This window comes from Kitasatospora sp. NPDC056800, assembly GCF_042789775.1.
Lineage (GTDB): Bacteria > Actinomycetota > Actinomycetes > Streptomycetales > Streptomycetaceae > Kitasatospora.
Genome location: NZ_JBHUAL010000025.1, coordinates 1 through 56,593 on the forward strand (window position 1 = coordinate 1; position 56,593 = coordinate 56,593).

The 56,593-nt window shown below is 73.4% G+C and carries 50 protein-coding genes (1 of these 50 cut by a window edge); 25 read left to right on the forward strand and 25 right to left on the reverse strand.

What is annotated here, in order from left to right:
* Positions 1-29: 29 nt before the first annotated feature.
* On the reverse strand, positions 30-1,625 hold the full coding sequence (locus ACFRQN_RS08535; RefSeq protein WP_380739253.1) for an MDR family MFS transporter: 1,596 nt from the start codon (positions 1,623-1,625) through the stop codon (positions 30-32).
* A 222-nt stretch (positions 1,626-1,847) separates the two neighbouring features.
* Between ACFRQN_RS08535 and ACFRQN_RS08540 the strand changes: the two genes are divergently transcribed.
* Entirely contained in the window at positions 1,848-2,480 is a 633-nt protein-coding gene (locus ACFRQN_RS08540; RefSeq protein ID WP_053112112.1) for a TetR/AcrR family transcriptional regulator, read from the forward strand.
* A gap of 37 nt (positions 2,481-2,517) precedes the next feature.
* Here the strand turns inward: ACFRQN_RS08540 and ACFRQN_RS08545 are convergent, their stop codons facing one another.
* Positions 2,518-3,450 (reverse strand): M23 family metallopeptidase, encoded by a 933-nt coding sequence (locus tag ACFRQN_RS08545; RefSeq protein ID WP_380739255.1) that lies wholly within the window; start codon positions 3,448-3,450, stop codon positions 2,518-2,520.
* A 354-nt stretch (positions 3,451-3,804) separates the two neighbouring features.
* On the opposite strand from ACFRQN_RS08545, the gene ACFRQN_RS08550 reads away from it, so the two are divergent.
* On the forward strand, positions 3,805-5,049 hold the full coding sequence (locus ACFRQN_RS08550) for a threonine aldolase family protein (RefSeq protein WP_380739257.1): 1,245 nt from the start codon (positions 3,805-3,807) through the stop codon (positions 5,047-5,049).
* A gap of 100 nt (positions 5,050-5,149) precedes the next feature.
* Here the strand turns inward: ACFRQN_RS08550 and ACFRQN_RS08555 are convergent, their stop codons facing one another.
* The 7 genes from ACFRQN_RS08555 to ACFRQN_RS08585 form a co-directional block, all read right to left on the reverse strand.
* Complete coding sequence (locus tag ACFRQN_RS08555; RefSeq protein WP_380739294.1) at positions 5,150-7,498, reverse strand: immune inhibitor A domain-containing protein; 2,349 nt, start codon at positions 7,496-7,498, stop codon at positions 5,150-5,152.
* A 344-nt stretch (positions 7,499-7,842) separates the two neighbouring features.
* Complete coding sequence (locus ACFRQN_RS08560; RefSeq protein ID WP_049652522.1) at positions 7,843-10,362, reverse strand: ATP-dependent Clp protease ATP-binding subunit; 2,520 nt, start codon at positions 10,360-10,362, stop codon at positions 7,843-7,845.
* A 689-nt stretch (positions 10,363-11,051) separates the two neighbouring features.
* Positions 11,052-11,405 (reverse strand): Lsr2 family protein, encoded by a 354-nt coding sequence (locus ACFRQN_RS08565; RefSeq protein ID WP_049652521.1) that lies wholly within the window; start codon positions 11,403-11,405, stop codon positions 11,052-11,054.
* A gap of 91 nt (positions 11,406-11,496) precedes the next feature.
* Entirely contained in the window at positions 11,497-12,033 is a 537-nt protein-coding gene (locus ACFRQN_RS08570) for an amino-acid N-acetyltransferase (RefSeq protein WP_049652520.1), read from the reverse strand.
* Positions 12,034-12,043: 10 nt separating this feature from the next.
* Positions 12,044-12,481, reverse strand: coding sequence for a BlaI/MecI/CopY family transcriptional regulator (locus ACFRQN_RS08575; protein WP_074001706.1), 438 nt, complete (start codon positions 12,479-12,481; stop codon positions 12,044-12,046).
* Between the two features lie 243 nt (positions 12,482-12,724).
* The gene (gene lysX, locus ACFRQN_RS08580; RefSeq protein WP_082345799.1) at positions 12,725-14,281 is read right to left on the reverse strand and encodes a bifunctional lysylphosphatidylglycerol synthetase/lysine--tRNA ligase LysX; all 1,557 of its coding nucleotides are present in this window, start codon (positions 14,279-14,281) and stop codon (positions 12,725-12,727) included.
* Positions 14,282-14,376: 95 nt separating this feature from the next.
* Positions 14,377-15,117 carry a hypothetical protein gene (locus tag ACFRQN_RS08585; RefSeq protein WP_380739260.1) on the reverse strand — a complete coding sequence of 247 codons (741 nt, stop codon included), beginning with the start codon at positions 15,115-15,117 and terminating at the stop codon, positions 14,377-14,379.
* A gap of 162 nt (positions 15,118-15,279) precedes the next feature.
* On the opposite strand from ACFRQN_RS08585, the gene ACFRQN_RS08590 reads away from it, so the two are divergent.
* Complete coding sequence (locus ACFRQN_RS08590) at positions 15,280-15,834, forward strand: SigE family RNA polymerase sigma factor (RefSeq protein WP_049661170.1); 555 nt, start codon at positions 15,280-15,282, stop codon at positions 15,832-15,834.
* Positions 15,835-15,884: 50 nt separating this feature from the next.
* Positions 15,885-16,808, forward strand: coding sequence for a hypothetical protein (locus tag ACFRQN_RS08595; protein WP_380739262.1), 924 nt, complete (start codon positions 15,885-15,887; stop codon positions 16,806-16,808).
* Positions 16,809-16,815: 7 nt separating this feature from the next.
* Here ACFRQN_RS08595 and ACFRQN_RS08600 read toward each other — a convergent pair whose 3' ends face one another.
* The 8 genes from ACFRQN_RS08600 to ACFRQN_RS08635 form a co-directional block, all read right to left on the reverse strand.
* Positions 16,816-17,604, reverse strand: a complete 789-nt coding sequence (locus ACFRQN_RS08600; protein WP_074001702.1) for a type III pantothenate kinase — start codon at positions 17,602-17,604, stop codon at positions 16,816-16,818.
* Positions 17,605-17,651: 47 nt separating this feature from the next.
* A complete protein-coding gene (gene nadC, locus ACFRQN_RS08605; protein WP_049660205.1) occupies positions 17,652-18,620 on the reverse strand; it encodes a carboxylating nicotinate-nucleotide diphosphorylase in 969 nt (322 codons plus the stop codon).
* A 4-nt stretch (positions 18,621-18,624) separates the two neighbouring features.
* Positions 18,625-20,295, reverse strand: coding sequence for an L-aspartate oxidase (locus ACFRQN_RS08610; RefSeq protein WP_380739264.1), 1,671 nt, complete (start codon positions 20,293-20,295; stop codon positions 18,625-18,627).
* A 15-nt stretch (positions 20,296-20,310) separates the two neighbouring features.
* The gene (gene panD, locus ACFRQN_RS08615; RefSeq protein ID WP_074001700.1) at positions 20,311-20,760 is read right to left on the reverse strand and encodes an aspartate 1-decarboxylase; all 450 of its coding nucleotides are present in this window, start codon (positions 20,758-20,760) and stop codon (positions 20,311-20,313) included.
* Between the two features lie 53 nt (positions 20,761-20,813).
* A complete protein-coding gene (gene panC, locus ACFRQN_RS08620; RefSeq protein ID WP_074001699.1) occupies positions 20,814-21,719 on the reverse strand; it encodes a pantoate--beta-alanine ligase in 906 nt (301 codons plus the stop codon).
* The gene (locus tag ACFRQN_RS08625; protein ID WP_074002121.1) at positions 21,706-22,650 is read right to left on the reverse strand and encodes a Rossmann-like and DUF2520 domain-containing protein; all 945 of its coding nucleotides are present in this window, start codon (positions 22,648-22,650) and stop codon (positions 21,706-21,708) included. The genes panC and ACFRQN_RS08625 overlap by 14 nt, the downstream gene beginning before the upstream one ends.
* Before the next feature lie 103 nt (positions 22,651-22,753).
* Entirely contained in the window at positions 22,754-23,443 is a 690-nt protein-coding gene (locus tag ACFRQN_RS08630) for a response regulator transcription factor (protein ID WP_049660140.1), read from the reverse strand.
* A 38-nt stretch (positions 23,444-23,481) separates the two neighbouring features.
* Positions 23,482-24,678 (reverse strand): sensor histidine kinase, encoded by a 1,197-nt coding sequence (locus ACFRQN_RS08635; RefSeq protein WP_380739296.1) that lies wholly within the window; start codon positions 24,676-24,678, stop codon positions 23,482-23,484.
* 165 nt (positions 24,679-24,843) lie between these two features.
* Here ACFRQN_RS08635 and ACFRQN_RS08640 point away from each other — a divergent pair, with 165 nt between their 5' ends.
* Both ACFRQN_RS08640 and ACFRQN_RS08645 read left to right on the forward strand, forming a co-directional pair.
* Complete coding sequence (locus ACFRQN_RS08640; RefSeq protein ID WP_380739267.1) at positions 24,844-25,875, forward strand: SAM-dependent methyltransferase; 1,032 nt, start codon at positions 24,844-24,846, stop codon at positions 25,873-25,875.
* Positions 25,872-27,041, forward strand: coding sequence for an NADH-quinone oxidoreductase subunit D (locus ACFRQN_RS08645; protein ID WP_049660332.1), 1,170 nt, complete (start codon positions 25,872-25,874; stop codon positions 27,039-27,041). Before ACFRQN_RS08640 ends, ACFRQN_RS08645 begins: the two co-directional genes overlap by 4 nt.
* Before the next feature lie 83 nt (positions 27,042-27,124).
* Here ACFRQN_RS08645 and ACFRQN_RS08650 read toward each other — a convergent pair whose 3' ends face one another.
* Positions 27,125-28,021 (reverse strand): hypothetical protein, encoded by an 897-nt coding sequence (locus ACFRQN_RS08650; protein WP_074001694.1) that lies wholly within the window; start codon positions 28,019-28,021, stop codon positions 27,125-27,127.
* Positions 28,022-28,273: 252 nt separating this feature from the next.
* Here ACFRQN_RS08650 and ACFRQN_RS08655 point away from each other — a divergent pair, with 252 nt between their 5' ends.
* The 8 genes from ACFRQN_RS08655 to ACFRQN_RS08690 all read left to right on the forward strand — a co-directional run bounded on the left by ACFRQN_RS08655 (position 28,274) and on the right by ACFRQN_RS08690 (position 39,573).
* Positions 28,274-28,702 carry a hypothetical protein gene (locus ACFRQN_RS08655; protein WP_380739269.1) on the forward strand — a complete coding sequence of 143 codons (429 nt, stop codon included), beginning with the start codon at positions 28,274-28,276 and terminating at the stop codon, positions 28,700-28,702.
* A 38-nt stretch (positions 28,703-28,740) separates the two neighbouring features.
* Positions 28,741-31,509 carry a toxin glutamine deamidase domain-containing protein gene (locus ACFRQN_RS08660; RefSeq protein ID WP_380739271.1) on the forward strand — a complete coding sequence of 923 codons (2,769 nt, stop codon included), beginning with the start codon at positions 28,741-28,743 and terminating at the stop codon, positions 31,507-31,509.
* Between the two features lie 738 nt (positions 31,510-32,247).
* Positions 32,248-33,558: an SUKH-4 family immunity protein gene (locus ACFRQN_RS08665; RefSeq protein WP_380739273.1), complete on the forward strand. Its 1,311-nt coding sequence runs from the start codon at positions 32,248-32,250 to the stop codon at positions 33,556-33,558.
* Between the two features lie 118 nt (positions 33,559-33,676).
* On the forward strand, positions 33,677-34,639 hold the full coding sequence (locus ACFRQN_RS08670; protein ID WP_049652204.1) for a Ppx/GppA phosphatase family protein: 963 nt from the start codon (positions 33,677-33,679) through the stop codon (positions 34,637-34,639).
* 564 nt (positions 34,640-35,203) lie between these two features.
* Complete coding sequence (locus ACFRQN_RS08675) at positions 35,204-36,031, forward strand: sugar phosphate isomerase/epimerase family protein (RefSeq protein WP_380739298.1); 828 nt, start codon at positions 35,204-35,206, stop codon at positions 36,029-36,031.
* Between the two features lie 46 nt (positions 36,032-36,077).
* On the forward strand, positions 36,078-36,848 hold the full coding sequence (locus ACFRQN_RS08680; RefSeq protein WP_074004028.1) for a class I SAM-dependent methyltransferase: 771 nt from the start codon (positions 36,078-36,080) through the stop codon (positions 36,846-36,848).
* Between the two features lie 224 nt (positions 36,849-37,072).
* Positions 37,073-38,917, forward strand: coding sequence for a dihydroxy-acid dehydratase (gene ilvD, locus ACFRQN_RS08685; RefSeq protein ID WP_049652202.1), 1,845 nt, complete (start codon positions 37,073-37,075; stop codon positions 38,915-38,917).
* A gap of 125 nt (positions 38,918-39,042) precedes the next feature.
* Positions 39,043-39,573: a hypothetical protein gene (locus ACFRQN_RS08690; protein ID WP_380739276.1), complete on the forward strand. Its 531-nt coding sequence runs from the start codon at positions 39,043-39,045 to the stop codon at positions 39,571-39,573.
* A gap of 6 nt (positions 39,574-39,579) precedes the next feature.
* Here the strand turns inward: ACFRQN_RS08690 and ACFRQN_RS08695 are convergent, their stop codons facing one another.
* The gene (locus ACFRQN_RS08695; RefSeq protein ID WP_380739278.1) at positions 39,580-40,821 is read right to left on the reverse strand and encodes a hypothetical protein; all 1,242 of its coding nucleotides are present in this window, start codon (positions 40,819-40,821) and stop codon (positions 39,580-39,582) included.
* A 124-nt stretch (positions 40,822-40,945) separates the two neighbouring features.
* A complete protein-coding gene (locus ACFRQN_RS08700; RefSeq protein ID WP_147409126.1) occupies positions 40,946-41,395 on the reverse strand; it encodes a hypothetical protein in 450 nt (149 codons plus the stop codon).
* A gap of 216 nt (positions 41,396-41,611) precedes the next feature.
* Here ACFRQN_RS08700 and proC point away from each other — a divergent pair, with 216 nt between their 5' ends.
* Both proC and ACFRQN_RS08710 read left to right on the forward strand, forming a co-directional pair.
* The gene (proC, locus tag ACFRQN_RS08705) at positions 41,612-42,439 is read left to right on the forward strand and encodes a pyrroline-5-carboxylate reductase (protein WP_049652199.1); all 828 of its coding nucleotides are present in this window, start codon (positions 41,612-41,614) and stop codon (positions 42,437-42,439) included.
* A 175-nt stretch (positions 42,440-42,614) separates the two neighbouring features.
* A complete protein-coding gene (locus ACFRQN_RS08710; protein ID WP_074004056.1) occupies positions 42,615-43,790 on the forward strand; it encodes an MFS transporter in 1,176 nt (391 codons plus the stop codon).
* Positions 43,791-43,843: 53 nt separating this feature from the next.
* On the opposite strand, the gene ACFRQN_RS08715 is transcribed toward ACFRQN_RS08710, so the two are convergent.
* Both ACFRQN_RS08715 and ACFRQN_RS08720 read right to left on the reverse strand, forming a co-directional pair.
* Positions 43,844-44,377, reverse strand: a complete 534-nt coding sequence (locus tag ACFRQN_RS08715) for a hypothetical protein (protein ID WP_380739280.1) — start codon at positions 44,375-44,377, stop codon at positions 43,844-43,846.
* A 124-nt stretch (positions 44,378-44,501) separates the two neighbouring features.
* Positions 44,502-44,966, reverse strand: coding sequence for a DUF11 domain-containing protein (locus ACFRQN_RS08720; protein WP_049652197.1), 465 nt, complete (start codon positions 44,964-44,966; stop codon positions 44,502-44,504).
* 238 nt (positions 44,967-45,204) lie between these two features.
* Here ACFRQN_RS08720 and ACFRQN_RS08725 point away from each other — a divergent pair, with 238 nt between their 5' ends.
* The 5 genes from ACFRQN_RS08725 to ACFRQN_RS08745 all read left to right on the forward strand — a co-directional run bounded on the left by ACFRQN_RS08725 (position 45,205) and on the right by ACFRQN_RS08745 (position 49,413).
* A complete protein-coding gene (locus tag ACFRQN_RS08725) occupies positions 45,205-46,401 on the forward strand; it encodes an acetoin utilization protein AcuC (protein WP_049652196.1) in 1,197 nt (398 codons plus the stop codon).
* A gap of 225 nt (positions 46,402-46,626) precedes the next feature.
* Positions 46,627-46,836 (forward strand): helix-turn-helix domain-containing protein, encoded by a 210-nt coding sequence (locus ACFRQN_RS08730; protein WP_045699258.1) that lies wholly within the window; start codon positions 46,627-46,629, stop codon positions 46,834-46,836.
* Positions 46,837-47,025: 189 nt separating this feature from the next.
* Positions 47,026-47,124: a 30S ribosomal protein bS22 gene (locus tag ACFRQN_RS08735; protein WP_003948845.1), complete on the forward strand. Its 99-nt coding sequence runs from the start codon at positions 47,026-47,028 to the stop codon at positions 47,122-47,124.
* Positions 47,125-47,276: 152 nt separating this feature from the next.
* Positions 47,277-48,398, forward strand: a complete 1,122-nt coding sequence (locus tag ACFRQN_RS08740; RefSeq protein ID WP_049652195.1) for an NAD-dependent epimerase/dehydratase family protein — start codon at positions 47,277-47,279, stop codon at positions 48,396-48,398.
* Between the two features lie 7 nt (positions 48,399-48,405).
* Positions 48,406-49,413, forward strand: coding sequence for a lysophospholipid acyltransferase family protein (locus ACFRQN_RS08745; protein WP_380739282.1), 1,008 nt, complete (start codon positions 48,406-48,408; stop codon positions 49,411-49,413).
* Positions 49,414-49,498: 85 nt separating this feature from the next.
* Here ACFRQN_RS08745 and ACFRQN_RS08750 read toward each other — a convergent pair whose 3' ends face one another.
* The 3 genes from ACFRQN_RS08750 to ACFRQN_RS08760 all read right to left on the reverse strand — a co-directional run bounded on the left by ACFRQN_RS08750 (position 49,499) and on the right by ACFRQN_RS08760 (position 53,551).
* Positions 49,499-50,794: a DUF5667 domain-containing protein gene (locus ACFRQN_RS08750; RefSeq protein WP_074004022.1), complete on the reverse strand. Its 1,296-nt coding sequence runs from the start codon at positions 50,792-50,794 to the stop codon at positions 49,499-49,501.
* Between the two features lie 280 nt (positions 50,795-51,074).
* Positions 51,075-51,848, reverse strand: a complete 774-nt coding sequence (locus tag ACFRQN_RS08755; RefSeq protein ID WP_380739300.1) for an ECF subfamily RNA polymerase sigma factor, BldN family — start codon at positions 51,846-51,848, stop codon at positions 51,075-51,077.
* Between the two features lie 707 nt (positions 51,849-52,555).
* Positions 52,556-53,551 carry an HAD family hydrolase gene (locus ACFRQN_RS08760; protein ID WP_380739284.1) on the reverse strand — a complete coding sequence of 332 codons (996 nt, stop codon included), beginning with the start codon at positions 53,549-53,551 and terminating at the stop codon, positions 52,556-52,558.
* Between the two features lie 102 nt (positions 53,552-53,653).
* On the opposite strand from ACFRQN_RS08760, the gene ACFRQN_RS08765 reads away from it, so the two are divergent.
* The 4 genes from ACFRQN_RS08765 to ACFRQN_RS08780 all read left to right on the forward strand — a co-directional run.
* Positions 53,654-53,947 carry a glutaredoxin family protein gene (locus ACFRQN_RS08765; protein ID WP_380739286.1) on the forward strand — a complete coding sequence of 98 codons (294 nt, stop codon included), beginning with the start codon at positions 53,654-53,656 and terminating at the stop codon, positions 53,945-53,947.
* Between the two features lie 205 nt (positions 53,948-54,152).
* The gene (locus ACFRQN_RS08770; RefSeq protein ID WP_380739288.1) at positions 54,153-54,908 is read left to right on the forward strand and encodes an exonuclease domain-containing protein; all 756 of its coding nucleotides are present in this window, start codon (positions 54,153-54,155) and stop codon (positions 54,906-54,908) included.
* Positions 54,909-55,015: 107 nt separating this feature from the next.
* Positions 55,016-55,912 carry a redox-sensing transcriptional repressor Rex gene (locus ACFRQN_RS08775; RefSeq protein ID WP_049650497.1) on the forward strand — a complete coding sequence of 299 codons (897 nt, stop codon included), beginning with the start codon at positions 55,016-55,018 and terminating at the stop codon, positions 55,910-55,912.
* A 25-nt stretch (positions 55,913-55,937) separates the two neighbouring features.
* Positions 55,938-56,593, forward strand: partial view of a glutamyl-tRNA reductase gene (locus ACFRQN_RS08780; protein ID WP_117488315.1) — the beginning only. The gene runs 685 nt beyond the window's last position; only the first 656 of its 1,341 coding nucleotides appear in the window; it begins with the start codon at positions 55,938-55,940; the stop codon falls past the right edge of the window.

A 56,593-nucleotide genomic window follows, 5' to 3' on the forward strand; every position in this document is an offset into this window, starting at 1 on the left:
CCCGGGGGCGCCTTCGTGCGCGGGGACCGTCAGACGGCCGCCGCCTCCAGCGAGGACTCGGCCGGAGCCTCGCCCTTGCCGGTGCCGCGCAGCGGCACCTCGCGGAGGAACACCGCCGCGGCGATCGCGATCACGGCCACCCCGGCGCCCCACAGGAAGACGGTGTGCATGCCGTTGGACACCGCGTGGTTGTAGGCGTCCTGGACGTAGTCCGGCAGCTTGTGGAGCTCCTCCAGGCTGCTCTGCTGCGGGTCCTTCATGCCGCCCGGGGGCATCGGCTTCCCGGCCAGCATCTCCGACATGGTGTCGGTCACCCGGTTGTTGAACAGCGCGCCGAACAGCGCGACGCCGAAGGAGCCGCCGATGGTGCGGAACAGCGTGGCGGTGGAGCTGGCCACGCCCATGTCCTTGAGCTCGACGCTGTTCTGCGCGACCAGCATGGTGATCTGCATCAGGAAGCCCATGCCGGCGCCGAGCACGACCATCCAGCAGGCCGAGGTGAACCTGGTGGTCCCGATGCCCATGGTGGAGAGCAGGATCAGGCCGACGGTCATCACGATGGTGCCGATGATCGGGTAGATCCGGTACTTGCCGGTCTTGGTGACGGCCTGGCCGACCACCAGCGAGACGATCAGCATGCCGAACATCATCGGCATCAGCAGCAGGCCGGAGTTGGTCGCCGAGGCGCCCTGGACCGTCTGCTGGTAGAGCGGCAGGAAGACGGTCGAGCCGAACATCACGAAGCCGACGATGAAGCCGATGATCGAGACCAGGGTGAAGTTCAGGTTCCGGAACAGGCTCAGCGGGAGCATCGGCTCCTCGGCCCGCTGCTCCACGTAGCAGAAGGCGATCAGCGAGGCGGCGGCGAGCGCGGTCAGGCCCAGGATCTCCTTGGAACCCCAGGCGTACTGCTGGCCGCCCCAGGTGGTGATCAGCACCAGCGAGGTGATGCCGGTGGTGAGCAGCACGACGCCCGCGTAGTCGATCTTGGCGGTGTTGCGAACCTTCGGCAGCTTCAGGGTCACGACGACCACGGCGAGCGCGATCAGGCCGAGCGGCAGGTTGATGTAGAAGGTCCAGTGCCAGCTCAGGTGGTCGGTGATGAAGCCGCCGGCCAGCGGGCCGCCGATGGTGGCGAGGGCCATCACCGCGGCGAACATGCCCTGGTACTTGCCGCGGTCGCGCGGCGGGACGAGCGCGCCCATGATCGACATGACGCCGACCATCAGACCGCCGGCGCCCAGGCCCTGCACTGCGCGGAAGCCGATCAGCTCGTTCATGTTCTGCGACAGGCCGGACAGCGCCGAACCCACCAGGAAGATCACGATCGAGGTGAGGAAGGTGCCCTTGCGGCCGTACATGTCGCCGAGCTTGCCCCAGACCGGGGTGGAGGCGGCGGTCGCCAGGGTGTACGCCGTGACCACCCAGGACAGGTGCTCGCCGCCGCCGAGGTCGTGGACGATGGTCGGCATCGCGGTGCCGACGATCAGGTTGTCGAGCATGGCCAGCAGCATGGTGACGACCAGGCCGACCATCACGAGGCGGATCTCGCGGGGCGACCGCGGCTGCTCCTCCTCGGTCGTCTTGTCCTCCGGCACCGGGCCGGCGGTCTTGGACTGTGACATGAGGTGGGGTCTCCCGGAGGGTGGTTCGGACGGAGCGTCGTGCCGTGCGGCGGCTCACTTACTTGTCGCCCGGCTAGTTTATCGACCGTCGGCACGGTAGGTTGTTTCCTAGCCGGTCGTCAAGCCAGTTTCCCGACCGGCCTTCTGGGCAGGGAGAATGGGCCCGGGGCGGACACCGCTCCGGGGTCCGCAGTAGTCACCGACGCAGTCATGAGGCAGGCCATGGGCACTCCGCACAGCCCCCGCAGCGACACCCGGGCTCGCATCATCGAGGTGTCACTGGAGCTCTTCGCCGAGCAGGGCTACGAGCAGACCTCACTGCGCGAGATCGCCGACCGCCTGGGCGTCACCAAGGCCGCGCTCTACTACCACTTCAAGACCAAGGACGACATCGTCCTGGGCATCGTCGAGCGGATGGCCGCGCCGATCGACGAGTCCATCGCGTGGGGCCGCAAGCAGGCCTGGAGCCCGGAGATGCGCGACGAGCTGATCCGCCGCTTCGCGGACGGGATGGCCGAGCGGGCCCCGCTGCTGCGCTTCTTCCACGAGAACCAGCCCGCGCTGCGCGAGTCCCCGGCCGGGCTGGCCTTCCGGGACCGCATGATCACCATGATGCAGCTGGTGCACGGGCCGGGGGCGGACTTCCACGACCGGCTGCGGGCCGCGATGGCGCTGTTCACCGTCCACTCGTCGCTGTTCCTGCTCAAGCAGGACAAGGCGGACTGCGGCCACACCCCGAACGTGTGGGGCGAGCAGCCGCCCCCCGCCGGCCTGGACGAGGCGATCGGGGCGGCCCGGGACATCGCGCTGGAGATCGGCGCCGGGATCAGCCACCCCGCCCGCACCACCGGCTGAGGGCGCCGGTCCCGCAGGGCCCGGCGCCCGGGGCGGCTCAGAAGTCCGTGACGCCGTGCCCCGCGAGGTACGCGATCGGGTTGACCACCGCGCCGTAGCGGTTGCTGGTGCGGATCTCGAAGTGCAGGTGCGGGCCGGTCGAGTTGCCGGTGCTCCCGGAGAGCCCGATCCGCTCGCCCGCGGACACCCGCTGGCCCGCCGAGACGGTGACCGAGGACATGTGGGCGTACTGCGCGAAGTGCCCGTCCGCCAGCCGCAGCACGACCTCCTTGCCGTACGCGCCGTCCCAGCCGGCCGACACCACGCTCGCGTCGCCGACCGCCAGCAGCGGCGTGCCCGGGGAGACCGCGAAGTCCACCCCGGTGTGGTACCCGGCGGCGTAGCTGCGGTTGGCCTTCCCGTACGGGTTGCTGGTCGGTGCGTTCGGCACCGGGGCCGACCACCCGGGAGTCGGCGCGGGCCCGGACTCCGGCGCGGGTCCGGCCTCCGGGGCCGGCTCGTCGGCGGGATCCGGCTCCGGCTCCGGTGCCGGCGGTTCGAACGGCAGCAGGTTGGGCGCCACCGTCACGAACTCCTGCGCCGAGTCGCCGTCGTCGGGCAGCTTGTACGGGCTGGGGCCGGCCACCTGGACCAGCCCCGCGCTCGGCACCTCCGCCCGCGGCACGGTGAAGGCCGAGCTGCCCGGCGTGGTGGGCCGTACGGTCTGCGCCGAGGCCGTGCCCGGGGTGGCCACCAGCAGCACGCCGGCGAGCAGGGTGGCGACCGCTCCGGCCGAGGCCAGCGCGTGGTCGTGCTCGGCCCGCTGACGGCTGCCGGGCAGGGTGGTGTGCCGGGGCGCCCCGAGGGCGCGCAGCGGCGCGGCCTGGGTGCGGACGGCGTGGCCGATCCGGGGCTGCCAGACGGCGGCCTGGGCCGCCGCCTGGGCGGCGAGCCGGCGCAGGGCCGGCCCCACGGGTGGGACGGTGGACATCTGCCGTACCTCACGGATCGTACGAGGGCAGCACGAAGCGCCCGTTCGGGCGCGTGCTGAGCGGGGGACCACTCAGGTGTAACGGTCACCGGGCGGAGTCCCAAACGCGGTGATGTACTACGGCGTGTAGTCATCGTGGCGCCGGAGATTCAAACCGACGGAGCAATGATCATGAGATCGGATCGCCCATGACCGCTCCGGGCCGTCCACCGCTTCCCCGGCCCCGCTACTACCGCCGGTCGTACCGTGCCGGAGGCCTGTGACCAGCACCACGCGCGGCCGGGGTTTCGCGGGCTCGAACCGCTTTCCGTTCGCACCGCTGACCGGTCCGGCCCGCTGCGGGACCATCGAGCCATGTATGGCAACAGGAGCGAAGACACCGACGCCGGTGACCGCCCGAGCCTGCCGGACCGCCGCTTCGCCGCCCTGCGCGGCTGCGAACGGCTGCTGTCCGGGGCCCGGCCGCAGAGCATCCGCGAACGCCTCGCCGACCTGGCCGGCCCGCCGCCGGGCGCCGCCCCCGACCCGGGCGCCGCCCCCGACCCGGACGGAGCCCCCGACCCGGACGCCGCCCCCGAGCCGCACGGCGCCCCCGACCTGGACGGCCGCCCGGACCAGTACGGCGACGGCGTGGTCCGCACCCTGGAGCACCGGGTCGCCGAGCTGCTCGGCACCGAGGACGCGGCCTTCTTCCCGACCGGCACGATGGCCCAGCAGATCGCCCTGCGGATCCACGCCGAGGCCGCCGGGTGCCGCACCGTGGTCACCCACCCGCTGGCCCACACCGACCGGCACGAGCGGCACGCGCTCGGCGTGCTGACCGGGCTGCGCAGCCTCTGGCCGACCGCCGAGCCGCGCCAGCCCACCGCCGAGGAGCTGCGCGCCCTGGACGAGCCCTACGCCGCGCTGAGCCTGGAGCTGCCGCTGCGCGACGCCGGGTTCGTGCTGCCCGGCTGGCCGGAGCTGGTGGAGCTGGCCGCAGTGGTGCGGGAGGAGCACGGCGCGGCGCTGCACCTGGACGGCGCCCGGATCTGGGAGTCCGCGGTCGCCCTCGGCCGGCCGCTGCCGGAGCTCGCCGGCCTGGCCGACTCGGTCTACGTCTCCTTCTACAAGACGCTCGGCGGGATCAGCGGCGCCGCGCTGGCAGGCCCGGGCGGCTTCGTCCGCACCGCCCGGGCCTGGCGGCACCGCTACGGCGGCCAGCTCTACCAGCAGTGGCCGTTCGCGCTCGCCGCGCTGGCCGGGCTGGAGCGCGAACTGCCGCGGCTGGCCGGGTACGTGGCGCACGCCCGGACGGTCGCCGGGGCGCTGGCCCGGGCGTGTGCGGCCGTCCCCGGCGCCCGGGTGCATCCGGCCCCGCCGCACACCCACCAGTTCCAGCTCTGGCTGCCGTACCCGGTCGGGGAGTTGGAGGAGGCCGGGCTGGGGCTGGCCGAGGACACCGGGATCGGGCTGTTCGGCGCCTGGCGCGCGGGCGGGCCGCCGGGGCTGTCGGTGACCGAGGTCACGGTCGCCGCGCCCGCCCTCGACTGGACCGCCGCCGACGTCGCGGTGGCGGCCGCCGCCTTCCTGGACCGGCTGCCGGACGTCCGGGCCTGACAAAGCGTCCGGCCCGCCCCCGCGCGCTGCGGGGACGGGCCGGACGTGGAGTTGTCAGAGCTGCCTGGTCACAGGCCGATCGCTACCCGGGGGGTGACGATCAGTAGTTGTCGACCGGGCGGACCCGGATCCAGGTCTCCAGGTAGTTCGAGGACTCGTTCTCGACCTCGATGCTGGTCCCGGTCTTCGGGACGTTGACACCGCTGTACGGGTTGTCCTTGTTCCACCACGACTTCAGGTCGTTGAACTCGTCGACGCCCTTGGCCTTCGGGATGACGGTCTCGACGCCGGCCTTGTGCAGGGTCAGACCGGAGGTGCGGCGCGAGCCGAAGGTGGAGTCGTAGCCCTGCATGCGCGGACGCATCAGGGTGCCGTCGGTCCACTTCAGCGGAGCCGGGTGCGAGTCGACCGGCAGGATCAGGCCCTGGCCCGGGTGGGCGCTGACGTTGTTGTCGGTCTGCGACTCGTCCCAGTACCAGATCAGCAGGCCGGGCTGGTACGAGTAGTGCTCGACCCAGTTCGGCTTGTCGGCGAAGCCGAAGTTGTACGGGCCGGTCTTCAGGGTCTGGTCGAAGGACACGTACTGCCGGTTCTCCGCGATGTAGTACTGCGCGTAGTCCTTGGTGTACGAGCCGCCGAAGCGGGAGAACCCGTCGGCCACCCAGCCGTTGTCACCGTTCTCGACGTCGTCGCTGAACACGGTGGCGCCGTCGGCGACGACCGCGATGTTGTCCAGCGTCAGGCCGCGGAAGTGCAGGCCGCCGTCGGTGGTGTTGTGGTAGCGGAACTTGACCTTCTGGCCCGCGTAGGCGTCCAGGTTGAAGGACAGGTCGCCCCAGGCGGCCACCTGGCCGCTGATGGCCGGACGGCCGTTCTCGCGCGGCAGCGCGGTCCCGTTCCAGGTGCCGTCGACGACGGTCCAGGTCTTGCCGCCGTCGGTGGAGACCTCGCCGAACGCGTAGTCGAAGTCCTGCTCCAGCTCGTACCAGGCCTTGGCGTTGATGCTGGCCTTGGTCTTGCCGGTCAGGTCGATGTCACGGGTGAGCGTGACGTTCAGGTTGTCGGCGCTGCCGCTCCACCACTCACCGGTGCCGCCGAACGGCTTGTTGATCTCGGTGGTGATGCTCTTCTTCGGCAGGTCGACGATCAGACCCTGCGGCAGGTTGCTGTTGTACTCCGCCGGGCCGATGTGGTGGGTCGACTCGGTGCCCGCCTTGGCGTGGTCGGCCTTCAGCCAGCCCAGCTTGTACTTGCTCCAGGCGTCGAGGTCGTTCGGCATGTCGCCGATGCTGTCCTTGCCCTCGCCGAGCCAGGAACCGGAGGACATCAGCGACCAGAAGCCGACCGAGTTGTCGATGCCCTTGCCGGCGGTGTCGTAGAGGTCCGGCAGACCGAGGTCGTGGCCGTACTCGTGGGCGAAGACGCCGAGGCCGCCGTTCTCCGGCTGCATCGTGTAGTCGCCGATCCACAGGCCGCTGTTGCCGACCTGGACGCCGCCGAGCTTGTTGCCCTCGGGACCGGCCGTGCCCTGCAGGTTGCCGTAGACGTACGAGCGGTGCGCCCACAGGGCCTTGCTGCCCTGCTTGCCGCCACCGGCCGACTTGTCCTCGCCGGCGTGCACGATCTGGAAGTGGTCGATGTACCCGTCGGGCTGGTTGAAGTTCCCGTCGTGGTGCGAACCGTAGCGGTCCCACTGGTCGTACTGGGCCAGCGTGGCCTTGATCTGGGCCTCGGTCTGGCCCTTGGCCTGCTGGTCCTTGTACCAGATGTCCACGGCGTCGCGGATCAGGTCCTGGGCGCTGGCGCAGACGTTGGAGCCGCAGTAGTCGGAGCCGTACCGGGCCTCGTTCCACGGCACCCGGACCCAGTCCGAGACCACGCCGTCGACCGAGTAGCGGCCCGAGGACTGCTTCTCGTAGTAGGTCTTCAGCGAGGGCTTGTCCTTGGCGAAGTACAGGTCCTGGTAGTGCTGCTGGTTGTAGTCGGCCTGCCACTCGGTCGAGTTGTTGGTGGCCGGGTCCGGCTTCTCGATCTCGTTGTGCTTGGGGCCGGCCTCGCCGCCGTACTTGACCTTGCCGTCCGGCGTCTTGGTGGTGTTGTCCACCTGGTCACCGAAGTCGACCAGGATGGTGAAGATCTTGTCCGTGCGCTCGCGAGCGAGCTCGACGTACTTGTCCTTGCCGAGCTTCACGCTGGTGCTGCCGTTGTGCTGCTCGACCTCGGCGGTGCCGTTGAGGAGCTTCTCGGTGGCGGCCTTCTGCTCCGCCTCCACCTTCGCGGTCAGCGGACCCGGAAGGTTGTGCTCGGTGTTCTGGACGGCGTCGGCCGGGTCCCGCGGGACCGGGGCCGAGCCGGCGGCGACGGCGGAGGCCGGGAACAGGCCCGTGCCGAGCGCGACTATGACCGCTGCGGCCGTGGCAGCCGCAGCGGTTCTCCTGGTGTTCTTCAACGTTGTGACGTCCTCCCCGACCAGGGCCCAGCTCTTGGCCAAAGCCCGGCAAACCAAAATGAAAGACAGGTGGACGTCATTTGATCCAAGCGTGCACGGAAAAGATAGACCTTGACCATGACATGGTCACGGCGCTATCCTCCGCGACTTCCCATCATCTGACCGCCTGTCAACCGTATGTTCGTGAAAGGTCGGTGAGAAACCGAGCGCACCCGCACCAGCCAGCGCGGGGGCCAGCCGACCCGGCCCGCACCGGCGCGGGGGGCGGCGGGAGCGAACGCACCGAGCCCCCGGCGTCAACGCCGGGGGCTCGGTGGCTGTGAAGTTGTCTGTTAAAAGTTGGGTTACTTCGTCAGGTCCGGACCGGACGAGGCGACCGCGGCCGGGGTGTCCGCGACGGCCGACTTCTCCTCGCCGCGGAAGGTGAACTTGGCTTCCTTGCCCTCGCCCTCGACGTCGACGACGACGATGTGGCCGGCCCGCAGCTCGCCGAAGAGGATCTTCTCGGAGAGGTGGTCCTCGATCTCGCGCTGGATGGTGCGGCGCAGCGGACGGGCACCCAGGATCGGGTCGTAGCCGCGCTTGGCCAGCAGCTTCTTGGCCTCGACGCTGAGCTCCAGGCCCATGTCCTTGTCCTTGAGCCGCTCGTCCACCTTGTCGATCATGAGGTCGACGATCTGGATGATGTCTTCCTCGGACAGCTGGTGGAACACCACGATGTCGTCGACACGGTTCAGGAACTCGGGGCGGAAGTGCTGCTTGAGCTCCTCGCCGACCTTCGCCTTCATCCGCTCGTACCCGGTCTGGGTGTCACCCGCAGCCGCGAAGCCGAGGTTGAAGCCCTTCGAGATGTCCCGGGTGCCGAGGTTGGTCGTCATGATGATGACGGTGTTCTTGAAGTCGACCACGCGGCCCTGGGAGTCGGTCAGGCGACCGTCCTCCAGGATCTGCAGCAGCGAGTTGAAGATGTCCGGGTGGGCCTTCTCGACCTCGTCGAAGAGGACGACCGAGAACGGCTTGCGGCGGACCTTCTCGGTCAGCTGGCCGCCCTCCTCGTAGCCCACGTAGCCGGGCGGGGAGCCGAACAGCCGGGAGACGGTGTGCTTCTCGGAGAACTCGGACATGTCGAGCGCGATCAGCGCGTCCTCGTCGCCGAACAGGAACTCCGCCAGCGTCTTGGACAGCTCCGTCTTACCGACACCGGACGGGCCGGCGAAGATGAACGAACCGCCGGGGCGCTTCGGGTCCTTGAGGCCCGCACGGGTGCGCCGGATGGCCTGGGAGAGCGCCTTGATGGCGTCCTTCTGGCCGATGACGCGCTTGTGCAGCTCGTCCTCCATGCGCAGCAGGCGGGACGTCTCCTCCTCGGTCAGCTTGAAGACCGGGATGCCGGTGGCGGTGGCCAGGACCTCGGCGATGAGCTCCTCGTTGACCTCCGCGACGACGTCCATGTCGCCGGCCTTCCACTCCTTCTCGCGCTTGGCCTTGGCCTGCAGGAGCTGCTTCTCGTCGTCGCGCAGGGACGCGGCCTTCTCGAAGTCCTGCGCGTCGATCGCGCTCTCCTTCTCGCGGCGCACGTCGGCGATCTTCTCGTCGAACTCGCGCAGGTCCGGCGGCGCGGTCATCCGGCGGATGCGCATTCGGGAGCCGGCCTCGTCGATCAGGTCGATCGCCTTGTCCGGCAGGAAGCGGTCCGAGATGTACCGGTCGGCCAGGGTGGCGGCGGCGACCAGGGCGGAGTCCGTGATGGAGACCCGGTGGTGGGCCTCGTAGCGGTCGCGCAGACCCTTGAGGATCTCGATGGTGTGGGGCAGCGAGGGCTCGGCGACCTGGATCGGCTGGAAGCGGCGCTCCAGCGCGGCGTCCTTCTCCAGGTGCTTGCGGTACTCGTCCAGGGTGGTGGCACCGATGGTCTGCAGCTCGCCACGGGCCAGCATCGGCTTGAGGATGCTGGCGGCGTCGATGGCGCCCTCGGCGGCGCCCGCGCCGACCAGGGTGTGCAGCTCGTCGATGAACAGGATGATGTCGCCGCGGGTGCGGATCTCCTTGAGCACCTTCTTCAGGCGCTCCTCGAAGTCACCGCGGTAGCGCGAGCCGGCCACCAGGGCGCCCAGGTCCAGCGTGTAGAGCTGCTTGTCCTTGAGCGTCTCCGGGACCTCGCCCTTGACGATCGCCTGGGCCAGGCCCTCGACCACGGCGGTCTTGCCGACGCCGGGCTCACCGATCAGCACCGGGTTGTTCTTGGTGCGGCGGGACAGCACCTGCATGACCCGCTCGATCTCCTTCTCGCGCCCGATGACCGGGTCGAGCTTGGCCTCGCGGGCGGCCTGGGTGAGGTTGCGGCCGAACTGGTCCAGGACCAGCGAGGTCGACGGGGTTCCCTCGGCGGGCCCGCCGGCCGTGGCCGACTCCTTGCCGCCGCCGGTCTGGTAGCCGGAGAGCAGCTGGATGACCTGCTGGCGCACCCGGTTGAGGTCGGCGCCCAGCTTCACCAGGACCTGGGCGGCGACGCCCTCGCCCTCGCGGATCAGGCCGAGCAGGATGTGCTCGGTGCCGATGTAGTTGTGGCCGAGCTGAAGGGCCTCGCGGAGCGAGAGCTCCAGGACCTTCTTCGCCCGGGGGGTGAAGGGAATGTGACCGGACGGGGCCTGCTGGCCCTGGCCGATGATCTCCTCGACCTGCTGGCGAACGGCCTCAAGAGAAATCCCGAGGCTCTCCAGGGCCTTGGCGGCGACGCCCTCGCCCTCGTGGATCAGACCCAGGAGGATGTGCTCGGTGCCGATGTAGTTGTGGTTGAGCATCCGGGCTTCTTCCTGAGCCAGGACGACAACCCGCCGCGCGCGGTCGGTGAACCTCTCGAACATCGTTTATCGCTCCTCAGAGCGGTCGGGCAGTTCGGGGTCCGTCCCCGCCCTGTCCTTCCGCATGCTAGTCCCGCTCAGCGGCGCGGCCCACGGATTCACTCCCCGGTAGAGGAGCGAGATGCTGCGCGACCAGCCGACACCAATCCCAACCTGGTGTTGGGAAACGGTGTTCCCACAGGTGGGCCGGATGCACCGGATTCCGCTACGCCATCGGCGAACACGTGCCGCCGACGCCGCCGCCGGAACCCCTCCGGCCGGTCGCACATACTGCCCCTGGACGGGCCGAAGAACCCGTCCACCTGCATTCATACCCGGTATCGGGGCGGTTCTCGCGCAGTTTCCGCGGTGGCGGTGTTCGCCTGGCGAGAAGTCGGGCCGCGGTGACGGCGGTTCGACGGCGGACGGGGTGCCGGGCACGTCGCCCCGGTGCCGTCCGCGTTGCCGCTTCGCCCCTACAGCGTCGCACGGCCCGTGATTGTTCCGCCGCCCGAGCCGGTGCCCGAGCCGCTACCCGAGCCGGTGCCCGAGCCGCTGCCCGGGACGGCCCCCGGGGCCGGCCGCGGCGGGCTCCTCCGGGTACGCGCCGCGGGGCGCGGAGGATACTCCTCCGCGCCCCGTGCGTGTGATGGTGGCGGCCGTCCCCGGCCGCCGGGCCCCGCACCCGCTCCGGCGGGCCCGCGGCGCCGGGATCAGGACGCGTTGGCCTTCTCGTAGGCCTCGCGGACGTTGCTCGGAACGCGGCCGCGGTCGTTGACCTCCAGGCCCTGCTCCTTGGCCCACGCGCGGATCTTGGCGGTGTCCGGGGCGCCGCCGCCGGCCGGACGCGCCGCGGTGCCGCGGCCCGGACGACGGGCACCGGCGAGCCGGCCGCTCTGCTTGCGGCCCTTCTCCACGTACGGCGCCAGCAGGCCGCGGAGCTTGTCCGCGTTGGCGCTCTTCAGGTCGATCTCGTAGGCAACGCCGTCGAGGGCGAACGTCACCGTCTCGTCCGCCGAACCGCCGTCGAGATCGTCTTCAAGAATGACCTGCACCCTCTGTGCCACGGGCTTCCCTTTCCGCTAAACGACCCATTGCCTAAGGAAAGGAAAGCGCCTTTCTCCGGAAAACACAAACCCTTGACCCGGTTGGAGCGGCTCAGAGGTGCAGCAGCATGCGCGAGTTGCCCAGTGTGTTGGGCTTCACCCGCTCCAGGTCGAGGAACTCGGCGACGCCTTCATCGTACGAGCGGAGGAGTTCTTCATAGACATCCGTAGCGATCGCCGCCGGGTCTGTCGTACCATCATCGGTTTCCTGGACCTCGCCGATCTCGACGAAACCGTGTTTCGCGAAGAACGCGACCTCGAACGTCAAGCAGAAAATCCGACGGACGCCCAGCCAGCGCGCGGTCTGCACCAGCTTCTCCAGCAGCAGGTGCCCGATCCCGGTGCCCCGGGCGACCGGATCCACCGCGAGCGTGCGGACCTCGGCGAGGTCCTCCCACATCACGTGCAGTGCGCCGCAGGCCACCACCACGCCGTTGTCGTCCCGTTCCGCGACCCAGAACTCCTGGACGGATTCGAACAGTGTGACTGTGGGCTTGTCCAGCAGAATGCCGTCGCGTGAGTAGGTGTCGATGAGCCTGCGCACTGCCCGCACGTCCGTGGTCCGCGCCCGGCGGATGGTGACCTCCATGGTCGGGACGTTATCGCGCCGCTCCCGGTTCCGTCCCACCGGTATCCGGTCCGCCGTCCGCGGAATCCGCGCCGGCCGGATCGGGCGGGAACAGAGCGGCCACCCGCAAGGCGTCCCGGAGCGCTTCGCGTTGCTCGGGCGACATCAGGCCGAAGAAGTGCACCAGGGCCGCCGCCGGATTGTCACCGGTGGCCCAGGCGTCGTTCATCAGGGCCGCCGTGTACGCCTCACGCGAGGAGACCGGTTCATAACGATAGGCCCGGCCGACCCGCTCGCGGCGCAGCCAGCCCTTTCTGTGGAGCTTGTCCAGGACGGTCATCACCGTGGTGTACGCGATTTCGCGTTCCGACCGCAGATCCAGGAGAACCTCGCGAACCGTGACCGGTCGGTTCCACTGCCACACCCGGGTCATGATGGCGTTCTCAAGTTCGCCGAGTTGCCGGACCATAGTGCGGCCAGGATAGGGAGTGAATGGGGCAAATCTTGTGAAGTGCGCCAAACCGGCGCGCCGCCACCCCCGGGAATCGGGATTGGCGGCGCGCCGGTCGTTCGGGGCGGCTGACGGGGTCAGTCGAGGTCTTCCTTGGCCCGCTGGGCCCCGCCCTGGCTGCGGACGATGGCCCGCACCAGGAATCCGAAGCCGATCGCCATGACCAGCGGCGGCACGATCGCGCTGACGTAGTCCATCAGGTCACTCCTCCTCGGTCTTCTCCGCCGTCGCGGCGGAAGCCTTCGGCTCCGGCTTCACCAGCGGGAAGAGCACCGTCTCCCGGATGTTCTTGCCGGTCAGCAGCATGATCAGGCGGTCCACGCCGAGGCCGAGGCCACCGGTCGGGGGCATCGCGTACTCCAGGGCGCGCAGGAAGTCCTCGTCCACCTGCATCGCCTCGACGTCGCCGCCGGCCGCCAGCAGCGACTGGGCGGTGAGGCGGGCGCGCTGCTCGACCGGGTCGACCAGCTCGGAGTAGGCGGTGCCGATCTCGGTCCCGAAGATCACCAGGTCCCACTTCTCGGCCACGCCGGGCCGCGAGCGGTGCTGGCGGGTCAGCGGGGAGACCTCGGTCGGGTAGTCCTTGATGAAGGTCGGCCGGACGGCGTTCTCCTCCAGCAGGCGCTCGACCATCTCCAGCACGATCTGACCGTGGCCCCAGTCCTTCTCGAACGGGATGCCGTGCTCGGTGGCCAGCTTGCGCAGCTCCTCGACGCCGGTCTCCGGGGTGACCTCGACGCCCAGGCGGGCCGAGATGCCCGGGTAGACGCCGATCTCCTCCCACGGCTCGGCCAGGTCGATCTCGTGCTCGACGCCGTGCGCGTCCACGCCCCTGATCACCGTGGTGCCCAGCGCGTCCCGGGCCGCGTTGACGATCGTCTCGCGGATCAGCTCGGCCTGGGTGTCGTAGTCGCCGTACGCCTCGTACGACTCCAGCGAGGTGAACTCCGGGTTGTGGGTGGAGTCCGCGCCCTCGTTGCGGAAGTTGCGGTTGATCTCGAAGACCTTCTCGGCGCCGCCGACCACCAGCCGCTTGAGGTACAGCTCGGGGGCGATGCGCATGTAGAGGTCGATGTCGTACGCGTTGATGTGCGTCTTGAACGGACGCGCGTTGGCGCCGCCGTGCACCGGCTGGAGCATCGGGGTCTCGACCTCGATGTAGCCGCGGTCCTCGTAGGTGCGGCGGATCGAGCGGACGACCTTGCTGCGCAGGTGCAGGATCTCGCGGGCCTCGGGGTTGACGATGAGGTCCACGTAGCGCTGGCGGACCCGGGCCTCCGGGTCGGTCAGGCCCTTGTGCTTGTCCGGCAGCGGACGCAGGCACTTGGCGGTGAGCTCCCAGCGGTCCACCATCACGGACAGCTCGCCGCGCTTGGAGGTGATCACCTCGCCCTCGACGCCGACCTGGTCGCCGAGGTCGATGTCGGCCTTCCAGGCCGCCAGCCGCTCCGGGCCCAGCTTGTCGAGGGAGAACATCACCTGGAGGTCGCCGGTGCCGTCGCGCAGGGTGGCGAAGCAGAGCTTGCCGCCGGTGCGGGAGAGGATCACGCGGCCGGTGACGCCGGCCCGCTCGCCGGTCGCGGTGTCCGGCTCCAGGTCGGGGTGCTTGGCACGCAGGTCCGCGATGGTGGTGGTGCGGGGGAAACCGACCGGGTACGGGTCGACACCGGCCGCCCGGAGCCGGTCGAGCTTCTCGCGCCGGACGCGCATCTGCTCGGGAAGGTCGTCGGTCGCGGGAACAAGGCTCTGATCGCTCACCCCACAAGGGTAGCCAGCCACACACGGTGCTCCGCGCCGGGATTGCCGCGGGGGAGGCCGCGACGGCGGCCTCCCCCGGATCGGACGCGGACGGCTCAGCCGGTGCCGGTGGCGAGTTCGACGTCCTCGGGGGTGTCGTCGGTGGGCGGGGCGGGGTGGGCGGGGGGCTTGGGGCGGCGGCCGAACAGCTCGGCGGGGGTGGGCATCCGGTGCGGACGGGGCGGGGTCTTCGCGGCGGCGGGCTGCTCCGGGCGGGAGTCGGTGCTGCTCATGGGGGTCCGTCCTCCTACAGGGGTGGGGTGACTGTGCGGCGGTGCGGCGGGACTCGGTACGGCCACCAGGTGGCGGGGCGGTCCGCTGTGGAGGGCGAGCCGCTCGCGGACGGCGGCCTCGGCCAGCGCGTGGCAGCGCCCGGCCAGCCGGGAGCGGCGGGCCCGCTCGCCCTGGCCGCAGGGCTGGCGGCTCAGTCCGCGCAGTGCGGTGAGGTCCTCCGGCCCGGGCAGGTACCCGTCGGACACCGCCTCCTCCAGCCGTTCCAGGTAGCCGGGGGCGCTGCCGGGCAGGGCGGAGCGGTAGCGTCCGAGGTCGGCGAGCAGGAAGGCGCGCAGCCGGCCGCCCTCCTGGACGGCCTCGTCGATCGCCTCGGTGAGGCGCAGGGCGTCCTGGACGTCCTCCGCCCAGAGTTCGGCGCCAGGCCCGGCGAGGGCGGGCCGGACGGGCCCCTGGAGGTGGACGGGCACGGCGGGGTGGAGGGCTTGGGCGAGGGCGCGGCGCAGCACGCGGACTTCGTCGGCGCTGAAGGCCATGCCGCCGCGCGATCCGTGTGGCGTAGGCATGGGCTGACACTACGTGACGAATATCCGATTTGTCGGTAACGTCGCGCCGAACCACCCACGGTCGGCCCGGCGAAGAAGCCTTTCGCCGCCACCTGTAACGCCACCCGGGGCGCACCTGGTCATCCAGGTGTCAGGGGAGAACGAGCGAGGGGGCCGGGCAGGATGCGACCGGACGGTCAGGGGAAGGCGGCCCGGGGCGGGCGGCGGGACGAGGACTTCCAGGCCTTCGCGGCCGCCCGCGCCAGACCGCTCTACCGGTCGGCCTGCCTGCTCACCGGCGGGGACACCCACCTCGCCGAGGACCTGGTGCAGGAGGCCCTCGGGCGGATCTACGCCCAGTGGCACCGCACCTCCTGGTTCGGGGCCAAGCGCCGGATCGACAACCCGGCCGGGTACGCGCACACCGTGCTGGTGCGGGCCTTCCTCTCGCACCGCGTCCGCCGCTCCAGCGGCGAGCGGCCGGTCGAGGCGGTGCCGGACGGCGCGGCCCCGCAGGGCGACCCGGAACTGCGGCTCGCCCTGGTGGACGCGCTCGGCCGGCTCGCCCCGCGCGACCGCGCGGTGCTGGTGCTCCGCTACTGGGAGGACCGCAGCGTCGAGGAGACCGCCGCGGTCCTGCACAGCACCCCGGGCGCCGTCCGGACCCAGGCCTTCCGCGCGCTCGGCCGGATCCGCACGGTGCTCGGCAGCAGCCTCGACGACCTCGCCGAGCGCTGAGCCGGCGCGTCACGTCACGTCAACCCACTTGGTAGAGAGGTTGGTTCAGCATGTCCGCAGAGCACGACGGGCCCGAGGAGCGGTTCGAGCGGGCCTTCACCGAGGCCCTCGGCCGGGCCGGCGAGGCCTACGACACCGAACCCGGCCCGCTGGTCGACACCGGCTGGTCGCACGGCCGTCGGCTGCGCCGCAGGCGGCGGATCGGCACCGTGGCGGGCGCCGCCGCGCTGGCCTTGGTCGGGGTGGGCGGGGTCGCGCTCGGCGGCCTGCTGCCCGGGCGGGGTACGGCGGTGGCCGGTCCGGCGGCGGCCCCGTCCGCCGGTCCGGTCTCCGGCGCGGAGTTCCAGCGGATGCTCACCGAACTCCTGCCGTCGCCGACGGTGCAGGTCGGCGAGGCCCGGGGCACCGAGAGCGACACCCCGCAGCTGCGGCTGGTGGTGGACGACGGCCACGGCCCGGCGCAGTACCTGTTCTGGATCACCCGCTTCCCGGGTGGCGAGGACACCGACTGCCCGGCCGTGCCGACCGGCGACGACACCTGCACCGAGACCACCCTCCCGGGCGGCGGCCACCTGCGCCTCTACCAGGCCGGCACCCGGGACGGAGAGCCGGCCGGATCGAAGACCTGGTCGGCCAAGCTGACCGTGGACGGGTACCAGCTGATGCTCCAGGAATGGAACCGCAAGCCGCTGGAGCAGGGCACGCCGATCACCAGGACCGACCCGCCGCTGACCATGGACAAGCTCGCCGAGGTGGTCACGGCCCCGCGCTGGAAGCAGGTCATGGCGGCCATTCCGCAGGCCTCGGCGGTGGGTTCGCTCCCGAGCCCCCGGTTCGGGGTCTCGGTGCCGCTGCCGACCCCGCTGACGGGGCCGACGCAGTTCACCGTCGACGTGCCCCCGTGGTCCGGCCTGACCCCGCCGCCGGGGGGCGGCCCGATCACCCTGCCGGCCACCCCGAGGCCCGGCAGCTGAGCGCCGCTCAGCTGGCGGGGCGGTTGCGCTCGTACACCAGGCGCAGGCCGATCAGGGTCAGCCAGGGCTCGTGCACGTCGATGGTGCCGGCCTCGCCGAGAACGAGCGGGGCCAGGCCGCCGGTGGCGATCACCTGGACGTCGTCCGGGTCCTTGGCGAGCTCCCGGGCCATCCGCTCCACCAGGCCGTCGACCTGGCCGGCGAAGCCGTAGAGGATGCCGGACTGCATGCCCTCGACGGTGTTCTTGCCGATCACGTTGCGCGGGCGGGCCAGCTCGATCTTGCGCAGCTGGGCGCCGCGGACGCCGAGCGCCTCGACCGAGATCTCGATGCCGGGGGCGATCGCGCCGCCGACGTAGTCGCCGCGCGCGTTGACGGCGTCGAAGGTGGTCGCGGTGCCGAAGTCGACCACGATGCACGGGCCGCCGTACAGGTGGTTCGCGGCCAGCGCGTTGACGATCCGGTCGGCGCCGACCTCCTTGGGGTTGTCCATCAGGACGTGCACCCCGGTCTTCACGCCGGGCTCCACGATCACCGCGGGGACGTCGCCGTAGTAGCGGCGGGTCACCTCGCGGAGCTCGTGGAGCACGGCGGGGACGGACGAGCAGATCGCCAGGCCCTCCACCGCGGCCTCCTTCACCGCGGTGTGGCTGCCCATCAGCCCTTGCAGCAGCACCGCCAGTTCATCGGCCGTGCGGCGCGGATCGGTGGAGATCCGCCAGTGTTCCACCACGTCCTCGCCGTCGAACAGGCCGAGCGTGGTCTGGGTGTTGCCGACGTCGATGGTGAGGAGCACGGGGACGCTTTCTGCGAGTCGGGACGGGACTGCGGCCGACCTGACGGTCAGGCGCGCAGGTCCAGGCCGATGTCCAGGATCGGCGAGGAGTGGGTGAGCGCGCCCACGGCCAGGTAGTCGACACCAGTCTGGGCGACCTCGCGCGCGCTGGCCAGGGTCAGACCGCCGGAGGCCTCCAGCTTCGCCCGGCCGGCCACCAGCGCGACGGCCTCCTTCAGCTGACCGACGGTGAAGTTGTCCAGCAGGATCAGGTCCGCCCCGGCCTCCAGCACCGGCGTGATCTGCTCCAGGGTGTCCACCTCGACCTCGACCGGCAGCTCCGGGTACGCGGCCCGGACGGCCCGGAAGGCCTCGGCCACGCCGCCGGCCGCGACCACGTGGTTGTCCTTCACCAGCGCGGCGTCCGAGAGCGCCATCCGGTGGTTGGCGCCGCCGCCGCAGCGCACCGCGAACTTCTCCAGTGCGCGCAGGCCCGGGGTGGTCTTGCGGGTGTCCCGGACGACGGCGCCGGTGCCCTCCAGGGCGTCCGCCCAGGCGCGGGTGGCGGTGGCGATGCCGGACAGGTGGCAGAGCAGGTTGAGCGCGCTGCGCTCGGCGGTCAGCAGGTCGCGGGTGCGGGAGCGGACCGAGAGCAGCACCTGGCCGGCCTCGACCCGGTCGCCGTCCTCGACGTGCCGCTCGACCTCGAACTCCTCCTCGCAGACCAGCGAGACGACGGCCTCGGCGACCCGCAGGCCGGCCACCACGCCGGCCTGGCGGGCGGTGAAGTCGGCGGTGGCGACGGCCTCGGCGGGCACGGTCGCCACCGAGGTGACGTCCTCGCCGCCGGCCAGGTCCTCGGCGAGCGCCAGGGTGGCGATGTCCTCGACCTCGACCGGGTCCAGCCCGGCCTGCTCCAGCAGCTCGGCCAGCTGCGGGTCCAGACCGGTCTCGTAGCCCTCGCCGTCCCCGCAGGCGCAGCCGTCGCCGCAGCCGCCCTGGTCGGCCAGGGGGAGTTCCTCGTGGGAGTGGGTCATGGTTCTACTGCTCCTCAGGGGTGCTGACGGGACCGCCGGTGGCGGCGAGGGTGGTGATCAGATGGCGCCGCCAGTGGGCGTCGTCGCGCTCGGGGAAGTCCTCGCGCCAGTGGCAGCCGCGGGTCTCCTCGCGCTGCGCGGCGGCCGTGACCAGGGCGGTCGCGACCAGCAGCAGGTTGGCGGCCTCCCAGGTCTCCACCCGGGGGTCGGCCGGCTTCTCCTCGGCCACGTGGGAGCGGGCCTGCTCGGCGAGCAGGGCCAGTCCGGCCGCGGTGTCGGCCATCGACGCGGCGGAGCGCAGGATGCCCGCGCCGCGCGACATCAGCCGCTGGATCTCGGCGCGCGCCTCCGACGGGGGCAGCGGGACGGGCTGCGCGGCGCGGGCGGCGGCGACGTCCACCGCGCGCTCGGGCAGGTCGCCGGCCGCGTCCAGCCCCGCCAGGTCGGCGGCGATCCGCTCGGCGAAGACCAGGCCCTCCAGCAGCGAGTTGGACGCCAGCCGGTTGGCGCCGTGCACCCCGGTGCAGGCGACCTCGCCGCAGGCGTACAGGCCGGGGACGCTGGTGCGGCCGTGCCGGTCGGTGCGGACGCCGCCGGAGGCGAAGTGCGCGGCCGGGGCGATCGGGATCGGCTCGGTGACCGGGTCGATGCCGTTGGCACGGCAGAAGGCGAGGATGGTCGGGAAGCGGTTCTCCCACATCTCGGCGCCGAAGTGCCGCCCGTCCAGGAACATGTGCTCGGCGCCCTGCTCCTGCATGCGCCGGGTGATCGCCTTGGCGACGATGTCGCGCGGGGCCAGCTCGGCCAGCTCGTGCTGTCCGACCATGAAGCGGACGCCGTCCGCGTCCACCAGGTGGGCGCCCTCGCCGCGGACCGCCTCGGAGACCAGCGGCTGCTGGCCCTCGGCCTCCGGACCGAGCCAGAGCACGGTGGGGTGGAACTGGACGAACTCCAGGTCGGTGACGGCGGCGCCGGCCCGCAGGGCCAGGGCCACGCCGTCGCCGGTGGAGACCGCCGGGTTGGTGGTGGCGGAGAAGACCTGGCCCATGCCGCCGGTGGCGAGCACCACCGCGCGGGCCCGGACGGCGCCGACGCCGTCGCGCTGGCCCTCGCCCATCACGTGCAGGGTGAGCCCGGCGGCGTGGCCCGCCGCGTCGGTCAGCAGGTCGAGCACGAGCGCGTGCTCGATCAGCTCGATGCCCGGGTCGGTGCGGACGGCGGCGACCAGGGCGCGCGATATCTCGGCGCCGGTCGCGTCCCCGCCCGCGTGGACGATCCGGCGGCGGTGGTGGCCGCCCTCGCGGGTCAGCAGGACCTCGCCGTCCTCGCCCCGGTCGAACAGGGCGCCGGTGGCGATCAGCCGGCGGACGGCGTCCGGGCCCTCGGTGACCAGGGTGCGGACGGCCTCCTCGTCACAGACGCCGGCGCCGGCCACCAGGGTGTCGTCCAGGTGCTGTTCGGGGGTGTCCCCCTCGCCCAGGGCGGCGGCGACGCCGCCCTGGGCCCAGCGGGTGGAGCCTTCGTCCAGCACGGCCTTGGTGACCACCATGGCCCGCAGGCCGGCCTTGCGGACGTTGAGCGCGACGGTGAGGCCGGCGACCCCGGAGCCGACCACGACCACGTCGGTGGCGGCGGTCCAGCCGGGGGCCGGTGCGGTGAGGCGGTGCGTGGACATGGGTGGCTGGCTCCTTCAGCGCGAGACGGCGTCGGCCGCGCCGTTGCCGTCACCGTACGCCCTGTCACCCCGGAGCAGTCCGCTGCCCTCCGGGGCCTCCGCCGGGTCCCCGCCCAGGCCGGTGATCCGGTTCTGCTTGTCCACGAAGACGATCTTCGGCTCGTAGCCCTTGGCCTCGGCCGTGTCCATCTGCCCGTAGGCGATGAGTATGACGAGGTCGCCCGGGTGGACGAGGCGGGCGGCGGCGCCGTTGATGCCGATCACGCCGGAGCCGCGCGGGCCGGCGATGGTGTACGTCTCCAGCCGGGCGCCGTTGTCGATGTCGACGATGTGGACCAGCTCGCCGGGGAGCAGGTCGGCGGCGTCGAGCAGGTCCTCGTCCACCGTGACGGATCCCACGTAGTGCAGGTCGGCCTGGGTCACGGTGGCCCGGTGGATCTTGGACTTGAGCATGGTGCGGAGCATTGCGGGTCACGCCTCCTGTGAGTGCATGCCTGAAGGGGGTTCTTACTGCGGTACTACCGAACGATGATGCGGACGTTGTCGATCAGGCGGGTCGGGCCCACCTTCGCGGCGACGGCCAGCACCGCCTCGCCCTGGAAGTCGTCCGCCGCCTCGGAGAAGTCGTGCGGGTCGATCAGGGCGAGGTAGTCCAGGGTGACGCCCTCGGCGCCGTCCAGGGCGGCCGAGGCGGCCTCGCGGACGGCCTTCGGGCCCTGCGCGGCGGCGTCCCGGCCGGCGAACAGGGCCTTGGACAGGGCGAGCGCGTGCTCGCGGTCCTCCGCCGAGAGGTAGCGGTTGCGCGAGGACAGCGCCAGGCCGTCCTCCTCGCGGACGGTCGGCACGCCGACGATCTCGACGTCGAAGTCCAGGTCGGCGACCATCCGCTGGATGATCGCCAGCTGCTGGGCGTCCTTCTCGCCGAAGAAGGCGAAGTCCGGGTCGGTGATGTGCAGCAGCTTGGCGACCACGGTCAGCACGCCGTCGAAGTGGCCGGGCCGGGTGGCGCCCTCGAAGCGCTCGCCCATCGGGCCGGCCGCCATCCGCACCTGCGGCTCGCCGTTCGGGTAGACCTCCTCGGCGGACGGCGCGAAGACCACGTCGGCGCCGTGCTCCTCGGCCAGCCGCACGTCGTCGTCGAGGGTGCGCGGGTAGCGCTCCAGGTCCTCGCCCGGGCCGAACTGGAGCGGGTTGACGAAGACCGTCACCGCGACCCGGCCCTCGCGGCCGACCTGCTTGCGGGCGGCCCGGATCAGCGCGGCGTGGCCCTCGTGCAGCGCGCCCATGGTCATCACGACGGCGTTGTCGACCGGCTGCTCGTCCGGCCAGAACGCGGCCTCGAAGTCGTCCACGGTGCGGGTGACGACGGCCCGGTGGACCTTCGGCGTCCGCTGGGGCTTGTTCGGCTGCTTACCGCGTGCCATCAGTGCTCTCCTCGTTCAGTACGTCCAGCAGTGCCGCCGCCGACGTTTCGTCGATGGTTCCGTTGGCGAGCGCCCGCTGCGCGGTGGCGCGGGCCATCGCCCGGTAGGCCGCCGGGATGTCCGGGGACACCGTACTGAGCTGCGCCAGGTGGCGCCGCACGGTGCCCGCGTCGCCCCGGGCGACCGGGCCGGTGAGGGCCGCGTCACCGGAGCGCAGGCTGTTGTCCAGGGCGGCGCCCAGCAGCGGGCCGAGCAGCCGGCCGGGCTCGGCGACGCCGGCCGAGCGCAGCAGCTCCATCGCCTGCGCGACCAGGGTGACCAGGTGGTTCGAGCCGTGCGCGAGGGCGGTGTGGTAGAGCGGGCGGACCTCCTCGGGCACCCACTCCGGCTCGCCGCCCATCTCCACCACCAGCGCCTCGGCGACCGGCCGCAGCTCCTCGGGGGCGGTCACGCCGAACGGGCAGCCGGCCAGCCGGGCCAGGTCCACCGAGGTGCCGGTGAAGGTCATCGCCGGGTGCAGGGCCAGCGGCAGCGCCCCGGCCCGGGTGGCGGGCTCCAGGACGGCGACGCCGTGGGCGCCGGAGGTGTGCACGACCAGCTGGCCGGGGCGGACCGCGCCGGTGGCGGCCAGCCCGGCCACCAGGTCGGCCAGCGCGTCGTCCGGGACGGTCAGCAGCACCAGGTCGGCGGCGGCCAGCACCTGCGGCGGGGTGACGATCCGCACGCCCGGCAGCAGCGCCTCGGCGCGGCGGCGGGAGACGGCGGAGACCCCGGAGGCGGCGACCACGGTGTGCCCGGCGAGCTGGAGCGCCGCGCCCAGCGCGGGGCCGACCCGGCCGGTGCCGACCACGCCGACGGCCAGCCGGGCGGGGCGGTTGCCGGGGTCGCCTGGGTCGCCGAAAGCCTGGTCGGCGAAGTCGGACGGATTCACGTCCACCCTTGTCCTGCCTTGTCCTGAATGACCGTTCCAGTCCGCTCCACGGGTACCGGACGTACCGCCCCAGTCTACGGGGGCGCCCGGACGCCGAAGCGGCTCAGTCGCCGGCCCCGGCCCGGATCAGCCCGGCCTCGTACGCCAGCACCACGGCCTGGACCCGGTCGCGCAGCCCCAGCTTGGCCAGGATCCGGCCGACGTGGGTCTTCACGGTGGCCTCGGAGAGCACCAGCCGGGCCGCGATCTCGCCGTTCGACAGGCCCTGGGCGACCAGCAGGAACACCTCCCGCTCGCGCTCGGTCAGCGGGCCGAGGACGTCCGAGCCGGGCGCGCTCTGCGGGGTGGGCAGCACCTCGGCGAAGCGGTCGATCATCCGGCGGGTGGTGGTCGGGGCGACCACCGCGTCCCCGCCGTGCACCGCGCGGATCGCGGCCACCAGCTCGGTCGGCGGGACGTCCTTGAGCAGGAAGCCGCTGGCGCCGGCCTTGAGCGCGGCGAAGGCGTACTCGTCCAGGTCGAAGGTGGTGAGGATGAGCACGTGGGGGGCGTTCGGCAGCGGGCTGCCGTCCTCGGCGAGGCAGATCCGGCGGGTCGCCTGCACGCCGTCCAGCCGCGGCATCCGGACGTCCATCAGGATCACGTCCACCTCGGTGCGCCGCAGCTGCTCCAGGGCCTGCGCGCCGTCGCCCGCCTCGGCGGCGATCTCGATGTCGCCCTGCGACTGGAGGATCATCCGGAACCCGGTGCGCAGCAGTTCCTGGTCGTCGACGAGCATCACGCGGATGGTCAAGGTGGGACTCCTTGGAGGGGGGTGGACGGCGGACGGGGCTAGTGGGCCGCCTTGAGCGGCAGGACGGCGCGGATCCGGAAGCCGCCGCCGGGGCGGGGGCCCACGTCGAGGCTGCCGCTGACCATGCCGACCCGCTCGCGCATGCCGATCAGGCCGTGGCCGAGGCCGTCCGCGCCGCCGGCGGCCAGGTGCTCGTCGGTGCTGCCGCGCCCGTCGTCCTCCACCAGGACGGCCAGCTCGCGCTCACCGAAGTCGACCGCGACCCGGGCGTGCGCGTCGGGGCCGCCGTGCTTGCGGACGTTGGTGAGCGCCTCCTGGACGATCCGGTAGACGGTCAGCTCGACGCCGCGCGGCAGCTCGCGCGGGTGCCCGGAGGTGGCGTAGTCCACGTCGAGCCCGGCGGTGCGGACCTGCTCCAGCAGCTCCGGCAGCTCCTCGACGCCCGGCTGCGGCACGTACTCCTCGGCCTTGGTGTCGGCGGTGCGCAGCACGCCCAGCAGGCGGCGCATCTCGACCAGTGCCTGGCGGCCGGTGGAGGCGATCGTGCCGAGCGCCTCCTTGGCCTGCTGCGGGGAGTTGTCCAGCACGTACGCGGCGCCGTCGGCCTGGACGATCATCACCGAGACGTTGTGCGCGACCACGTCGTGCAGCTCGCGGGCGATCCGGGCGCGCTCGGCGGCGACCGCCACCTTGGACTGGGCGTCCCGCTCGCGCTCCAGCCGGGCGGCGCGGTCCTCCAGCTCGGTCAGGTAGGCGCGGCGCACCCTGGTCAGCCGGCCCCAGGCCCAGCAGAGGATGAACGGCGTGCTCATCAGCAGCGTGATCAGCGCCGCCTCGCCGAAGGTGTACGGGCGGGTGTGGGCGTCGCCGGCCCGGTCGAAGACCGTCTTCACCGGCATCATCTGCCAGAACACCAGCGGCCCGGAGGCCAGGCCGGCCGTCAGGGCCAGCCGGGAGATCCACTTCTGGCCGAAGGCGGCACCGGTGTAGGCGAAGACCAGGTAGGCGATCGAGGAGCCGGCCGGCGAGATGTCCACGAGTACCTGGCCGACGCCGATGGCGGCGGCGGCGGACACCGTGAGGTCGGGGAAGCGCCGCCGGACGACCATCAGCAGCGGCAGCACCACCGCGATCGCGAGCGAGACGTCGAAGCGCCAGCCGTCGTCGATCGGGCCGTCGTTCGGCACCAGGCCGGCGAAGAGCACCATCGCCGCCCAGGCGGCGTCGACCACCATGGGGTGACGGCGGAGCCAGGCGTTGAGTCGATGCACGTGTCCAGCGTAGGCAGTCGCTCCGTGTGCCCAGGTCCGCCGGTAGGGCGATCCGCCCTACTCCGTAGGTCGGAGAAGCACCCGATCCGATGGGGAGGGTCGACCGGGCGCCGGGTAGCGTCCAGCCCCATGACTTGGATGCGGTGGGCGCCCGCCATGGAACGGGCCCTGTACGACCCCGGGCAGGGCTTCTACCGCAGGCCGGAGGGCCCCGCCGGCCACTTCCGCACCTCCGTGCACGCCTCGCCGAGGTTCGCCCGTGCGGTGGCCCGGCTGCTGCTGGAGGTTGACGAGGCCCTCGGTCGTCCGGAGGAGCTGGCCCTGGTCGACATGGGGGCCGGGCGGGGCGAACTGCTCACCGGCGTCCTGGCCGAACTGCCCGCGGAGGTGCTGGCGCGGCTGCGCCCGTACGGCGTGGAGGTCGCCGACCGCCCGGCCGGCCTGCCGTCCACAGCCCTGTGGACGGACCGGCCGCCGCGCGGGGTGACCGGGCTGCTGTTCGCCAACGAGTGGCTGGACAACGTCCCGCTGGACGCCGGGGAGGTCGACGAGGACGGGGTGCTGCGCTACGTCGAGGTGGACACCGCGACCGGCGGGACCCGCCTCGGCGAGCCGGTCTCGGCGGCCGACGCGGCCTGGGCCGGCCGCTGGTGGCCGGTCGCGGAGCCCGGCGACGCCGTGGAGTTCGGCGGCCCCCGGGACGCCGCCTGGGCGCGGGCGGTGGCCGGGCTGGAGCGCGGCCTGGCCGTCGCCGTCGACTACGGGCACACCGCCGGGCGGCGGCCGCCGTTCGGCACGTACGCCGGTTTCCGGGACGGCCGGGAGGTGGCCCCGGTGCCGGACGGCTCCTGCGACGTCACCGCGCACGTCGCGCTGGACTCCGTCGCCGTGCCCGGTCTCCACAGCCTGTGGACAACGCAGCGGGAGGCGCTGCGGGCGCTCGGCGTGAGCGGCGGGCGCCCGGCGCTCGCGCTGGCCACCAGCGACCCCGTCGGCTACCTGCGGGCGCTCAGCGGGGCGGGGGAGGGGGCCGAGCTGACCGACCCGGGCGGGCTGGGCGCCTTCGGGTGGCTGGTGCAGGCTGTCCGCATGACGCCCCTTGAGATCGTTGGGGCGGTGAGCTTGGCGGGCCTGCCGGGATGGCAGACTCTGGGGGCATGAGGGAGACCACGGTCGGCATCGGGGCGGGAGCCGAGAACTTCACCGGCGCGGCGGGCACCACCGACATGGTGCTCAACATCGGCCCGCAGCACCCGGCCACCCACGGCGTGCTGCGCCTGAAGCTGGTGCTGGACGGCGAGCGCATCGTCAGCGCCGAGCCGGTGATCGGCTACATGCACCGGGGCGCGGAGAAGCTGTTCGAGGCCCGTGACTACCGGCAGATCATCATGCTGGCCAACCGGCACGACTGGCTCTCCGCCTTCTCCAACGAACTCGGCGTCGTCATGGCCGTCGAGCGGATGCTCGGCATGGAGGTCCCGGAGCGGGCGGTCTGGATCCGCACCCTGCTCGCCGAACTCAACCGGGTGCTCAACCACCTGATGTTCCTCGGCTCGTACCCCCTGGAGCTCGGCGGGATCACCCCGGTCTTCCACGCCTTCAACGGCCGCGAGGACCTCCAGCACGTGCTGGAGGAGGCCTCCGGCGGCCGGATGCACTACATGTTCAACCGGGTCGGCGGCCTCAAGGAGGACCTGCCGGCCGGCTGGCTCGGCCGGGTCCGCACCGCCGTCGCCACCGTGCGCTCGCAGCTGCCCGTCTTCGAGGACCTCGTCCTCGGCAACGAGATCTTCCGCGCCCGCACCGCCGGGGTCGGCGTCCTCACCCGGGCGCAGGCCGAGGCGTACGGCGTCAGCGGCCCCATCGCCCGGGCCAGCGGCCTCGACCTCGACCTGCGCCGCGACGAGCCGTACCTGGCGTACGGCTCCGAGGAACTGCGGCAGGTGCTCACCGTGGTCACCCGCGAGGAGGGCGACTGCCTGGCCCGCTTCGAGTGCCTGCTGGAACAGACCCTCAACGCGCTCGACCTCGCCGACGCCTGCCTCGACAAGCTCGCCACGCTGCCGCCCGGCCCGGTCAACCAGCGGCTGCCCAAGGTGCTCAAGGCACCCGAGGGCAGCACCTACGCGTGGACCGAGAACCCGCTCGGGATCAACGGCTACTACCTGGTCTCGCGCGGCGACAAGACGCCGTGGCGGCTCAAGCTGCGGTCGGCGTCCTTCAACAACATCCAGGCGCTCACCGAGCTGCTGCCGGGGACGCTGGTCGCGGACATGGTGGCGATCCTGGGGTCGATGTTCTTCGTGGTCGGGGACATCGACAAGTAGGCCGGCGCCGGGGGCCGGTGCCGGCGGGTGGGCCGGTGCCGCCGCGTGGGGCGGGCACCGGGGGCGGGCACCAGGGGGGCGGGTCAGTCCTTCTTGGACTTCCTGACCGGGTCCGCCGGGTGCGGGGCCACCTTGCGGTCGCCCTTGGTGGCGATCCGCTCCTCGCACAGCCGGGCCAGCACCTCGTACCCCTTCCGGCCCATCAGCTCGGTGAGCTCGGGGCGGTAGCTGACGTACACCGCGTCCGCGCCTTGGTGGGCCGCCGGGGCGCCGGTGCACCACCAGTGCAGGTCGTGGCCGCCCGGGCCCCAGCCGCGGCGGTCGTACTCGCCGATCGTGACCTGGAGGTAGCGGGTGTCGTCGGGGCGGTCGATCCAGTCGTAGGTGCGGCGGATCGGCAGCTGCCAGCAGACGTCCGGCTTGGTCTCCAGCGGCTCGCGGCCCTCCTTGAGGGCGAGCGCGTGCAGGGCGCAGCCGGCGCCGCCCGCGAAGTCCGGGCTGTTCACGAAGATGCACGCGCCGCCGACCCGGCGGGTCTGGCGGTCGCCGTCCTCGTCCAGCATGGTGATGCCGCCGTCGGAGACGATCCGGCCCTTGGCGTCGGTGCCCTCGGCGAAGTTCTCCCACAGCTCGGGGGTCAGCCGGGTCGCGTGCCCCAGGACGCGCTTCTCGTCGTCCTCGTCCGAGTAGTGCGCGCCCAGCGTGCAGCAGCCGTCCGACTCGCCGCGGCCCTCGCGGATGCCGTGGCAGCCCTGGCCGAAGACGCAGGACCAGCGGGAGGTCAGCCAGGTGAGGTCGCAGCGGAAGACCTGCTCCTCGTCGGCGGGGTCGGCGAACTCGACCCAGGCGCGGGCGAAGTCCAGCGGGACCTCGTCGCGCGGGATCTCGCGGCGCAGGCTCGGCATCGCGAGGTCGACGGGGGCGGGGGAGGCCTTGGGCTTCGCCTTGGACTTCTTCTTGGACGTTTCTGCTGGTGCCACCCGGCAAGGGTAGAGCTTTCGGGGGCGGGAGCGCGGTGGCGGGACCGGTGGCGGGGTCGGGGGTGGGGTCGGGGCGGGTTTGCGGCGGGGCCCGGCGGAGCACGGGGCGGGGTCGGTGGTGGTGGGGTCGGCCGGGGTGAAGGCGGGGTGAAGAGGTCCGTCGGGCGCTGCGGGCGGGCCCGGGGGCGCGCCTAGGATGGCGGCCGGTCCGCGGCGGGGTCCGCGACGGGACCGCTACGGGGAGGTACGGGGATGGCAGGCGGCAGCACCGGGGCGTCCGGCGGCGCGGGCGGGGAGTTCGTCCTCAAGCCGTGGGAACTGCACGGCGAGGGCCGGGAGTTCGAGAAGCTCGGCGGCGAACTGACGAAGGCCGTCGCCGCCCTGGAGCAGGGCCTCGCCGCGCTCGGCGCCCCCTGGGGCGCGGACCAGCCGGGCAGCGGGTTCGCCACCGTGTACGGGCAGGCGCGCGGTGAACTCGTCGGCGGGCTGCGGGGGTTGGCCGGGCGGGTGGCCGGGGTCGGGGCCGGGCTGCACACGATGGCCGCGCGGACGGCGGACGCGGACAGCGCGGCGGCGGGCGGGTTCGGGGCGACGGCGGTGCCGGGGGTCGCGGGAGTTCCCGGGGTGCCGGGGGCAACCCCCGGGGTGGTGCCCGCCGTCCCCAAGGACATGTCGGTCTGACGGACCCGGCCCGAAGCCCGGCTCGAAGGGGGAAGCGCGTGTCCCGGAAACTGCCCGAGGAACTGGTCCCGGTGCTGGCCCGGACCGGCCGGCTGTGGCCGCAGGCCGACGAGGAGGGCCTGCGCAAGGCCGCCGGAGTCTGGCGCGAGTTCGGCAAGGAGGCCGACCGGCTCACCCGCCGCTGCGGCGAGTCCGTCCGGCGGGTCACCGCCGACAACTCCGGCCACGCGGTCGAGGCCTTTGGCGCGTACTGGCAGGCCTTCAGCGGCGGCGGCAAGGGTCACCTGGACGACGCGCACAGCGCGGTCGGGCTGGTCGCCGGGGCCTTCGACACGTCCGCGCGGGCCGTGGACACCTGCAAGGCCGAGATCATCGCGACCCTGCGGCAGCTCGCCGCCGAACTCCGGCAGGCGGAGGAGCAGGCGGCCAAGGCCAAGGAGGCGGCCGGCAAGATCGCCGCGGCGGCGACCGGCGGCGACCCGGCCGGGAACGGGGTGGCCGGGAGCGAGGTGGTCGGGAACGGGGTGGTCGGCGGACTGCGGAAGGCCGTCGGCGGCCTCGCGGCCACGGTGGAGAACGCCGCCACGGAGCAGGTCGCGGCAGGCGTGGCGGCCGTCGCCGTCGAGACCGCCGCGCTGAAGATCGGCGGACTGCTCGCCGAACTCGGCCGCGCCATGAAGGACGCCCTGTCCGGCGTGCTCGAGGAGCCGGCCGCGGTCGCCCTGCTGAAGCTCGGCAGCACGCCGGGGACGGAGGTCACCGCTGCCTCGTACCGCAACGGCGCGTTCGACCCGCTCGCCGCCGGGCTGCCCGCCGCCCTAGGCGAACCGGGCGTGCTCGGCGCCGACGGCTCCGGGCTGGTGCTGCTCGCGGGGAAGGACGGCAAGCCGCTGGTCGGCGTGCCCGGGCTGACGGTCAAGGTGGACGAGCAGGGCAAGCCCGTCCTCGGCCCGGACGGGCAGCCGGTCATCCTCCGCGGCGACGGCACGCCGGTGGCCGACGCCACCGGGCTGCTGGTCGTCCCGGGGCCGGACGGCAAGCCGGTGGTCGGGGTGGCGGACCTGGCGGTCCGGCTGGACGAGCACGGGCAGCCCGTGCTCACCGACGAGGACGGCAAGGCGCTCCGCGGGGTGCCGCTCGCCGGGCTGACACCGGGGGCGGACGGGCCGGGGGTGGTCGGGCCGTCGGCGGTCGGGCCGGGTGGCGACAAGCCGCTCGCGGGTGCGGTGCCCGACGGGCCGACGGTGCCGACGGCGCCGGGCGCGGTGACGGTGGCCTCGGTCGCGGTGGCGGACCCGGGGGCGGTCGTCGGCAGGCCGGACGTGGCGAGCGCGGCGAGCGCTCCCGTGGGCGCGTCGGCGGGCGGTTCCGTGGTGGCCGGGGGCTCTCCGGGGCAGCACCGGGCGACGGGCGGTGGCGGCGGCGGTGACTGGGCACCGCCGGTACCGGCCGTTGCCGCGCCGGCCCGGCAGAGCGGCGGGTCGGCGGGCTGGTCGGACGGGGACTACCCGCTCCAGGCGCCCGCGGCTGCCTCGCACAGCGGCGGGAGCACGGGCGGGCCGGTGGCCGTACGGACGGACTCGGTGAGCGCGCCGGCCGCGCCCGCCATCGCGCCCGTCACCGCACCGTCCACCGGAGGACCCGCGTACGGCCCGGCGCCGGAGACCCCCTCGGCGGTCCGGCCGGTCGGGGTGCCCGGGCAGTTCGGGACCCCGGCGTACGGCGCGTACCAGGCGGCCGGTCCGGTCGCCACCGTCGGGCCGGGGCCGTTGGCGGGCACCGGCGGCGGACCCGCGAACGTGGCGGCCCCGTTCGGCAGCGGCGTCGGGGCGGGGGCGACCGGCAGTCCAGGCGGCCCCGGCGGCGTGGTGGGCGGTGGGCCGGCCGCTGGAGGGCCGCCGACCGGCGCGCCGGTGGCCCGGACCCCGGTCGGCGCGGCGCCGCACCCGGTCGTCGGACCGCCGCCGGTCCACACCGCGCCGCCTTCCCCGGCCGTGCCCCCGGTCGTCGGGACCACCCCGGTGATCGGCCGCCCCGAGGCGCACCCGGTGGAGGCCCGACGGCGGGAGAACGCGGCGGTCCCCGCCGACCCGACCCTCGCCTGGGGCGCGGTCCCGGTTGCGACCGCCCACGCGATGGCCCTCCAACTCGCCCTGCGCGCCCGGCGCGGAGCCCAGCCGGAGGATCCGGCGTTCCGGCCGCGCAGCATCGCCGACAGCCGTCCGTACGGCCTGCCGGGCGGGCTGGCACCGGTCGACCCGGAGCACCAGGCCGAACTCGAACGCCGCGCCCCCCGGGACGCGGACGGCCTGCCCGCCCGCCACCCCGACCCGGCCGCCGGCGGCTGGGCGGAGGCCGTCAACGACGGCGGCCACCGCGAACCGGGCCGGGCCAACAACAGCCTGGAGATCGCCCTCTCGGCGGTCGAGTGCTACACCGGCCGCCCCACCTGCGCGGCCCCGCGCATCCCCACCGAGGGCGACGCCGGCGAACGCGGGGGCCGCGACCGCGCCGAACGCGAACTCGGCGCCCCCTTCCGGGACCTGGGCGACGGCGCCCCGGCCTTCGACCGCCTCGCCGACGACCTCCGCCGCGCCGGCCACGGCTCGCAGGCGGTGCTCCTCACCCTCGACGCCTACGGCCGTCCGCACGCCTGGAACGCCGTCAACCACCAGGACGCCGTCACCTACCTCGACCACCAGCTCGCCCGCCAGGCCCCCACCCCCCTCCACCCCGCCACCCACGGCCTCTGGGCCATCGCCCTCACCCCCGAAGGCCGCCCCCTCCCCCTCACCCCCGCCGCCTGACCTGCGCCACTGACCCGCACCCCACACCCCGCGCAGGAAGTCGGCCCGCCCGACTTCCTGCGCAGCCGCACACGACACCCCTTCTGCGGAGAAATCTGTAGACCGGTCGCCATATTCGCCACACGGGAACCGGGGGTAGCCCGCGCGAGAAGTCGGCCCGGCCGACTTCCTGTGCGCTATCGAGCCGGCCAGGTCGAGGTCCACCAGGCACTGCATAGGAAGTCGGCGGAGTCGACTTCTCGTGCGCAGAGAGGCGAGGCCGGCGGCGATCTATGTAGTCCGACCGTCATATCCCTCGCGCGTGCATTGGACGGGCTCGCATGAGAAGTCGGCTGGGCCGACTTCCTATGCGCTTTCGGGCTGGCCGGGCCAGGGTGTACCTGGGGCCAGGTAGGCCGGCCGTCGTATTTGTCCGGGTTCTGCACAGGAAGTCGGCGGGGTCGACTTTTCGTGCGCGGGGGAGGTGTGGGGCGTCTCCCGGGGGTGCATGGAAGGTCGGGCTGATCGACTTCTCGTGCGCGGAGGGGTGGGGTCGGCGGCAGAGGGAGCTACGCCAGAAGTCGGCGGGGCCGACTTTTCGTGCAGGGGGTGTGGGCCAGTAAGGGCGTGCAGGCCGGTCGTCGCATACCTCGTGGGGGAGGCGCAGGAAGTCGGCCGGGCCGACTTCCTGCGCGGGGCGGGGAGTCGGTGGGGGCGTAGGGTCGCGGGTCGGGCAGGGTCGGGGTCGGGGAGGGCCGGATGATTTCGCGGGCGCAGGCGGTGGAGGCGGGACAGCGGTGGATCAACGGGGATCTGCCGCAGGGGGCCGGGGTGGTGCGGCGGGTGTGCACCCATGAGTTCGAGCTCGGCTGGGTGGTGTGGGCGGAGCCCGCCCGGGTGGTGGTCGACCCGCGGACGGGGGAGCGGCGGGCGCCCGAGGAGGTGGGGGCGGCCTGCGCCGTGGTGGACCGGGAGAGCGGGCGGTTCACGGTGTGGCCCTCGGTGCCGGTGGACGAAGTGGTGGGGCTGTACCGGGACTTCGTCGGCGCGGGCGGCTACGACCCGACGCTCCCGCCGGCGACCGGCCGGGGCGCCAGGGCCGAGCTGACCTACCGGGACGGCACCGGCGAGGAGCGGTCGCTGGCCCTGCGGTCCGCGGCGGGCCTGCCGCACCCGGCGCTGCGCGGCTGGTGGTGGCTGCGCGAGCAGGGCGTCGCCGCCGAGGACGTGCTGGCCGTCCGGACCGACCTGCGGCCGAGCGCCCTGCCCGGCGGCTACTGGTCGTACGCGCTGGCCGCCGAACTGCCGGACGTTCAGGTCGACTTCGAGCTTCCGTACGGCCCGCGCTTCGACCACCGGGCCGCCGCCGTACGGGCGCTGCCCGCGCCGCCGGACGGTCCGGCCCGCAACCGGGTGCCCTTCCCCCGCGCGGTGTGTGACGCATCCGGCGCTCCCGGCACATCCGGCGAGCCCGACGCCGCGCTCGCCGCCCGGCTCGCGGAGCGGTTCGGCCCGGCGGGTGTCCAGCGCTTCGAGCCGGCCGACGTCGCCCGCGCCGAACTGCCCGGGGACGCGGCCGCGCTGCTGCTAGCGGTGGGCGTCCCGGTGGCCGTGCCGGGGTTCTTCGCGCTGCACCACCCGGGCGCGGAGGCGATCGCTGACGGCACCCGCCAGGGCACCGTCCTGCCCCCGCTCGCCGCGCACCTGGCCGGACTCGGCCGCGGCACCCGGGTGGCCGAGCGGGAGCGCCTGGCGCTCGCCGGGCAGCTGGTGCTGGGGACGGACGGCTGGGCGCTGCTGGCCCTCGACCCGGTGGACGGCGCCGTCCGTGCGGTGGACCCGGACTACGCGACCGCCCGCCACTGCAACGCGGACCTGCGCGCCTTCGTCCGCTGCCTGGAGGTGTTCGCCGGCTGGTGGCCGGCTCTGCGCGGGCTCGACCCGGTGGCCGCGGGCGGGGCGGTGGACGCCCTGCAGCGCGCGCTGGCGGCCGTGGACGGCACGGTCTTCGCCGACCCGGAGAACTGGTGGGCCGTCATCGTCGAGCAGCTGTGGGACGGCCTCCTCTGACGGACGGCGGACCGCCGGAAGACCGGCCCGCCCACCGGCCCGCGGACCGGTTGCGGACCGGCGCGAATACCGTCGCACCCCCTCTCACCAGGGCCCGGATCGCGTAGCGTGGAGAGTTATGCGACTCGGTGTGCTCGACGTAGGTTCCAACACGGTCCACTTCCTCGTGGTGGACGCCCATCCGGGCGCTGCTCCGCTGCCCGCGTACTCGCACAAGGCCGAGCTGCGTCTGGCGGAGCTGCTGGACGAGGACGGTGCGATAAGCGAGGCCGGGGTCGAGCGGCTGGTCGGCCACGTCGCGTCCTCGCTGCGGGTCGCCGAGGACAAGGGCGTCGTCGACATCCTCCCGTTCGCGACCTCCGCCGTGCGCGAGGCCGCCAACGGTGAGGAGGTGCTGCGCCGGGTGGCCGCCGAGACCGGCGTCGAGCTGCGCGTGCTCTCCGGGCAGGACGAGGCCCGGCTCACCTTCCTGGCCGTCCGCCGCTGGTTCGGCTGGTCCTCGGGCCGGCTGCTCAACCTGGACATCGGCGGCGGTTCGCTGGAGATCGCCTGCGGCCTGGACGAGCAGCCGGACGTCGCCTGCTCGCTGCCGCTGGGCGCCGGCCGGCTGACCGCCCGCTGGCTGCCGGGGGACGTCGCCGACCCGGAGGGGCTGCGCGAGCTGAGACGCCACATCCGGGCCGAGCTCGCCACCGTGGTCGGCGAGATCACCCGGCTCGGCCCGGCCCGGCACGCGGTCGCCACCTCCAAGACCTTCAAGCAGCTGGCCCGGATGACCGGCGCCGCCCCCGCCGACGCCGGTCCGTACACCGACCGCCGGCTCACCCGCAGCGGGCTGGCCGCCTGGCTGCCCCGGCTGTCCGCGATGACCGTCGCCGAGCGCGCCCGGATCCCCGGAGTCTCCGAGGGCCGGGCCAAGCAGCTGCTGGCCGGCGCGCTGGTCGCCGATGCCGCGATGGACCTGTTCGGGCTGGAGGAGCTGGACGTCTGTCCGTGGGCGCTGCGCGAGGGCATCATCCTGCGCCGCCTGGACACCATGGACAGCCCGGCCGACCGCCGCCGCCCGGCGCTCACCCCGTAAGCCGGGCGCGCACCCCGGGGCGCGCACGCGGGCGGCCGCCCGGACAGTCGTCCGGACCCGTCCCGACCGACCGCCGACCGACCGCCCCGGGGCAACGTGCCGATGGTCACTGCGCCGGTCATCCCGCCCCGTTCGCCGCGTGCTCCGCATACGCTGTCTCCCGTGGTGCAACCAGCGGGCGAGGACGGAACGCAGGAGGACCGCACTCCCGGGAGCGGGCAGTCGCGGCCGGACGGCCCGCGCCGCAGGCTCGGCAAGGCGGTCACGGGCGCCACCGCCGCCCAGGCCGCCAAGCAGGCCTCGAAGGCGGTCAAGGCCGCCCAGCGCACCGCGAAGACCGCCGCGGCGAAGACGGCGAGAACGGCGAAGACGCCCACCACGAAGCAGTCCACCGCGAAGCAGCCCGCCCCGAAGACGAAGCAGCCCGCCGCCAAGGCCGCCCCGAAGGAGACCCGCACCGCCCGGGCCGCCGGCGCCGCCAAGGCCGCCGTCCAGTCCGTCCGCTCGGTCAAGGCCGCCAAGCGGGACGCCGCCCGCCCGCCGCTGCTGCGCACCACCGACCGGCTGGTGCTGCCCCGGCACCCGGCCCTGCACATCCCGGACACCAAGGTGGCGCTGTCCACCGCCTCGGTGTACCCGGCGAGCACCGCCGTCGCCTTCGAGCTGGCCGCCAAGCTCGGCTACGACGGGGTCGAGGTGATGGTCTGGAACGACCCGGTCAGCCAGGACATCGACGCCCTGCGCCGGCTCTCGGACGCCCACCGGCTGCCCATCCTGGCCGTGCACGCGCCCTGCCTGCTGATCACCCAGCGGGTGTGGAGCACCGACCCGTGGACCAAGCTGGTCCGGGCCCGGGCGGCGGCCGAGAAGCTCGGCGCGAGCACCGTGGTCGTCCACCCGCCGTTCCGCTGGCAGCGCCAGTACGCCCGGGAGTTCGTCGAAGGGATCCATCGGATGGCGGGCGAGACCGACGTCCGCTTCGCCGTCGAGAACATGTACCCGTGGCGCTACCGCGACCGCGAGATGCTCGCGTACGCCCCCGGCTGGGACGTCACCGACGAGGAGTACCGGCACTTCACCATCGACCTCTCGCACGCGGCCACCTCCCGGATCGACACCTTCGCCATGGTCGAGCGGATGGGCGACCGGCTCGCCCACGTCCACCTGGCCGACGGCAGCGGCTCCGGCAAGGACGAGCACCTGATCCCCGGCCGCGGCAAGCAGCCCTGCGCCGAGCTGCTGGAGCACCTCGCCCGGACCGGCTTCGACGGCCACGTGGTGCTGGAGGTCAACACCCGCCGCTCGGCCTCCCCCGCCGAACGCGAGGCCGACCTGGCCGAGGCCCTCGCTTTTACCCGCTTGCACCTGGCCACCCCCTCGCGCGTACGCTGAGCCGTCCGGTCCGCCCGGGCGTCAACTGCCGTACGAAGGGGGACGCATGACGGAGAGTCGGAACTACCGCGAGGCCGCCGCGAGCTTCGGCGGGGTCGCCGCCGAGTACGAGCAGGGCCGCCCCGGCTATCCCGACGAGCTGTTCGACGCGCTGGAGCGGCTCTGGGGTCGCGGCCTCGCCGGTGCCCGGGTCCTGGACGTCGGCGCCGGGACGGGCATCGCCACCCGGCTGCTGGCCGCGCGTGGCGCGGAGGTCGTCGCCGTCGAGCCCAGCCCCGGGATGGCCGCCCGGTTCCTGGCCTCCTCGCCGGGCCTGCCGCTGGTCCGGGGCACCGGTGACGACCTGCCCTTCCACGACGGGTCCGTCGACCTGGTCGCCTACGCCCAGGCCTTCCACTGGACGTACCCCGAGAAGTCCGTCCCCGAGGCGGTCCGGGTGCTGCGGCCCGGGGGCGCCGTCGCCGCCTGGTGGAACGTGTACGACGAGACCGTGCCGTGGATCCGGGCCAGGAGCGAGCGGATGGCCGCCGCCCTCCCCGGCCGCTTCCACGGCTACGGCGGGATCAGCGGCCACGTCGGGCACTTCGCCCCGGCCGGCCTCGTGGTCGAACGGACGGCACTGCGCTGGGAGCGGCGGGTCACCGTCGAGCACGTGCTCACCGACCTCACCTCCCGCTCCTACCTGGCCTCGCTCAGCCCCGAGGAGCGCGCGCCGGTGCTGGCCGCCGAACGGGAGGCCATGGTCGCCGCGTTCCCGGACGGCGTCGTGGTCGAGCCGTTCAGCCTGGACCTCACCGTGGCCGTCAAGCCCGGCTGACGCCCGGAGCCCGCACCGCCGTCCGCTGCCTGCCCGCACCGCCGTCCGCTCGCGTTGCTGCCCGCCCGCCCGCATCGTTGCCCGCCCGCCCGCGTCCCCGCCTGCCCGCATCGCGGACGGACCGTCCGCCGGCCGGACGGCGGGCGTAGGCTCGGTACCCACAGCGGCCCCCGAACCCTCCCAGCAGCGGGGTGCCCGCGAGAGCCCCGAAGGAGTGGAGCACAGTGCCCGAGCTGAGGTCCCGTACGGTCACCCACGGTCGCAACATGGCAGGCGCCCGGGCGCTTCTCCGGGCGGCCGGCGTAGCCCGCGAGGACTTCGGCAAGCCGATCATCGCGGTGGCCAACTCCTTCACCGAGTTCGTCCCCGGGCACACCCACCTCCAGCCGGTCGGCCGGATCGTCTCCGAGGCGATCAAGCAGGCGGGCGGCATCCCGCGCGAGTTCAACACCATCGCCGTGGACGACGGCATCGCGATGGGCCACGGCGGCATGCTCTACTCGCTGCCCTCGCGCGACCTGATCGCCGACTCGGTCGAGTACATGGTCAACGCGCACTGCGCCGACGCCCTGATCTGCATCTCCAACTGCGACAAGATCACCCCGGGCATGCTGATGGCCGCGCTGCGCCTGAACATCCCGACCGTCTTCGTCTCCGGCGGCCCGATGGAGGCCGGCAAGGCCACCCTGGTCGACGGCACCGTGCGCAAGCTCGACCTGGTCGACGCGATCTCCCAGGCGGTCAACGAGAACGTCTCCGACGAGGACATCGCGATCATCGAGGAGAACGCCTGTCCCACCTGCGGCTCGTGCTCCGGCATGTTCACCGCCAACTCGATGAACTGCCTGACCGAGGCGATCGGCCTCTCGCTGCCGGGCAACGGCTCGGTGCTCGCCACCCACACCGCCCGCCGGGCCCTGTACGAGCGGGCCGGGCAGAACGTCGTCGAGATCGCGAACCGCTACTACGGCGGTGACGACGCCTCGGTGCTGCCCCGGGCGATCGCCACCCGCGCCGCCTTCGAGAACGCCATGGCCCTGGACATCGCCATGGGCGGCTCGACCAACACCATCCTGCACCTGCTCGCCGCCGCCCAGGAGGCCGAGCTGGACTTCGACATGCGGGCCATCGACGCGATCTCCCGCAAGGTGCCCTGCCTGTCCAAGGTCGCGCCGAACGGCTCGTACTACATGGAGGACGTGCACCGGGCCGGCGGCATCCCGGCCATCCTCGGCGAGCTGTACCGGGCCGGGCTGCTCAACGAGGACGTCCACACCGTGCACGCCGACTCGCTCGCCGAGTGGCTCAAGACCTGGGACGTGCGCGGCGGTTCGCCGTCCGCCGAGGCCGTCGAGCTGTGGCACGCCGCCCCCGGCTGCGTCCGCTCCGCCGAGGCCTTCTCGCAGTCCGAGCGCTGGGAGTCGCTGGACACCGACTCGGCCAAGGGCTGCATCCGCAGCGCCGAGCACGCCTACTCGGTCGAGGGCGGTTTGGCCGTGCTGTACGGCAACCTCGCCGAGGACGGCTGCATCGTGAAGACCGCCGGCGTGGACGAGTCGATCTGGACCTTCAGCGGCCCGGCCGTCGTGGTCGAGTCCCAGGAGGACGCGGTCGAGGCGATCCTCGCCAAGCGGGTCAAGGAGGGCGACGTCGTCGTCATCCGCTACGAGGGCCCCAGGGGCGGCCCGGGCATGCAGGAGATGCTCTACCCGACCTCCTTCCTGAAGGGCCGGGGCCTGGGCAAGGCCTGCGCGCTGGTCACCGACGGCCGCTTCTCCGGCGGCACCTCGGGCCTGTCCATCGGCCACGCCTCCCCGGAGGCGGCCTCCGGCGGCACCATCGCGCTGGTCGAGGACGGCGACACCATCGCCATCGACATCCCCGGCCGCCGGATCTCCCTGGAGGTCCCGGACGAGGTGCTGGCCGAGCGCCGCCGCGTCCTGGAGGCCACGGGCGGCTACCGGCCGAAGAACCGCGAGCGCCAGGTCAGCCAGGCCCTGCGGGCCTACGCCGCGATGGCCACCTCCGCCGACAAGGGCGCCGTCCGCGACGTGTCCAAGCTCGGCTGAGCCCGAGGCGAACACCGGGCCCGCACGGAACCGGAACACCGGGCCCGTACGGAACGAGGAGGAGCCGTCCCACCGGCCGGGACGGCTCCTCCGCCGTGTGCGGCGGTCGGGTGATAATCGACGGCGTGAGCGAGCAGCCCCCCCCCCCCCCCCCCACTCCCGCCGGCGCCCCCGAGCCGGAGCCGATCCGCTTCTTCGGCACGTCCTGGCTCAACCGGGACAACGGCTACTGGCTGCGCCGGGTCGGCGTCTCGGCCGGTGCCCTGGCCGCGACCGCCGCCGCCGTGCTGGTGCTGCGCTTCGGCATCGAGGGCATCGCGCTCTCCGAGGACGGCACCTTCCTCAACGGGCTGCTGACCGCCGCCATCGCGGTCTGCTCGATGATGGCCGTACGGCGCACCTGGAAGGTGCTCACCGAGGGCCGGGACCAGCTGACCGGCTGGATGGCCGAGGACAAGTCGCTCGGCGCGGTCTGGCTGATCGGCGGGGCCGGCAGCCTGGCCGCCTACTTCGTCCGCAGCCTGGTCGAGGCTCCCGGCGAGGCGGTCCGGCGGGCCGCCCACGAGCGGGCCGTCGCCCAGTACGAGAAGCGCCAGGCGGGCCGCGGCCGCCGGCCCGACACCAAGGCGCCGGGCCGGGCCAAGCGCAAGCGCTGACGGCGGTCAGGTCCGGCTGGCGGAGCCGCAGTTCCCGGTGCCCGGCGGCACCCGGTCCCGGTCGTACGGGTCCGCGGTCGGCCCGGTCGGTACCGGGCCGGGCCGGGTGGACCGGTCGAACTCCGGGTGCAGGAAGCCGTCGTAGCGGCCGCAGGTGCTGTTGCCGAAGCTCTCCACGGTCTCGTCGATCGCGAGCTTCCCCGGATCGACCTGGTACTTGGCCGGGTCGTAGAAGTGGAAGGTGTCCACCTGCCGGACGATGGTCCGGACCGTCTCCGCGAGGTCCGCGGAGCCGTTCGCCGAGGCCGCCTGGTCGGCCGTCTTCGGGCCGGGGCGCAGCGCGTACACGTAGCTGACGTCGGCCCGCATCAGGACGCCGTTCTCCCCGTCGGCCGTGACGTCGATCCGGCCCCGCACCTTGACCACGTCGGTGACCGGGACGGCCTCCCGCGGGTCGAAGCGGGTGAACCAGGCGGTGGGGTCACTGGTCGCCGAGGGGTGGTCCAGCGACGCGGCCGCGGCCTCCCGGGTGCGGCCGTCGAGCATCGCCAGCGCGGCGTCCGGGCGGCCGCCGGACACCACCTTCGGGTCCAGGTGGGCCGCCGCCAGGTAGGCCCGCACCGACTGCAGCCGGGCGGCCACCTCGTCGGCACCGAACGCGCCGGTGGCCCGGGGGGTCTTCGGCAGTTCGATCCCGTCCGTGCCGGCGGCCCAGTCCTCGGCGGGGGAGCCGGCCCACGGGTGGTCGGGGGTCGGCTGCCGTCCGTCGCGCTCCGCCGCCGGGCTCGCGGAGACCGGGTGGTCGGAGGCGTAGCCGAAGTGGGTGGAGTACCAGAGCTTCAGCCCGTCGATGTTCAGTGCCACGAGCAGTACGGCGACGGTCAGCAGGACGTAGAGCGGCGTGCGCCACTCCAGGCGGCGGCGCGGACGCGGGTCGCCCCACGCGTCGACCGCCCGCGCCGGGCGAACGGGCTTGCGGACGGGCTTGCGGCGGAAGCGGTGCCCGCGCGCCGGGGGGCCGTCGTTGACCGAGCGGCGGCCGCCCGGATCGACCGGCGGGGTGTGCTTCCAGCGGGCGGACAGCATGCGGGTGCGCCCGCTCTGCTCCTTGACGGTGGCGCTGCGGACGAACTCCTCGTCCAGGACGAGGTCGGCGAACGGGTCCTTCCGGCCCGCCCCGGACGGGTCGGACCCGTTCGGCTCGTCGCCCCCGGCGGGGCGCGGTTCCGGTTCTTCGGCGATCGGCATCGCGCCAGTATGCCGACGGGGTCTGACGATCCGTCGATCGGGGGCACACCGTGTGGTGAACACCTGTGCGTCGTCCGCGGGACCGGTGCCGTTCGTCCGGAAGCGCGCCGGTGCGGGCGCCCGCTCAGTCCTTGCCGCGGGCCTGCTTGACCGAGCCGACCACCCCGGCGATCGCCAGCAGCAGGCCGGCCGGCAGCAGCGAGATGAAGAAGGCGCCGAACAGGCCTTCGTCGCCGAGGAACAGCTGGGCCAGCGTGTTCAGGACCAGCAGCCCGCCGGCGGCCGGGAGCGCCGACTGCCAGGGGTGCTCGTTCGCCCAGCGGCGCAGCCTCCGGTCGGTGGTGTCGCGCCGCAGCCGGCCGCCGACGGTGCCGACCAGGAAGAAGAAGAACAGGCCCCAGCCGGCCGGTGAGGCCAGCATGCTCAGCGACCAGTCCCCGGTGATCGCATCGATCCCCAGGGCCGTCGCCCCCACCACCGCACCGACCCCCGCGGCGGTCCGCCACGGGCCCACGGTCGCCGAGGCGACGGCGAGTTGCCGGTTCTCACGTCGGGACATTTCGTCGTGTGCCATGGCTCCACGGTGCGCCCGCGGGAGCCGGGAGGCCATAGGGGAAACCCCCGAGATTTCTCCCTAGGGGCCTGTCCTCCGGCAGGCGGCCGGGTGGGCAGCGACCACGGAGCGGACGGTCCCCGCGCGGGCGGCGACCACGGAGCGGACGATCCCCGCGCGGGCCGCCGGGCGGTGCGAGGATGGCGGCAGTACCGAGGCAAGGAGCGGGAGCGGACCATGGGCAGCAGCGGAGCACACGGACAGAAGATCGCCTTCCTGGGCACCGGCAAGATCGGCGAGGCCCTGCTCTCCGGTCTGCTGCGGGCCGGCAAGGACCCGGCCGACGTCCTGGTGACCGCCCGCCGTCCCGAGCGAGCGGCCGAACTCGCCGACCGCTACGGCGTGGTGGCCGTCTCCAACGCCGAGGCCGCCAAGCTCGCCGACACCCTGATCCTCGCGGTCAAGCCGCAGGACATGGGCGCCCTGCTGGAGGAGCTGGCCCCGCACGTCGGCGCGGACCGGCTGGTGATCTCGGCCGCGGCCGGCGTTCCCACCGCCTGGTTCGAGGAGCGGCTCGCGGCGGGCACCCCGGTGGTCCGGGTGATGCCCAACACCCCGGTCCTGGTGGACGAGGGGATGAGCGTCATCTCGGCGGGCTCGCACGCGGGCGAGGAGCACCTGGCGCGGGCCGAGGAGATCTTCAGCTCGGTCGGCAAGGCGCTGCGGCTGCCCGAGTCCCAGCAGGACGCGGCCACCGCGCTGTCCGGCTCCGGGCCGGCCTACTTCTACTTCCTGGTGGAGGCGATGACCGACGCCGGCATCCTGCTCGGGCTGCCCCGGCAGGTGGCGCACGACCTGATCGTGCAGTCCGCGATCGGCGCCTCGGTGATGCTGCGGGACTCCGGCGAGCACCCGGTGAAGCTGCGCGAGGCGGTCACCTCCCCGGCCGGCACGACCATCGCGGCGATCCGCGAGCTGGAGAACCACGGGGTGCGGGCCGCCCTGCTCGGCGCCCTGGAGGCGGCCCGGGACCGCTCCCGGGAGCTGGCCTCGGGCGGGAAATGACCGCTGCGCGACCCCTCCCGTAATCGCGGCGCACCCCCTACGCTCTCGCCAACATCGTCCTACCGGCCGGTAGCGCGGTTCGTGTGGAGTCCGCCTGGAGGTCCGCTTGAGTGCCGCCCCGCCCGTGGTCCCGCCCGTTCCGCCCGCCGCGTCGCCGTCCCCGGTGGCGCCCGGTCTGCGCACCGGGCGGGCCGCGCTCGCCGCCGCCTTCCTGCTCCAGGGCGTCACCTTCGCCCTGCTGGTCACCTGCATCCCGGAGATCCAGCACCGGTACGGGCTGAGCGACGGGCTGCTGCCGGTCTTCCTGGCCGCGGTGCCGGTGCTGGCCGGGGCCGGGTCGATCGCCTCCGAGCGGCTGGTGAAGCGCACCGGCGCGCGGGCCGTGCTGCGGGTGGTCCAGCCCGCCGTCTGCCTGAGCCTGGCGGCCGCCGGACTGGGCGGGGCACTGTGGCAACTCGCCCTGGCGCTGGGCGCGTTCGGGCTGCTGGTGGGCGCGCTGGACGCCAGTATGAACATGCTCGGGGTGGGGCTCCAGCACCGCTACGGCCGCTCGATCATGATCGGTTTCCACGCCGCGTTCAGCCTCGGCGGCATCCTCGGCGCGGCCCTCGCGGGCCTCGGCTCGCACTACGACCTCGGGCTGCCGCTGCTGTTCGGCACGGCCGCCGCCGTGATCGCCCCGCTCGCCCTGCTGGCCGGCGCCTTCTTCGCCGGTCCGGCCGAACTCGGCGACGCCGTCCGGGAGGCCGCAGAGGCCGCCGCCCGGTCCGTCCCCTGGCGTCCGCTGCTGCCGCTCTGCCTGGCGATGGCCTTCGCGTACATCGCGGACTCCTCGGTCTCCAACTACAGCGTCAAGTACCTCACCGACGGGCTGGGCAGCCGGGAGGACCTCGCCAAGCTCTCCTACCTGGGCTACATGGTCGCGATGCTGCTCGGCCGGGCCCTGGGCGACCGCGCGGTGCAGCGCTTCGGCGCCGTCCCGGTGGTCCGCGTCGGTGCCGCGCTGGCCGCGCTCGGCTTCGGCCTCGCCGCGGTCGCGCCCGCCGCCTGGGCGGGCATCGCCGGCTTCACCGTGCTGGGCTTCGGCATCTGCGCGATCATCCCGCAGGTGTTCGCGGCCGGCGGCCGGCTCTTCCCGGCCGACTCGGACGCCGCGGTGGCCCGGCTCAACCTCTTCAACTACGTGGGCTTCCTGGTCGGTTCGCCGCTGGTCGGGGCGATCGCGGACGCGAGCTCGTACCGCTGGGCGCTGCTCGCCCCGATGCTGCTGGTGCTCGCCGTCCTGCCGCTGGCCGACCGCTTCGCGCCGGCGCCGGCGCAGGCGCAGGCGGTGGCCCCCGCCGCCGGGTGACGGTCCCGGCCCCCGCCGCCGGGTGACGGCGGGGGCGGTCGGAGGGGCGGGGGTCAGCTGATCACGGTCTGCAGGCCGGGCATGCCGTCGAGGAAGGGGCCGCTCCTGGTCTTGACGACCGGGTAGCCGTACTCGGCGTAGACGTACGGGGCCCAGTTCAGTGTGTACGACCCGGTCCAGGGCGGTGTGGAGGTGATCTTGACGGTGGCCGTGACGGTGCGGGTGGCGCCCGGCGCGATCGGCACCGTGGGATGGAAGTTGACGGAGTTGCCGCCGAACACGCAGTCCACCTGGTCCCCGCCGCAGCCGGTGAAGGTGAACGCGCCGGTCAGCTGGTTGGAGGGGAAGCTCGGCCCGATCCACTCGTACGCGAAGGTGATGGGGGCGGATTCGGTGTTGGTGAGGGAGAGGGTCAGGGTCAGTTCATCGCCCGGTGCCGCCGTCTTCTTGTCGACGGAGGCCGAGACGCCGGTGATCACGCCGTCGTCGCGGGTGGTGGCGGAGGCCGGCTGGGCGGCGAAGATCAGGCCAAGTCCCAGTACCGTGGCGAGAATTACCCCGACGCGTTGCACGCTGAATGGCTTCATGGCGGATGAGAATAGGGAGTTGTGAAGGCCGCGTCTGCGGCTCCTTCACGCCATCTTCAACCGTTGCCGGAAAGCCCTTGCCCCCGCCGTCGGGTGACGGCGGGGGCGTTCGACGGGACGGGGGTCAGCTGATCACGGTCTGGAGCGAGGGCACCCCGAAGGTCCAGGTCTGGTCCTTGGCGGTGCCGGTGGTGCCCACCTGGCCGAACTCGTAGTAGACGTACGGCGCCCAGTTCAGCGTGTACGGGGCGGTGCCCCACGCCGGGGTGTCGGTGATCTTGACGGTGAGCGTGACGCTCTTCGTCGCGCCAGGTGCGATCGGCGCGTTGAAGTGGAAGTTGGCGCTGTTCCCGGTGAACGCGCAGTCGGAGGTGTCACCGGTGCAGCCGGTGATGGTGAACGCTCCGGCCTGCGTGTTGGCCGGCCAGGTCGGCTGGACGGCCTCGTAGGCGAAGTAGATGGGACTGTTCTCACTGTTGGTGAGCGACAGCGTCAGGGTCAGCTGGTCTCCCGCCTTCGCCGTCGACTTGTCGACCGCGAAGGTGGTGCCGCTGACCGCGGCGGAGGCCGGCTGGGCGGCAAAGAACACGCCAAAACCCAGTATTGCAGCGAGAATTACCCCAAGGCGTTGCACGCTGAATGGCTTCATGGCGGAGAGGATATGGAGTCGCAAAGCTTTTGTCTGCACCGCCTCAACACCCGCCTCCACAGTCGCCCCACAACTTCCGTAGTTTCATCGCGCACCTGCCGCCCGGCCGTCCCCACGAGCGCCGCCCCGGCGCGCCCTGACGGCGGCCCGGCCACCGCCACCCGCTACGGTGGAGGCCATGCCCGAAGCCGAGCGTGACACCCCCTGCGGCCTGCACCTCTTCTGGGACGAGGCCGTCACCGCCTACGACTTCGGCCCCGGCCACCCGATGGACCCGACCCGGCTGGCCCTCACCATGCGTCTGGTCGAGGCCCTCGGACTGGACACCGGCCCCGGGGTGACCGTCCGCTCCGCTCCGCCCGCCGGCGACTCCACCCTCCGGCTGGTGCACACCCGGGAGTACGTCGAGGCGGTCCGGAACGCCGCCGCCCACCCCGACCGCTCCGACCCGCTGCACGGACTCGGCACCGACGACAACTGGTCCTTCCCGGCGATCCACTCGGCCTCCGCGCTGATCGCCGGCCAGTCGGTGGCCGCCGCCGAGGCGGTCTGGCGCGGCGAGACCCCGCACGCCGTCAACTTCGCCGGCGGACTGCACCACGCGATGCCCGGCAAGGCCTCCGGCTTCTGCGTCTACAACGACCCGGCGCTGGCCATCGCCCGGCTGCTCGAACTCGGCGCCGAGCGGGTCGCCTACGTCGACGTGGACGTCCACCACGGCGACGGCGTCCAGGCGGCCTTCTGGAACGACCCCCGGGTGCTCACCGTCTCGCTGCACGAGCACCCCGCCACGCTCTTCCCGCAGAGCGGCTGGTCGATCGAGACCGGCGGCGAGGACGCCCCCGGCTCCGCCGCCAACCTGCCGCTGCCCGCGGGCACCGGCGACGCGGGCTGGCTGCGCGCCTTCCACGCCCTGGTGCCCGAACTGCTCGACGCCTTCCGGCCGCAGGTCCTGGTCACCCAGCACGGCGCCGACACCCACCTGGAGGACCCGCTCGCCCACCTCGCCGTCACCGTGGACGCCCAGCGGCTGATCGCCGAGGCGCTGCACGACCTCGCCCACCAGCACGCCGGCGGCCGCTGGGTGGCCACCGGCGGGGGCGGCTACGCGGTGGTGGACGTCGTCCCGCGCACCTGGACCCACCTGGTCGCCACCGCCGCCGCCCGGCCCGTCGACCCGGCCACCGAGACCCCCGAGTCCTGGCGCGCCGAGGTCTACCGCCGCACCCGCCGCCCGGCCCCGCTGCGGATGACCGACGGCGCCCGCCCGGCCTGGCGCGACTTCGACTCGGGTTACGATCCGGCCGACCGACTCGATCAGGCCATCCTCGCCACCCGCCGCGCGGTGTTCCCCCACCACGGACTGCTGGCCTGAACCCGCCGTCCCGGAAGTGCCCAGCCCGGGAGGTGCGTACGCCGGGCGGTGCCATCCGCAGAGCGGCGACGTACTGCAACCGTCCTATCTCCCACCGTACGAGGACTGCACTTCCCCTCTTCCCACTGGTACCACCCATAACTACTCTGGGGATACACGTGTGCCGGTGGAGTCACCGGAGGGGAAGCCGGTGCCTTGCACACGGGTAAGGGTCGGGTGATGGTCATGAGTTCCGTCGAGCGCCCCCTTCAGGAAGTCGTCTTCCTGACCGTGGCGGAGGTCGCCGCGGTCATGCGGGTGTCCAAGATGACGGTGTACCGGCTGGTGCACAGCGGAGAGCTGCCGGCCATCCGGGTCGGACGGTCCTTCCGGGTGCCCCAGCAGGCGGTGCACGAGTACCTCAAGGAGTCCTACGTGCGGCTCGAGAGCGCGTAGCGGCGGCGCGCGGGTGCGGGTCCACGACCGTTGGACCCGCCCCCGTTCGCCGTGGATTTCCCGCGAGTTTCCCGGTCCCGGGGAACACGATTACGGCCTTCGCACCATCGACGGTAGGCTAGGCCCTCACGTCAGTCGTATGGACTCCGTCTCTCACGGGCGAGAGTCTCAGTGAGCGAGGGTTGTTCCGTGGGCTCTGTCATCAAGAAGCGTCGCAAGCGTATGGCCAAGAAGAAGCACCGCAAGCTTCTCAAGCGCACTCGCGTTCAGCGTCGTAACAAGAAGTAAGCGGCCCCGGCCGCGCCTAGCGCGCCCAGCGCTTCCACCGCCCGTCCAGGCCCGTCGTGGCCTGGGCGGGCGGTGTCGTTTCACGGCCCCGCGGGGCGGCGCGGTACGGTGCACGCAGGCCGCTCGGGCCGAGGGAACGGGGGTGCAGCACCGTGGGCGTGGTCGTGCTCGTCACCGGCGTGGCGCGCCGGCTCGGTGCCCGCTTCGCCGCCGAGGTCCGCCGCCGGCCGGGCGTCGACCTGGTGGTCGGCGTGGACGTGCAGCCGCCCCGGCTGCCGCCCGAGGAGCCGTCCGGCCCGGCCGCCCCGTACCGCTTCCACCAGCTCGACCTGCGCCGTCCGGCGCTCTCCCGGGTGCTCGCCGAGCACCGGGTGGACACCGTGGTGCACCTCAGCGTCAGCGCCACCGGCCTGGGCTCCACCAACCGCTCCGCGGTGAAGGAGTCCAACGTGATCGGCACCATGCAGCTGCTCGGCGCCTGCCAGAAGGCCCCCGGGGTGCGCCGGCTGGTGGTGAAGTCCACCACCGGCGTCTACGGCTCCGCGCCCCGCGACCCGGCGGTGTTCAGCGAGCGGATGCAGCCCAAGGACCCGCCCGGCGGCGGCTTCGCCAAGGACGCGGCGGAGGTCGAGGGCTACGTCCGCGGCTTCGCCCGGCGCCGCCCGGACGTCGCGGTGACGGTGCTGCGCTTCGCCAACATCGTCGGCCCGAACGCGGACACCCCGCTCAGCGAGTACTTCGCGCTGCCCGTGCTGCCGACCGTGCTCGGCTACGACCCGCGGCTGCAGTTCGTGCACGAGGACGACGCCGTCGCGGTGCTCTGCCGGGCCGCCGACGAGCCCGAGCCGGGCACCGTCAACACCGGGACCTTCAACGTGGCGGGGGAGGGCGTCCTGCTGCTCTCCCAGTGCGCCCGCCGGCTCGGCCGGCCCACCCTGCCGCTGCTGCTGCCCGCGGTCAGCTGGATGGCCGTGCTGGCCCGGCAGACCCGGCTGGTGGACGTCTCGCCCGAGCAGCTGCGGCTGCTCACCCACGGCCGGGTGGTGGACACCGCGCGGCTGCGCGACACCTTCGGCTACCGTCCGGCGTTCAGTACTCCGGAGGCCTTCGCCGACTTCGCCGCCGCCGGAGGGCCGGGCCTGCTGCCGCCCGAGCGGCTGGCCGCCGTCACCGACCGGCTGACCGCCCTGCTCGGCCCGGAAGCCGCCGGGCCCGCCGGGCCGGGCGCCGGTCCGGACGCCGTACCGAACCGCCCCCGCCGACCGAGGAGCTGAACCCGCGATGAGTGCCGCAGCCGAGAACGCGCCGGGCGAGGCCAAGGTCATCCCGATCGAGACGGCCCCCAGCTGGACGTCGCCCGAGGGGCCGAATCCGGCCGACCGGCTCGCCGAGGCCGTCGGCGGGGCGCTGGCCGGCCCGCTCGGCCCGGTCGCCACCCGGCTGTTCGGCAAGGGCTGGGAGGGCCGCGCCGCCGAGCGGCTGGCCTTCCTGCGCCGCCGGGTGACCGGCGACTACGAGGTGGACGAGTTCGGCTTCGACCGGGAGCTCACCGAGGAGGTGCTGCTCTCGCTGCTGCGCCCGCTGGCGGAGAAGTACTTCCGGATCGACGTCCAGGGCGCGGAGCACATCCCGGCCGAGGGCGGCGCGCTGATCGTCGCCAACCACTCCGGGACGATCCCGCTCGACGCCCTGATGACCCAGGTGGCCGTCCACGACCACCACCCCGCCCGGCGGCACCTGCGGATGCTCGCCGCGGACCTGGTCTTCGTGCTGCCCGGCGTCAACGAGCTGGCCCGCAAGGCCGGCCACACCCTGGCCTGCAACGAGGACGCCCAGGCCCTGCTGGAGCGCGGCGAGCTGGTCGGGGTCTGGCCGGAGGGCTTCAAGGGCATCGGCAAGCCGTTCTCCGAGCGCTACAAGCTCCAGCGGTTCGGCCGCGGCGGCTTCGTCTCCTCGGCGCTGCGGGCGCGGGTGCCGATCGTGCCCTGCTCGATCGTCGGGGCGGAGGAGACCTACCCGATGATCGGCAACGTGAAGACGCTGGCCCGGCTGCTGGGCCTGCCGTACGTGCCGATCACCCCGACCTTCCCGTGGCTGGGCCCGCTCGGGGCGCTGCCGCTGCCGACCAAGTGGACGATCCGCTTCGGCGAGCCGATCGCCACCGACACCTACCCGGTGGAGGCGGCGGACGACCCGATGCTGGTCTTCGACCTGGCCGACGAGGTGCGCGAGACCATCCAGCACACCCTCTACGAGCTGCTGGTGCAGCGGCGTTCGGTGTTCTTCTAGGAGAACCCGAGGGATCCCGGGGTTCCCCGGGGACGGCGAGGGCCCGGCGGATATCGCACTCCGCCGGGCCCCCACCGCCCTGCTGTCAGCCGCCCAGGATGCGCAGCCCGGGCAGCAGGTCCGGAAGCAGCGGGGGAACCTCGACGCCCTGCGGCTGGGCCGCGTTCGGGGCGCTGGGCGAGGCCTGCTGCGGTCCCTGCGCCGGGGCCGCGTCGGCGCTCGGCGAGGGCTTGGTGCCGGTGAGCCCGCTGGTGAGACCGCCGACCAGGCCGTTGACGGCGTCCGGGGCGCTGCTGGGCAGGGTGTCCGGCAGGACGCCGCCCTTGCCGCCGTTGCCGGAGGCACCGGCGCCGGGGTAGGCCGGGGCGTGCTCGGTGGCGCCGGGGCGGTTGCCGGCGGCGCCGGAGCCCGGGGCCTGGTCGGTGCCGGCCGAGGTGCCGGAGCCGGCCGCCGGGGAGCCGGCCGGGGAACCACCGGTCGAGTGGGACGAACCGTCGCCCGCTCCGTCGCCGGCCGCGCCACCGCTCTGAGCGGGGGGCAGGACCAGGCGCAGGGGCGCGACGTCCTCGCTTATGTCGTCGAAGAGCCGGTTCACCAGGTCGGCCTGCTGGGTGAGCTGGACGGGCAGCCGGCCCTGCAGCTCGCTCCACCGGCCGTCCTCGTCGTGGGCGAAGCCCGCCAGGGCCCGCATCGGGTCGAGCGAGCCGTTGCTGCGGTAGACCGAGCGCAGCAGCTCGCGGCCCTTGAGGGCGTCGGCGTGCATGTCGTCCAGGGCGCGGCGGACCTGTTCGACGGTGGCCGGGCTGAGCGCGCCGGCCTGGTCGGTGCGGCCGACCAGGGTCTTGGCCTCGCCGAGCCGGGTGGCCGCGTTGTCGAGCAGCATCTCGCCGCGTTCGGAGTCGGAGCCCGCGAAGTCGAGCCGGAGACCTTCCAAGCCGCGTTTGAGGCCGTACAGGCTGTCCCCGGGGAGGGCGTTGGAGCTGGCCGCGGCGACGCCGGCCAGGCTGCCGACGGCGAGCCCGGCGACCAGCCCGCCGATCGCGAACCGGCGGCTCCAGCGGCCGCGCGGCGCCGTCCGGATCGCCCGGTGGCGGCGCTGGCGGGGCACCGGGGTGCCCGTCCCGCCGGCGAAGGCCTGCTCGAACGCGGCCATCAGCTGGGCGCGTTGGACCGTATGGACCTCCCGGTCCAGCACCGGCCCGGGCAGTGCCCCCAGTGCGTCGGCCAGTCCGACCAGCCCGGCCATCGCGGCCGAACCCGCGCCGGTGGCAGCGGTGTTGTCCGATTCGGCGTTGGCCGCAGCGCGTTGCTCCGCCTGGTGGGCCTCCAGCGCCTCGGCGAAGGCCTTCGCCCGCCGGTGCTCAAGCACGTTTGCCGTCACGGGCCACACCTCCCTTCGTCGTTGTCGACAGCCCGGCCCGCCGGACGGTTGCCCCGGCTGGCCAAAGCCACTCCATCGGGTGATAGGCCGCAATTCGACTTGACCGTACGCCTGGTGGGGGCTTGCACGTTGGCCAACGAGCGGTGCGGGCGGTCGGTTACGCACGGCAGATCATCGGACCTACCGTTCACCCTGACGTGTCGGCCGGGCGCGAACGATGACGGCCGGCCGGACCGTACGGTGCCGGACCGCACGGAGCCGGTGCCGTCCTCGGCGCGGTTCATCGCGCGTCGGGCGGGAGCAGCCGGGCCAGGGTGCGGACGGCGCGGTACTGGAGGGTCTTGATGGCGCCCTCGTTCTTGCCCATGATCCGGGCCGTCTCGGCCACCGACAGCCCCTGCAGGAAGCGCAGGGTGACGCACTCCTGCTGCTGCGGGTTGAGCCGGCGCACCGCGTCCAGCAGGGCGGCGTTGGAGAGCGACTCCAGCACCGACTCCTCGGGGCTGCGCTCGCACTCGTTGGAGTCGAGCATCTCGCCGGTGGTGACCTCCAGCCGGAAGCGGCTGGACTTGAAGTGGTCGGCGACCAGGTTGCGGGCGATGGTGACCAGCCAGGCGCCGAAGTCCCGGCCCTGCCAGGTGAAGGTGCCGATCCGGCGCAGGGCGCGCAGGAAGGTCTCGCTGGTGAGGTCCTCGGCGGTGGCCCGGCTGCCGACCCGGTAGTAGATGTAGCGGTAGACGGTGTCCGCGTAGTGGTCGTAGAGCCGGCCGAAGGCCTCGCTCTCGCCGGCCTGGGCCCGTTCGACCAGCTCCATGACCGGGTTGTGCTCGGTCTCGTAGCCGGGGCTGGGCGCGGTCCGGGCGCGGCCCCGGCCGGTGCTGCCGGTGCGGCCGCGCGAGCCGGTGCCGGTCGAGCCGGCGGCGGTGGTGCGCAGTGCCAGGCCGGGCGGCTGCGGCTGCGGCTGGACGAACGGTCCGCCGGCGAGCGCGAGTTGGGGCGTGGCGGCGAACTGGCTGCGGAGCAGGGTGCGCAACAGGGTCAGGCCCGTGGAGATCTGCCGCTCGGCGGTCGGCCGGTCGCGGAGGCCGGTGCGGGGACGCAGGGGCGCGGACGACGGGCGGGAGGGTGCAGGCGCGTCGTTCCGGACGGGTGGGTACACGGGACTCCCAGAGGCAGAACTGTGGACGGATCACCTCCGCCTGCGCGGAGAGCACTCCCCGAAGCGTCCGTTCGAGCGGGACGCGTGGTGACGTGCATCCAGGAGAGAATAACGCTTTGTGCAATGACAGCTACACCGTGTGGTCGAAGTGGTCGTTTGGGATCCATTTGTTGCGCATGTTCGGCTGACATTGACCGGAGCTGTCATCGTTCATCCGGCTTAACGTGATCGAACGGGCGCTCAGGGTGACCAATTTGGCGGCCTGGGGGGCGGTTTCCCAGCCTTGGGGCTCGGCAACCCCTGACTTTCCCGGCCTGGCGAACGATCAGAACCGGTCACCGGGCGACAGGTTCGAGCAGGTGACGCGGACTGCCGTGTGACGGCGGGGAGTTCGCCCGTAAGAGGGGCCAGGTCAGAGGCCTTGTTGACGACCGCTCACCCGCCGGGGCGAGCCCGACCGGGCGGCCTCCGAACGGCCCCGGAGAGCCCCGGAGCGCCTCGGAGAGTCTCCGGAAAGCTTCCGGAAAGCCTCCGGCGGCCCGGACGGCCGTCCGGCACGAGGTTCGGGGCCGGGGTTCCGGGCCGGGGTTCGGGCGGGTGGTTCAGGCCCGGTGGCGGCGCCGGTTCAGCGCCACCCCGGCCGCCGTCGCGCCGGCCAGCACCCCGAGCGCGGCCGCCGCCGGCAGCCCCACCCGGGCCGCCTTGCGCCCGGTCCGGAAGTCCCGCACCCGCCAGCCCTGGGCCCGGGCGTGGCGCCGCAGCGCGCCGTCCGGGTTCACCACGTACGGGTGGCCGACCAGCGAGAGCATCGGGATGTCGTTGGCCGAGTCGCTGTAGGCGGCGCAGCGGTCGAGGTCGAGGCGCTCGCGCCGGGCCAGGGCCCGGACGGCGGCGGCCTTGGCCGGGCCGTGCAGCAGGTCGCCGACCAGTCGGCCGGTGTAGCGGCCGTCCCTGGCCTCGGCGACGGTGCCCAGCGCGCCGGTCATGCCGAGCCGTCGGGCGATGATCCGGGCCACCTCCAGCGGGGCGGCGGTGACCAGCCAGACCCGCTGGCCGGCGTCCAGGTGCATCTGGACCAGGGCGCGGGTGCCCGGCCAGATCTTGTCCGCCACGACCTCCTCGAAGATCTCCTCGCAGATCGCCTCCAGGTCGGCGGTGGGCTTGCCGGCCACGATGCCGAGGGCGGACTGCTTGGCGTCCGAGATGTGGTCCGGGTCCTCGGTGCCGTGCAGCCGGAACCAGGCCTGCTGCCAGGCGAAGCGGGCGATGTCGCGGCGGGTGAGGAAGCCGCGGCGGTAGAGGCCGACGCCGAGGTAGAAGATCGCGGCGCCGCGCAGGATGGTGTTGTCGCAGTCGAAGAAGGCGGCGGCGCGGGGGTCGTCCGGGTCCGGGGTGTGGTTCTCGGCGGGGGCCTTGGGGGTCCGTCCGGGCTTGGCCGCGGCCGGTGCGTCCGGCCCGGCGGCGTCCCGGGGCCCGGCGTCGGGTGCCGGCTCGGCCCGCAGCGCGGCCTCGGCCGCCTCGGCCGCGGCTTCGCCGGCCAGGGCGCTCCGCTCGCTGCTGGAACGCCTTGCCTGGGTGAGCCTTCTGAGCACGGCCATGTCATCGAGGATAGCCAGCCGGGCGCCCGGCGGCCGTGACGCAGCCGTGCCCGCGGGGTGAACAGCTCCACCGGGCGCGGGCCCCGGGGGCGGGTGGGCGCCATGGCGGAGAATGGGGTGGTGAGCCCACTGCTGCGACGTAAGAGCCCCGAGCCCGCGGGCCGGACCGTGACCCTGGTCGGCAAGCCCGGCTGCCACCTGTGCGACGAGGCCCGCGAGGTGATCCTCCGGGTGACGGTGGAGTTGGGCGCGTCCTTCGAGGAGCGGGACATCACCCGGGACGAGGAGCTGTACCGCCGTTACTGGGAGCAGATTCCGGTCACCCTGATCGACGGTCGCCAGCACGACTTCTGGCGGGTCGACGAGCGCCGGCTGCGCACCGCCCTCGGCGGCTGAGTGCGCGGCCGGGCGCGGCCGGGCGGCGGCTGAGCGGGGTCTGACCGCGCGTTCGTCCGCGCACCGGCCCCCCGCCGATCGGCGGGGGCGGTTCGCCGAATCGTTGCCAAAGACACTCCGTTCCGGCTTGGGACGGGGCGGGTTGGTCGGCTTACGATCGAACGCGTTTGCGCCCGTGGGGGGCTGAGCACACGAGGAGTGCGCCATGCTTCCCGGTCCTGTCCCTGGGGCCCCCGGAGCCCCGGAGTTCCGGACGGCCCCCCGGGGCTTCGCCGTGGTGGACGTGGAGGCGACCGGCCGCAGCCCGTGGCGGCACCGGGTGGTCGAGGTCGCGGTGGTGCTGCTCGACGAGCGGCTCCGCGCCGAGGGGGAGTTCGCCACCCTGCTGGACCCGCTGGGCCCGGTCGGCCCGACCCATGTGCACCGGATACGCCAGTGCGACGTCGAGGGCGCCCCGCGCTTCCGCGAGATCGCCCCGTGGCTGCTGGAGCTGCTGGCCGGCCGGGTGCTGGTCGGTCACCACGTCAGCTGCGACCACGCGTTCCTGGATCGCGAGTTCGCCCGGATCGGGGTGCCGCTGCCGCCCGTCCCGCTGCTGTGCACGATGCGGTTGGCCCGCGCCCACCTGCCGGAGGCCCGGAGCCACGGCCTGGCGGCCTGCGTGGAGGCGGCGGACCTCGGCTGGTACCCGGCGCACACCGCGTTGGGCGACGCCCGGGTGACCGCCGAGCTGCTGCGGTACTGCCTGGACGCCCCGTCCTGTCCGTCGGACGACTGGACCGGCCCGCTGCGGGAGGCCGCCCGGCTGCCCTGGCCCCGGCTCGGCCGGGCCCGTTCCCGCCCGTCCGGCGCCGCCGTCCCGCTGCTGCGCCGGGAGGCGTCGTACGGCCCGTGGCTGCCCGATTCCCAGGCCCCGGAGGTCGTGCTGACCCAGGCCGGTGCTATGCGTTCGATGGCGTGATGCGCATCACTGTGCGGGGACAAAACGGACACCATCTTTGTGCACACGTTCACAAACACATAGCCTGGCTGCCTAAGCCCAGCTTCACCCACAGGAGCACCGTGGCAATCGGCCGATCACCACAGAGCAGTTCGCAGACGCCCGACCAGGGCGCCGCGCGCCGACCCTCGCGTGCCCGGGGCATCCCGGAGGCGACGGTCGCCCGCCTGCCCCTCTATCTGCGGGCCCTCACCGCGCTCTCCGAGCGCTCGGTGCCGACCGTCTCCTCCGAGGAGCTGGCCGCCGCCGCCGGCGTGAACTCGGCCAAGCTGCGCAAGGACTTCTCCTACCTCGGCTCCTACGGCACCCGAGGCGTCGGCTACGACGTCGAGTACCTCGTCTACCAGATCTCCCGCGAGCTCGGCCTGACCCAGGACTGGCCGGTCGTCATCGTCGGCATCGGGAACCTCGGCCACGCGCTCGCCAACTACGGCGGGTTCGCCTCCCGCGGCTTCCGGGTGGCCGCCCTGTTGGACGCCGATCCCCACGTGGTCGGTTCCACCGCGGCCGGACTGCCGGTGCGGCACATGGACGAGCTGGAGTCGATCGTCGAGAGCCAGCACGTCTCCATCGGCGTGATCACCACCCCGCCCGGCGCCGCCCAGCAGGTGTGCGACCGGCTGGTGGAGGCCGGCGTCACCAGCATCCTGAACTTCGCCCCGACCGTGCTGTCCGTCCCGGACGGCGTGGACGTGCGCAAGGTGGACCTCTCCATCGAGCTCCAGATCCTGGCCTTCCACGAGCAGCGCAAGGCCGGCGAGGAGCCGGATGACCGCGCCGAGTCGGTGCTGGACCGCGCCCCCGGTCCGGTCCGGGCGGCCGCCGCCAAGCTGCGCCGCGCGGCCGGCGGCAGCGGCAAGGGCCGGGGCGCCGCCGAGCCGGCGGCCAAGGACCAGGCCGAGCAGGCCAAGGGAAAGTCCGCCAAGGGCGGCGACGGGGATCTCTCCGCGGTGATGCCCGCATGAACACCGAGAGCTGTGGGGGGCGGGCATGAGCCTTCTCGTCGTAGGGCTGAGCCATCGCACGGCCCCGGTCGGGGTACTGGAGCGCGCCGCGCTGACCGGTGAGGTGCCGACCCGGCTGCTGCACGACGCGGCCGCCACCGCGACGGTCGGCGAGGCCGCGCTGCTGAACACCTGCAACCGGATCGAGCTGTACGCGGACGTGGACAAGTTCCACGCCGGCGTCGCCGAGCTGTCGCTGCTGCTGGCCCACCACAGCGGGGTGGACCTGGAGGAGCTGACCTCCCACCTGTACGTCCACTATGAGGACCGCGCCGTCCACCACCTCTTCTCGGTGGCCTGCGGCCTGGACTCGATGGTCGTCGGCGAGGGCCAGATCCTCGGCCAGCTGCGCGACGCGCTGGCCAAGGCCCAGGAGGAGCACACCGCCGGGCGCGGCCTGAACGAGCTGTTCCAGCAGGCGCTGCGGGTCGGCAAGCGGGCGCACAGCGAGACCGGCATCGACAAGGCCGGCCAGTCGCTGGTCACCTTCGGCCTGGAGCAGGTCGCGGCGGGCGCGGGCGAGATCGCCGGCAAGCGCGCGCTGGTGGTCGGCGCCGGCTCGATGAGCTCGCTGGCCGCCGCCACCCTGGTCCGCTCCGGCGTGACCGACCTGCTGATCGCCAACCGGACCCCGGCCCGGGC

Coding starts and splice junctions, on each gene's coding strand:
- ACFRQN_RS08535 (WP_380739253.1), bottom strand. CDS start 1,625: ATGTCACAGTCCAAGACCGCCGGCCCGGTGCCGGAGGACAAGACGACC.
- ACFRQN_RS08540 (WP_053112112.1), top strand. CDS start 1,848: ATGGGCACTCCGCACAGCCCCCGCAGCGACACCCGGGCTCGCATCATC.
- ACFRQN_RS08545 (WP_380739255.1), bottom strand. CDS start 3,450: ATGTCCACCGTCCCACCCGTGGGGCCGGCCCTGCGCCGGCTCGCCGCC.
- ACFRQN_RS08550 (WP_380739257.1), top strand. CDS start 3,805: ATGTATGGCAACAGGAGCGAAGACACCGACGCCGGTGACCGCCCGAGC.
- ACFRQN_RS08560 (WP_049652522.1), bottom strand. CDS start 10,362: ATGTTCGAGAGGTTCACCGACCGCGCGCGGCGGGTTGTCGTCCTGGCT.
- ACFRQN_RS08570 (WP_049652520.1), bottom strand. CDS start 12,033: ATGGAGGTCACCATCCGCCGGGCGCGGACCACGGACGTGCGGGCAGTG.
- ACFRQN_RS08575 (WP_074001706.1), bottom strand. CDS start 12,481: ATGGTCCGGCAACTCGGCGAACTTGAGAACGCCATCATGACCCGGGTG.
- ACFRQN_RS08585 (WP_380739260.1), bottom strand. CDS start 15,117: ATGCCTACGCCACACGGATCGCGCGGCGGCATGGCCTTCAGCGCCGAC.
- ACFRQN_RS08590 (WP_049661170.1), top strand. CDS start 15,280: ATGCGACCGGACGGTCAGGGGAAGGCGGCCCGGGGCGGGCGGCGGGAC.
- ACFRQN_RS08595 (WP_380739262.1), top strand. CDS start 15,885: ATGTCCGCAGAGCACGACGGGCCCGAGGAGCGGTTCGAGCGGGCCTTC.
- nadC (WP_049660205.1), bottom strand. CDS start 18,620: ATGACCCACTCCCACGAGGAACTCCCCCTGGCCGACCAGGGCGGCTGC.
- ACFRQN_RS08610 (WP_380739264.1), bottom strand. CDS start 20,295: ATGTCCACGCACCGCCTCACCGCACCGGCCCCCGGCTGGACCGCCGCC.
- panD (WP_074001700.1), bottom strand. CDS start 20,760: ATGCTCCGCACCATGCTCAAGTCCAAGATCCACCGGGCCACCGTGACC.
- panC (WP_074001699.1), bottom strand. CDS start 21,719: ATGGCACGCGGTAAGCAGCCGAACAAGCCCCAGCGGACGCCGAAGGTC.
- ACFRQN_RS08635 (WP_380739296.1), bottom strand. CDS start 24,678: ATGGTGGTCGACGCCGCCTGGGCGGCGATGGTGCTCTTCGCCGGCCTG.
- ACFRQN_RS08640 (WP_380739267.1), top strand. CDS start 24,844: ATGACTTGGATGCGGTGGGCGCCCGCCATGGAACGGGCCCTGTACGAC.
- ACFRQN_RS08645 (WP_049660332.1), top strand. CDS start 25,872: ATGAGGGAGACCACGGTCGGCATCGGGGCGGGAGCCGAGAACTTCACC.
- ACFRQN_RS08655 (WP_380739269.1), top strand. CDS start 28,274: ATGGCAGGCGGCAGCACCGGGGCGTCCGGCGGCGCGGGCGGGGAGTTC.
- ACFRQN_RS08665 (WP_380739273.1), top strand. CDS start 32,248: ATGATTTCGCGGGCGCAGGCGGTGGAGGCGGGACAGCGGTGGATCAAC.
- ACFRQN_RS08670 (WP_049652204.1), top strand. CDS start 33,677: ATGCGACTCGGTGTGCTCGACGTAGGTTCCAACACGGTCCACTTCCTC.
- ACFRQN_RS08680 (WP_074004028.1), top strand. CDS start 36,078: ATGACGGAGAGTCGGAACTACCGCGAGGCCGCCGCGAGCTTCGGCGGG.
- ACFRQN_RS08695 (WP_380739278.1), bottom strand. CDS start 40,821: ATGCCGATCGCCGAAGAACCGGAACCGCGCCCCGCCGGGGGCGACGAG.
- ACFRQN_RS08700 (WP_147409126.1), bottom strand. CDS start 41,395: ATGGCACACGACGAAATGTCCCGACGTGAGAACCGGCAACTCGCCGTC.
- proC (WP_049652199.1), top strand. CDS start 41,612: ATGGGCAGCAGCGGAGCACACGGACAGAAGATCGCCTTCCTGGGCACC.
- ACFRQN_RS08715 (WP_380739280.1), bottom strand. CDS start 44,377: ATGAAGCCATTCAGCGTGCAACGCGTCGGGGTAATTCTCGCCACGGTA.
- ACFRQN_RS08725 (WP_049652196.1), top strand. CDS start 45,205: ATGCCCGAAGCCGAGCGTGACACCCCCTGCGGCCTGCACCTCTTCTGG.
- ACFRQN_RS08730 (WP_045699258.1), top strand. CDS start 46,627: ATGAGTTCCGTCGAGCGCCCCCTTCAGGAAGTCGTCTTCCTGACCGTG.
- ACFRQN_RS08745 (WP_380739282.1), top strand. CDS start 48,406: ATGAGTGCCGCAGCCGAGAACGCGCCGGGCGAGGCCAAGGTCATCCCG.
- ACFRQN_RS08760 (WP_380739284.1), bottom strand. CDS start 53,551: ATGGCCGTGCTCAGAAGGCTCACCCAGGCAAGGCGTTCCAGCAGCGAG.
- ACFRQN_RS08765 (WP_380739286.1), top strand. CDS start 53,654: ATGGCGGAGAATGGGGTGGTGAGCCCACTGCTGCGACGTAAGAGCCCC.
- ACFRQN_RS08770 (WP_380739288.1), top strand. CDS start 54,153: ATGCTTCCCGGTCCTGTCCCTGGGGCCCCCGGAGCCCCGGAGTTCCGG.